The sequence below is a fragment of the Bacillus sp. P4_E1 genome (assembly GCF_056401715.1).
This window is the reverse complement of sequence record NZ_JBFUIV010000003.1, coordinates 56,718-114,388: the sequence shown is the minus strand read 5'-3', so window position 1 is coordinate 114,388 and position 57,671 is coordinate 56,718. Positions and strand designations below refer to the sequence as shown.

At 35.9% G+C, this 57,671-nt stretch carries 59 protein-coding genes and 1 riboswitch (2 of these 60 cut by a window edge); of the genes, 18 read left to right on the top strand and 41 right to left on the bottom strand.

Annotation, left to right across the window (positions count from 1 at the left end; translation table 11 throughout):
* The 4 genes from AC1DS7_RS04955 to AC1DS7_RS04940 form a co-directional block, all read right to left on the bottom strand.
* On the bottom strand, positions 1–616 hold the 5' portion of the coding sequence (locus AC1DS7_RS04955) for an amino acid ABC transporter permease (RefSeq protein ID WP_033706449.1). The gene continues 83 nt to the left of window position 1, outside the view; the window shows 616 of its 699 coding nt (coding positions 1–616); it begins with the start codon at positions 614–616; its stop codon lies beyond the left edge, outside the window.
* Complete coding sequence (locus AC1DS7_RS04950) at positions 603–1,400, bottom strand: amino acid ABC transporter substrate-binding protein (protein ID WP_002030008.1); 798 nt, start codon at positions 1,398–1,400, stop codon at positions 603–605. Before AC1DS7_RS04950 ends, AC1DS7_RS04955 begins: the two co-directional genes overlap by 14 nt.
* Before the next feature lie 303 nt (positions 1,401–1,703).
* A complete protein-coding gene (locus tag AC1DS7_RS04945) occupies positions 1,704–3,704 on the bottom strand; it encodes an ABC transporter ATP-binding protein (RefSeq protein WP_476998809.1) in 2,001 nt (666 codons plus the stop codon).
* Complete coding sequence (locus tag AC1DS7_RS04940; RefSeq protein WP_476998808.1) at positions 3,701–5,461, bottom strand: ABC transporter ATP-binding protein; 1,761 nt, start codon at positions 5,459–5,461, stop codon at positions 3,701–3,703. The genes AC1DS7_RS04945 and AC1DS7_RS04940 overlap by 4 nt, the downstream gene beginning before the upstream one ends.
* Positions 5,462–6,089: 628 nt before the next feature.
* Here AC1DS7_RS04940 and gapN point away from each other — a divergent pair.
* From gapN to AC1DS7_RS04920, 4 genes are all read left to right on the top strand, one after another.
* Positions 6,090–7,529 (top strand): NADP-dependent glyceraldehyde-3-phosphate dehydrogenase, encoded by a 1,440-nt coding sequence (gapN, locus tag AC1DS7_RS04935; protein WP_002010835.1) that lies wholly within the window; start codon positions 6,090–6,092, stop codon positions 7,527–7,529.
* Between the two features lie 177 nt (positions 7,530–7,706).
* Positions 7,707–7,888, top strand: a riboswitch (Lysine riboswitch).
* Between the two features lie 146 nt (positions 7,889–8,034).
* A complete protein-coding gene (locus AC1DS7_RS04930) occupies positions 8,035–9,459 on the top strand; it encodes an amino acid permease (RefSeq protein WP_002010833.1) in 1,425 nt (474 codons plus the stop codon).
* A 60-nt stretch (positions 9,460–9,519) separates the two neighbouring features.
* On the top strand, positions 9,520–10,719 hold the full coding sequence (locus tag AC1DS7_RS04925) for an ABC transporter permease (protein ID WP_215588748.1): 1,200 nt from the start codon (positions 9,520–9,522) through the stop codon (positions 10,717–10,719).
* 158 nt (positions 10,720–10,877) lie between these two features.
* Complete coding sequence (locus AC1DS7_RS04920) at positions 10,878–11,081, top strand: hypothetical protein (RefSeq protein WP_002010828.1); 204 nt, start codon at positions 10,878–10,880, stop codon at positions 11,079–11,081.
* 51 nt (positions 11,082–11,132) lie between these two features.
* On the opposite strand, the gene AC1DS7_RS04915 is transcribed toward AC1DS7_RS04920, so the two are convergent.
* Positions 11,133–12,395, bottom strand: coding sequence for an MDR family MFS transporter (locus tag AC1DS7_RS04915; protein ID WP_215588747.1), 1,263 nt, complete (start codon positions 12,393–12,395; stop codon positions 11,133–11,135).
* A gap of 154 nt (positions 12,396–12,549) precedes the next feature.
* On the opposite strand from AC1DS7_RS04915, the gene AC1DS7_RS04910 reads away from it, so the two are divergent.
* Positions 12,550–14,289, top strand: coding sequence for an SgrR family transcriptional regulator (locus AC1DS7_RS04910; protein ID WP_215588746.1), 1,740 nt, complete (start codon positions 12,550–12,552; stop codon positions 14,287–14,289).
* An 18-nt stretch (positions 14,290–14,307) separates the two neighbouring features.
* Here AC1DS7_RS04910 and AC1DS7_RS04905 read toward each other — a convergent pair whose 3' ends face one another.
* Both AC1DS7_RS04905 and AC1DS7_RS04900 read right to left on the bottom strand, forming a co-directional pair.
* On the bottom strand, positions 14,308–14,856 hold the full coding sequence (locus AC1DS7_RS04905; RefSeq protein WP_476998807.1) for an NAD(P)H-dependent oxidoreductase: 549 nt from the start codon (positions 14,854–14,856) through the stop codon (positions 14,308–14,310).
* A gap of 19 nt (positions 14,857–14,875) precedes the next feature.
* Positions 14,876–15,415 (bottom strand): ester cyclase, encoded by a 540-nt coding sequence (locus AC1DS7_RS04900; RefSeq protein ID WP_476998806.1) that lies wholly within the window; start codon positions 15,413–15,415, stop codon positions 14,876–14,878.
* Between the two features lie 169 nt (positions 15,416–15,584).
* Between AC1DS7_RS04900 and AC1DS7_RS04895 the strand changes: the two genes are divergently transcribed.
* On the top strand, positions 15,585–15,923 hold the full coding sequence (locus tag AC1DS7_RS04895) for a winged helix-turn-helix transcriptional regulator (protein WP_002188429.1): 339 nt from the start codon (positions 15,585–15,587) through the stop codon (positions 15,921–15,923).
* A gap of 53 nt (positions 15,924–15,976) precedes the next feature.
* On the opposite strand, the gene AC1DS7_RS04890 is transcribed toward AC1DS7_RS04895, so the two are convergent.
* The 5 genes from AC1DS7_RS04890 to AC1DS7_RS04870 all read right to left on the bottom strand — a co-directional run bounded on the left by AC1DS7_RS04890 (position 15,977) and on the right by AC1DS7_RS04870 (position 19,781).
* Positions 15,977–17,179 (bottom strand): MFS transporter, encoded by a 1,203-nt coding sequence (locus tag AC1DS7_RS04890; protein ID WP_002125479.1) that lies wholly within the window; start codon positions 17,177–17,179, stop codon positions 15,977–15,979.
* A 361-nt stretch (positions 17,180–17,540) separates the two neighbouring features.
* Entirely contained in the window at positions 17,541–18,116 is a 576-nt protein-coding gene (locus AC1DS7_RS04885) for a TetR/AcrR family transcriptional regulator (protein WP_002029987.1), read from the bottom strand.
* 138 nt (positions 18,117–18,254) lie between these two features.
* The gene (locus tag AC1DS7_RS04880; protein ID WP_000539672.1) at positions 18,255–18,569 is read right to left on the bottom strand and encodes a DMT family transporter; all 315 of its coding nucleotides are present in this window, start codon (positions 18,567–18,569) and stop codon (positions 18,255–18,257) included.
* Between the two features lie 2 nt (positions 18,570–18,571).
* The gene (locus AC1DS7_RS04875; RefSeq protein WP_061674986.1) at positions 18,572–18,928 is read right to left on the bottom strand and encodes a DMT family transporter; all 357 of its coding nucleotides are present in this window, start codon (positions 18,926–18,928) and stop codon (positions 18,572–18,574) included.
* A 493-nt stretch (positions 18,929–19,421) separates the two neighbouring features.
* Entirely contained in the window at positions 19,422–19,781 is a 360-nt protein-coding gene (locus tag AC1DS7_RS04870; RefSeq protein ID WP_476998805.1) for a MerR family transcriptional regulator, read from the bottom strand.
* Positions 19,782–19,921: 140 nt separating this feature from the next.
* Between AC1DS7_RS04870 and AC1DS7_RS04865 the strand changes: the two genes are divergently transcribed.
* Positions 19,922–20,692, top strand: coding sequence for an SDR family NAD(P)-dependent oxidoreductase (locus AC1DS7_RS04865; RefSeq protein ID WP_012260377.1), 771 nt, complete (start codon positions 19,922–19,924; stop codon positions 20,690–20,692).
* A gap of 78 nt (positions 20,693–20,770) precedes the next feature.
* Here the strand turns inward: AC1DS7_RS04865 and AC1DS7_RS04860 are convergent, their stop codons facing one another.
* Both AC1DS7_RS04860 and AC1DS7_RS04855 read right to left on the bottom strand, forming a co-directional pair.
* A complete protein-coding gene (locus AC1DS7_RS04860) occupies positions 20,771–21,226 on the bottom strand; it encodes an N-acetyltransferase (RefSeq protein ID WP_476998804.1) in 456 nt (151 codons plus the stop codon).
* Positions 21,227–21,517: 291 nt separating this feature from the next.
* The gene (locus AC1DS7_RS04855; RefSeq protein WP_012260375.1) at positions 21,518–22,012 is read right to left on the bottom strand and encodes an Lrp/AsnC family transcriptional regulator; all 495 of its coding nucleotides are present in this window, start codon (positions 22,010–22,012) and stop codon (positions 21,518–21,520) included.
* Between the two features lie 205 nt (positions 22,013–22,217).
* Between AC1DS7_RS04855 and AC1DS7_RS04850 the strand changes: the two genes are divergently transcribed.
* Entirely contained in the window at positions 22,218–23,129 is a 912-nt protein-coding gene (locus tag AC1DS7_RS04850; RefSeq protein ID WP_012260374.1) for a DMT family transporter, read from the top strand.
* 33 nt (positions 23,130–23,162) lie between these two features.
* On the opposite strand, the gene AC1DS7_RS04845 is transcribed toward AC1DS7_RS04850, so the two are convergent.
* The 10 genes from AC1DS7_RS04845 to AC1DS7_RS04800 all read right to left on the bottom strand — a co-directional run bounded on the left by AC1DS7_RS04845 (position 23,163) and on the right by AC1DS7_RS04800 (position 31,693).
* Complete coding sequence (locus AC1DS7_RS04845) at positions 23,163–23,645, bottom strand: PRK06770 family protein (RefSeq protein WP_012260373.1); 483 nt, start codon at positions 23,643–23,645, stop codon at positions 23,163–23,165.
* 88 nt (positions 23,646–23,733) lie between these two features.
* Complete coding sequence (locus AC1DS7_RS04840) at positions 23,734–24,138, bottom strand: nuclear transport factor 2 family protein (protein ID WP_012260372.1); 405 nt, start codon at positions 24,136–24,138, stop codon at positions 23,734–23,736.
* On the bottom strand, positions 24,138–24,938 hold the full coding sequence (locus tag AC1DS7_RS04835; RefSeq protein WP_012260371.1) for an MBL fold metallo-hydrolase: 801 nt from the start codon (positions 24,936–24,938) through the stop codon (positions 24,138–24,140). Before AC1DS7_RS04835 ends, AC1DS7_RS04840 begins: the two co-directional genes overlap by 1 nt.
* A 182-nt stretch (positions 24,939–25,120) precedes the next feature.
* Positions 25,121–25,525, bottom strand: a complete 405-nt coding sequence (locus AC1DS7_RS04830) for a DoxX family protein (RefSeq protein ID WP_001077751.1) — start codon at positions 25,523–25,525, stop codon at positions 25,121–25,123.
* A gap of 168 nt (positions 25,526–25,693) precedes the next feature.
* Positions 25,694–26,752, bottom strand: coding sequence for a DUF871 domain-containing protein (locus AC1DS7_RS04825; RefSeq protein ID WP_215588741.1), 1,059 nt, complete (start codon positions 26,750–26,752; stop codon positions 25,694–25,696).
* Between the two features lie 50 nt (positions 26,753–26,802).
* Entirely contained in the window at positions 26,803–28,167 is a 1,365-nt protein-coding gene (locus AC1DS7_RS04820; protein WP_002029962.1) for a PTS transporter subunit EIIC, read from the bottom strand.
* Positions 28,168–28,190: 23 nt separating this feature from the next.
* On the bottom strand, positions 28,191–29,075 hold the full coding sequence (gene murQ / locus AC1DS7_RS04815) for an N-acetylmuramic acid 6-phosphate etherase (protein ID WP_002140489.1): 885 nt from the start codon (positions 29,073–29,075) through the stop codon (positions 28,191–28,193).
* A gap of 155 nt (positions 29,076–29,230) precedes the next feature.
* Complete coding sequence (locus AC1DS7_RS04810) at positions 29,231–30,094, bottom strand: MurR/RpiR family transcriptional regulator (protein ID WP_088038554.1); 864 nt, start codon at positions 30,092–30,094, stop codon at positions 29,231–29,233.
* A gap of 17 nt (positions 30,095–30,111) precedes the next feature.
* Positions 30,112–30,441: a hypothetical protein gene (locus AC1DS7_RS04805; protein ID WP_016101746.1), complete on the bottom strand. Its 330-nt coding sequence runs from the start codon at positions 30,439–30,441 to the stop codon at positions 30,112–30,114.
* 124 nt (positions 30,442–30,565) lie between these two features.
* On the bottom strand, positions 30,566–31,693 hold the full coding sequence (locus tag AC1DS7_RS04800; RefSeq protein WP_016094715.1) for a cation:proton antiporter: 1,128 nt from the start codon (positions 31,691–31,693) through the stop codon (positions 30,566–30,568).
* Positions 31,694–31,982: 289 nt separating this feature from the next.
* Between AC1DS7_RS04800 and AC1DS7_RS04795 the strand changes: the two genes are divergently transcribed.
* Positions 31,983–33,386, top strand: coding sequence for an amino acid permease (locus AC1DS7_RS04795; protein ID WP_002188416.1), 1,404 nt, complete (start codon positions 31,983–31,985; stop codon positions 33,384–33,386).
* A gap of 144 nt (positions 33,387–33,530) precedes the next feature.
* Here the strand turns inward: AC1DS7_RS04795 and AC1DS7_RS04790 are convergent, their stop codons facing one another.
* Together AC1DS7_RS04790 and AC1DS7_RS04785 are read right to left on the bottom strand one after the other, a co-directional pair.
* Positions 33,531–33,734, bottom strand: a complete 204-nt coding sequence (locus AC1DS7_RS04790) for a hypothetical protein (protein ID WP_000391506.1) — start codon at positions 33,732–33,734, stop codon at positions 33,531–33,533.
* Between the two features lie 80 nt (positions 33,735–33,814).
* Positions 33,815–36,277, bottom strand: a complete 2,463-nt coding sequence (locus AC1DS7_RS04785; protein ID WP_476998803.1) for a LamG-like jellyroll fold domain-containing protein — start codon at positions 36,275–36,277, stop codon at positions 33,815–33,817.
* 353 nt (positions 36,278–36,630) lie between these two features.
* On the opposite strand from AC1DS7_RS04785, the gene AC1DS7_RS04780 reads away from it, so the two are divergent.
* Positions 36,631–37,056 carry an S-Ena type endospore appendage gene (locus AC1DS7_RS04780; RefSeq protein WP_002087412.1) on the top strand — a complete coding sequence of 142 codons (426 nt, stop codon included), beginning with the start codon at positions 36,631–36,633 and terminating at the stop codon, positions 37,054–37,056.
* A 57-nt stretch (positions 37,057–37,113) separates the two neighbouring features.
* On the opposite strand, the gene AC1DS7_RS04775 is transcribed toward AC1DS7_RS04780, so the two are convergent.
* From AC1DS7_RS04775 to AC1DS7_RS04755, 5 genes are all read right to left on the bottom strand, one after another.
* Positions 37,114–37,458 (bottom strand): DUF3992 domain-containing protein, encoded by a 345-nt coding sequence (locus tag AC1DS7_RS04775; RefSeq protein ID WP_000525802.1) that lies wholly within the window; start codon positions 37,456–37,458, stop codon positions 37,114–37,116.
* A 20-nt stretch (positions 37,459–37,478) separates the two neighbouring features.
* Positions 37,479–37,847, bottom strand: coding sequence for a DUF3992 domain-containing protein (locus AC1DS7_RS04770; protein ID WP_002134576.1), 369 nt, complete (start codon positions 37,845–37,847; stop codon positions 37,479–37,481).
* A 110-nt stretch (positions 37,848–37,957) separates the two neighbouring features.
* Positions 37,958–38,563, bottom strand: coding sequence for a DedA family protein (locus AC1DS7_RS04765; protein ID WP_002010780.1), 606 nt, complete (start codon positions 38,561–38,563; stop codon positions 37,958–37,960).
* 11 nt (positions 38,564–38,574) lie between these two features.
* Positions 38,575–38,856: a YkvA family protein gene (locus AC1DS7_RS04760; protein ID WP_000733844.1), complete on the bottom strand. Its 282-nt coding sequence runs from the start codon at positions 38,854–38,856 to the stop codon at positions 38,575–38,577.
* A gap of 241 nt (positions 38,857–39,097) precedes the next feature.
* Entirely contained in the window at positions 39,098–39,508 is a 411-nt protein-coding gene (locus AC1DS7_RS04755; protein WP_002029946.1) for a VOC family protein, read from the bottom strand.
* A 108-nt stretch (positions 39,509–39,616) separates the two neighbouring features.
* On the opposite strand from AC1DS7_RS04755, the gene AC1DS7_RS04750 reads away from it, so the two are divergent.
* From AC1DS7_RS04750 to brnQ2, 4 genes are all read left to right on the top strand, one after another.
* A complete protein-coding gene (locus AC1DS7_RS04750) occupies positions 39,617–39,832 on the top strand; it encodes a spore coat associated protein CotJA (protein ID WP_002193326.1) in 216 nt (71 codons plus the stop codon).
* 8 nt (positions 39,833–39,840) lie between these two features.
* Positions 39,841–40,104 (top strand): spore coat protein CotJB, encoded by a 264-nt coding sequence (locus tag AC1DS7_RS04745; RefSeq protein ID WP_000194953.1) that lies wholly within the window; start codon positions 39,841–39,843, stop codon positions 40,102–40,104.
* Positions 40,105–40,165: 61 nt separating this feature from the next.
* Positions 40,166–40,735 (top strand): spore coat protein CotJC, encoded by a 570-nt coding sequence (cotJC, locus tag AC1DS7_RS04740; protein ID WP_002140479.1) that lies wholly within the window; start codon positions 40,166–40,168, stop codon positions 40,733–40,735.
* Between the two features lie 219 nt (positions 40,736–40,954).
* Positions 40,955–42,271, top strand: a complete 1,317-nt coding sequence (gene brnQ2, locus AC1DS7_RS04735; protein WP_002029943.1) for a branched-chain amino acid transport system II carrier protein BrnQ2 — start codon at positions 40,955–40,957, stop codon at positions 42,269–42,271.
* Between the two features lie 38 nt (positions 42,272–42,309).
* Here brnQ2 and AC1DS7_RS04730 read toward each other — a convergent pair whose 3' ends face one another.
* The 4 genes from AC1DS7_RS04730 to AC1DS7_RS04715 all read right to left on the bottom strand — a co-directional run bounded on the left by AC1DS7_RS04730 (position 42,310) and on the right by AC1DS7_RS04715 (position 47,066).
* Complete coding sequence (locus tag AC1DS7_RS04730; RefSeq protein ID WP_476998802.1) at positions 42,310–44,232, bottom strand: FtsX-like permease family protein; 1,923 nt, start codon at positions 44,230–44,232, stop codon at positions 42,310–42,312.
* Positions 44,233–44,371: 139 nt separating this feature from the next.
* Positions 44,372–45,376 carry an ABC transporter permease gene (locus AC1DS7_RS04725; protein WP_088038539.1) on the bottom strand — a complete coding sequence of 335 codons (1,005 nt, stop codon included), beginning with the start codon at positions 45,374–45,376 and terminating at the stop codon, positions 44,372–44,374.
* A 1-nt stretch (position 45,377) separates the two neighbouring features.
* Positions 45,378–46,244, bottom strand: a complete 867-nt coding sequence (locus tag AC1DS7_RS04720; RefSeq protein ID WP_476998801.1) for an ABC transporter permease subunit — start codon at positions 46,242–46,244, stop codon at positions 45,378–45,380.
* 87 nt (positions 46,245–46,331) lie between these two features.
* Positions 46,332–47,066 (bottom strand): YwaF family protein, encoded by a 735-nt coding sequence (locus AC1DS7_RS04715; RefSeq protein WP_215588737.1) that lies wholly within the window; start codon positions 47,064–47,066, stop codon positions 46,332–46,334.
* Positions 47,067–47,281: 215 nt separating this feature from the next.
* On the opposite strand from AC1DS7_RS04715, the gene AC1DS7_RS04710 reads away from it, so the two are divergent.
* The 4 genes from AC1DS7_RS04710 (at position 47,282) to entC (ending at position 52,371) form a co-directional block, all read left to right on the top strand.
* Complete coding sequence (locus tag AC1DS7_RS04710; RefSeq protein ID WP_215588736.1) at positions 47,282–48,385, top strand: efflux RND transporter periplasmic adaptor subunit; 1,104 nt, start codon at positions 47,282–47,284, stop codon at positions 48,383–48,385.
* Positions 48,382–49,056, top strand: a complete 675-nt coding sequence (locus tag AC1DS7_RS04705; protein WP_476998800.1) for an ABC transporter ATP-binding protein — start codon at positions 48,382–48,384, stop codon at positions 49,054–49,056. Before AC1DS7_RS04710 ends, AC1DS7_RS04705 begins: the two co-directional genes overlap by 4 nt.
* A gap of 26 nt (positions 49,057–49,082) precedes the next feature.
* Entirely contained in the window at positions 49,083–50,234 is a 1,152-nt protein-coding gene (locus AC1DS7_RS04700; RefSeq protein WP_002029935.1) for an ABC transporter permease, read from the top strand.
* Positions 50,235–50,952: 718 nt separating this feature from the next.
* Positions 50,953–52,371 carry a cell wall-binding protein EntC gene (entC, locus tag AC1DS7_RS04695; protein ID WP_476998799.1) on the top strand — a complete coding sequence of 473 codons (1,419 nt, stop codon included), beginning with the start codon at positions 50,953–50,955 and terminating at the stop codon, positions 52,369–52,371.
* Positions 52,372–52,546: 175 nt separating this feature from the next.
* Here the strand turns inward: entC and AC1DS7_RS04690 are convergent, their stop codons facing one another.
* The 6 genes from AC1DS7_RS04690 to AC1DS7_RS04665 form a co-directional block, all read right to left on the bottom strand.
* Entirely contained in the window at positions 52,547–53,632 is a 1,086-nt protein-coding gene (locus tag AC1DS7_RS04690; RefSeq protein WP_016101754.1) for a DUF871 domain-containing protein, read from the bottom strand.
* The gene (locus tag AC1DS7_RS04685; protein WP_002087437.1) at positions 53,622–53,900 is read right to left on the bottom strand and encodes a hypothetical protein; all 279 of its coding nucleotides are present in this window, start codon (positions 53,898–53,900) and stop codon (positions 53,622–53,624) included. The genes AC1DS7_RS04690 and AC1DS7_RS04685 overlap by 11 nt, the downstream gene beginning before the upstream one ends.
* The gene (locus AC1DS7_RS04680; RefSeq protein ID WP_002140468.1) at positions 53,876–55,186 is read right to left on the bottom strand and encodes a PTS sugar transporter subunit IIC; all 1,311 of its coding nucleotides are present in this window, start codon (positions 55,184–55,186) and stop codon (positions 53,876–53,878) included. The genes AC1DS7_RS04685 and AC1DS7_RS04680 overlap by 25 nt, the downstream gene beginning before the upstream one ends.
* Positions 55,187–55,262: 76 nt before the next feature.
* Entirely contained in the window at positions 55,263–55,568 is a 306-nt protein-coding gene (locus AC1DS7_RS04675; protein WP_016101755.1) for a PTS sugar transporter subunit IIB, read from the bottom strand.
* Between the two features lies 1 nt (position 55,569).
* Positions 55,570–55,890 carry a PTS lactose/cellobiose transporter subunit IIA gene (locus AC1DS7_RS04670; protein ID WP_002087442.1) on the bottom strand — a complete coding sequence of 107 codons (321 nt, stop codon included), beginning with the start codon at positions 55,888–55,890 and terminating at the stop codon, positions 55,570–55,572.
* A gap of 110 nt (positions 55,891–56,000) precedes the next feature.
* On the bottom strand, positions 56,001–57,671 hold the 3' portion of the coding sequence (locus tag AC1DS7_RS04665; RefSeq protein WP_471653273.1) for a BglG family transcription antiterminator. The gene runs 270 nt beyond the window's last position; the window shows 1,671 of its 1,941 coding nt (coding positions 271–1,941); its start codon lies beyond the right edge, outside the window; its stop codon occupies positions 56,001–56,003.

Here is a 57,671-nt window from a genome sequence, read left to right as displayed (position 1 = left end):
GACCTGCTTCAAAATAAACAATTAAAAACTCATAGTTCATTGCCGCAATTTCCTGCGCTTTTCGGAACATTTCTGTTACTAAAATTAACGACGCTAATGACGTATCCTTCACTAAACTAATAAATGTATTCGAAAGCGGCGGAATTGATACGCGTGTTGCTTGTGGTAAAATAACACGTTTTAATGCTTGCGGGTATGTCATCCCAATTGTGTAAGCTGCTTCCCACTGTCCTTTCGGGATTGAAAGGATAGAAGCACGAATAATTTCAGATGCATATGCACCTACATTTAATGAAAATCCAATAACTGCTGCTGTATATGGCTCAACCTCAATATTAAGAGTTGGAAGACCATAGAAAATAATAAATAACTGTACAAGAAGTGGCGTTCCGCGAATGATAGATACATAGATACGAGCAATCCATTGTAAAATACGACTACCTGAAATACGTGCGAGCGCTGTTAACGTCGCAAGTATAATACCGATAATAAATGTAATAAGCGTTAACGGAATTGTCGTAAAGACAGCTTCCTTCAGCATAGGCGCGAAGGAAGTCTGCATAATATCTATCCAAGTAGACAATCGATCTGACATCAATGCGCTACTTAGATACATTTTCACCGAACCATTTTTTCGTTATTTTATCGTACGTACCATCTTTTTTCATATCCTCTAACGCTTTATTTACTTCTTGTACAAGTTTGTCGCTACCTTTACGGAATAAGAATCCACTTTGTGACGCTTCTTTTTCTGTATCTACAATTTTAATTTTTGCATCTTTTTTCGTTTCTAAATAGTTTAACACTGATAATTTATCATTGATTGTGAAATCAACGCGGCCAGAACTTAATAATTCTGCTGCTTGGCTAAATCCTTCTACACCTGTGATTTCCGCACCATTTTTCTTAGCAATATCTGCGTAGTTACTTGTTAAAGATTGTGCTGCTTTTAATCCTTTTACGTCAGCAAATGTAGCAGGTTTATCTTTATCTTTCGCAATAACTAATGCTGCTGAAGAAGAAATATATGGACTAGAGAAGTCATATTTCTTTTGGCGATCCTCACGAATACCAACTTCGTTCGCAACCATGTCGAAACGTTTTGCATCTATTCCTGCAAGTAAGCTATCCCATTGTGTTTCTTTAAATACAGGCTTTACACCTAAACGTTTTGCAACTTCTTCTGCTAATTCAACGTCAAACCCAGTTAATTTATCGTTTGTATCGTGGAACGTAAATGGTGGATATGTACCTTCTGTACCAATTACAAGCTCACCGCTTTGTTTTATCTTCTGTAATGCATCTTGATTAGCTGTATCTTTTTTCTCTTCTTTACCGCAGCCCGCTACAATCCCAATCGCTAATGTAGTTACTGCAAGCACTGAAAATAATTTTTTCATGATAGTAGTCCTCCAAGTATTCTGATAGGAATTTAAAAACTATATTGATTGTATGCAATTTCGAACAATTTTTCAATGAAAATGTTCTTATTTAGTTTAACCTTTTTCTTCATAATCAAACAAAATGGAAAAATAGCGCTACATACAAAAAATAAGTAACATTTTTTAATATAGCATTTATAAAGAAAAAGGTAAAACAATACCTACTTATTTATAAGTTTTTCAGCCGGTGAAATATATTAACTTCTAAGCGGACAATCCTATCAAAAAAGAACTTGCGAAAATCGCAAGTTCTTCTAAAAATTAAGCACTCTGGTTTCCTTCCATTTGCGTTTTATACATATCGTAATAACGCCCGCGCTTTTTCATTAATTCATCATGGGAACCTTTTTCCAAAATCGTTCCTCTATCAAGCACAATAATTTGATCAGCGCTCTTAATTGTTGAAAGACGATGAGCGATAATAAACGTCGTTCGTCCTTTCTTCACAACTTCTAGCGCTTGTTGAATCATCGCTTCTGTTTCTGTATCAATACTGGAAGTCGCTTCATCTAAAATTAAAATAGCAGGATCAAAAGCAAGTGCCCTAGCAAACGATATAAGCTGACGTTCTCCGGTTGAAAGTGTACTTCCTTTCTCCGTAATTTTTTCATCTATATTGTTCACAAACCTTTCCGCACCAACATCACGTAACGCCTTTACGATGTGATCTTTTGAAATTTTTTCATTTTCTAAGCTTACATTGGATGCCACTGTCCCGCTAAATAAAAACGGATCTTGCAATACAATTCCCATATGTTCACGTGTTGCTTGTTTCGGCATCTCTGTTACATCGTGACCATCAATCGTAAGCTTCCCTTTTTGAAATTCATAAAACTGAAAGAGCACATTCATAATGGAACTTTTTCCTGATCCAGTATGACCGACAAGTGCCACTGTCTCCCCTTGTTTCGCTTCAAAAGAAATATTTTTTAATACTTCATCTTTTCCATTGTAAGAAAACGAAACATTATCGAATTTCACATTTCCGGTTAAGCGAGGCATACGTTCTTCTTCTACTGCCTCTCCCTTTTCCTCTAGCAATTCAAAGACGCGCTCTGATGCAACACGCGATTGCTCTAAGTTAGCAAGTTGGTTCACCATGTTCGTAATTGGCGAGAACAATCTCGTTAAATAATCGACGAAAGCATACAGAATCCCTAGAGAAAGGAGGCCAGAAGTACTTAATGAAGCACCACCGAAATACCAAATTACACCTGTAAAAGCGATGTTTCTTAATACAGACACTAAATTATGCGAAGTTGCTGCATTTAAATTTAAAATTTTATTTTGATATTTAAAATAATCACCATTTAACTCTTCAAATTCCTTCTTCGTTTCATGTTCTTGACGAAATGCTTGAATAATTGGCATCCCTTGAATTGATTCATTCACTGTTCCGTTAATATCCGATAAACGCGAACGCATTTTATGATTGTATACAGACGCATACTTTCTATACATAATCGCCCAAACAATTAAAATTGGGATGATGAGTAAGCATAGTGCCGCCAGTTTTACATCAAGTAAAAATAGCGCAGCGAAAATCCCGATAATATAGATGATACTAGAGACGAATGTCGCAAGCACTGTTACATATAAATCACGAATCGCTTCTGTATCATTCGTTACACGCGATACAATTTTCCCTGCTGGTAAATGGTCAAAATAACGAATTGGCAACGTTTGAATATGGGAAAAGACGTCTTCCCTCATAATTTGAATAATTTTGTTTGCCGCCTTCTGTAAGAAGAACTGCTTTCCGTATGCAAATAATGATACGACTACTAATAAAGCGAAATATCCACCGCCAAGTAGTAATAACCTATTTATTTCTGGTTTATAAAACGCAAATACTTCTTCTTTCGTTAAGGCTTTCGATTTATACACTTGCACTGCCTTACCACTTTGTACTGTAAGCACATCTCCCTTAACAGAACGAGTTCCTTCAAGCGTTATTTTATTCGGTACAAAATAGTACTGAAAACCAACTTGAATCACTCGGACTTCTTTCCCTTTTTGCTCACCTTGTTCAAAGCGATCACTTCGCTTATAAAAGGCGCCATTATATGAAACAGCATCCTCACTCTTTTCTGTTTCATACCAGGGTCTCTCTATTCCAACGATATGCTCATCGATCATCGTTTTTGCGACGAAAGGACCCGCGAGTTCTGCAATAACGAAAACAAATAGCATCGCCATCGCTGCAAAAATCGGCCCTTTTACTTTCATCGCGTATTGAAACAATCGTTTTGAAACACTCATATTTTCACCCCACTATCCGTACTTTCACTTTCACCTTGTTGTCTTTCGAACTGCTCTGCATACCAGCCCCCATTTCGAACGAGCGCTTCATGCGAACCTTCTTCAATAACCTCACCGTTATCCATAACGAGAATCCAATCAGCATGCTGCACTGCTGACAAACGATGCGTTGTTATAATCGTCGTCTTCCCGCTTCTTTCTGTTCGTATGTTTTCAATAATTGCCGCTTCAGTACGAGCATCAACAGCTGATAAAGAATCGTCCAAAATTAAAATTTCCGGATTTTGAATAACAGCCCTCGCAATCGAAATCCTTTGCTTTTGCCCACCTGATAAAGAAACTCCTTTCTCTCCAACAAGCGTTTCTAAACCTTCCGGTAAAAACTCTAAATCCTTTTTAAACGCAGCTATTTCAATCGCTTTTTCAAGTTCTTCTTCAGTCGCTTCTCTGTTTCCGAATAAAATATTTTCCTTCGCTGTTTTTGAGAACAAAATGTGTTCCTGAGGTACATACCCAATCCAGCCAAGTACGTTATCATTCGTAATTTTATCTAGCTTCACATCAGAAACCGCAATATCCCCTTCCCCAAGTGGATATTGACGAAGAAACTGACGAACGAGCGTCGTTTTCCCGCTTCCTGTCTTCCCAACAACTCCAAGTGTCTCTCCTTGTTTTAAAGAGAACGAAACATTTTTCAAATTCGTTTCATTTGATGAAGGATATGAAAAAGTAACATTATCAAATTCAATGTAATCTGGCTCTTGTACAACCTTTGGATCTTTCGGATTCTTTACATCCGGTTCATAAGCTAACGTTTCATTTACACGGTCGAGCGACGCATTTCCTCTTTGCATAACATTAATCAATTCACCAATTGCAAACATCGGCCAAATCATCATCCCTAAATAGACGTTAAAAGAAACGAGCTCACCAAGTGTCACCTTTGATTGGAATACGAGATATGCACCGTACACTAAACCAATTAAATAACTAAGACCGACGAGCATTTTTACAGTTGGCTGGAATAATGCATCGATTCTTGCTACTCTCATATTTTTCTCGTATACGTCATCTCCTAAATGATGAAACCTTTCTTGATCAGCATTCTCCTGTACATACGCACGAATAACGCGTACACCCGCAATTGATTCAAGTACTTTATCGTTCATATCCCCGAACGCATCTTGCGCGACTGTAAATCTTTCATGCAACTTCTTTCCGTATCTATTCATCGCATACGCCATAATCGGAAGCGGTATAAGCGCAGCAAATGTTAACTGCCAACTAATTGAAAAGCCCATCATACAAACGATTGTAAGCATATATAGACTAGAATCAACGAGCGTTAATATACCAAAACCAGCTGTCATGGAGATTGCTTTTAAATCATTTGTCGCTCTCGCCATTAAATCGCCAGTACGATTTTTTTGATAAAACGTCGGTGTCATCTTAAGTAAATGCCCCATAAATTTTGAACGCATCGTTTTCTCAAGTACGAACGCACCGCCAAATAGTTGGTGCTGCCAAATGAAAGTAAGTACATACCCAACAATCGTTACCCCAAGTAAAATAAGAATATATTGCATAATCGCCTCATTCGTTAAGGCTCCCGTTTTAATATTATCAATTGTAATTCCTAACACTTTCGGTGGAATTACCTCTATCACGTTTACAATTAAAAGTACCCCAATTGCAATACTATACCTTTTCCAATGCTCTCTAAAAAACCAGCTTAACTTTAGTAATACTGAAAACAATATAACCTCTCCTTTCTCGTTCCCGTTTGATTCACATTTCTTTATCCGCTATCCAAACCCATCACATTTACATTTCGTAAGCCATACAATTTCATCACATTTTTCCACCTTCCAAATTCTAATTTTTTATAGTAACAAGGAAAACAAACAAAAAAAAGCATACCGCCGCTTGACGATATGCAATAGAATGCATAAAAGCGTACGTTACGATATACGCAACGTACGCTTCTCATAAGACAAAAAGGTCCTATATATCCGCACGGGTTGCGTAATGATATGAATGTTTTCCGCCATTTAACAGAGCTAAGCCCATTACATTTACGATTACAATCATTACGCACACCCCCTTCATTTATTTTCCATTTATAATCTTACAACTTTATTGAGTATTCTGTCAATTATTTTTTTCGCTTTAGAATAAAATAATCTTTTATCACAAAAAATAAAAGTGATGCATTCTGCTTATAATTCAGTTTGAAATAAGAGAATCTTCTGTAAGAAAGGGCATACAAAATAAAAAAATAGTAAGAAATCGTTTTCACAAACATTTCATTTGAAAAATATTATCAAACCACCTACAATCACCTTATACTCACTCTTACAAGTTGCTATTTTAGGAGGACTAATCATGACAACTAGCAATACGTACAAATTTTATTTAAACGGAGAATGGAGAGAAAGCTCTTCAGGTCAAACAATCGACATTCCATCTCCATACTTACACGAAGTAATTGGGCAAGTACAAGCAATTACTCAAGGAGAAGTAGATGAAGCAATTGCATCTGCAAAAGAAGCTCAAAAATCATGGGCTGAAGCTTCTCTACAAGATCGCGCAAAATATTTATATAAATGGGCTGATGAGCTCGTAAATATGCAAGATGAAATTGCCGATATCATTATGAAAGAAGTCGGTAAAGGCTATAAAGATGCGCAAAAAGAAGTCGTTCGTACAGCTGACTTAATTCGTTACACAGTTGACGAAGCACTTCACATGCACGGTGAAAGCATGATGGGTGATAGCTTCCCTGGTGGATCTAAATCTAAACTTGCGATTATTCAGCGCGCACCACTTGGTGTTGTATTAGCAATTGCACCATTTAACTACCCAGTAAACTTATCTGCTGCAAAACTTGCACCAGCACTTATTATGGGTAACGCTGTTATCTTCAAACCAGCAACTCAAGGTGCAATTAGCGGTGTTAAAATGGTTGAAGCACTTCATAAAGCTGGCCTTCCAAAAGGTCTTGTAAACGTAGCTACAGGACGCGGTTCTGTAATTGGTGACTACTTAGTAGAACATCCTGGCGTAAATATGGTATCGTTCACAGGTGGTACAAATACAGGTAAACATTTAGCGAAAAAAGCTGCGATGATTCCACTTGTATTAGAACTTGGTGGTAAAGATCCTGGTATCGTTTGTGAAGATGCAGACTTACAAGAAGCTGCAAAGCATATCGTAAGCGGTGCATTCTCTTACTCAGGTCAACGTTGTACAGCTATTAAGCGTGTACTTGTACATGAAAATGTAGCAGACGAACTAGCTGGCTTATTAAAAGAGCAAGTAGCTGAACTATCAGTTGGATCTCCAGAACAAAACAGCACAATCGTTCCATTAATCGACGACAAATCTGCTGACTTCGTTCAAGGTTTAATTGACGATGCTGCTGAAAAAGGTGCAACAATCGTTATCGGTAACAAACGTGAGCGCAACCTAATTTATCCAACATTAATCGACAACGTAACAGAAGAAATGAAAGTTGCTTGGGAAGAGCCATTTGGCCCAATCCTTCCAATCATCCGTGTTTCTTCTGACGAACAAGCGATTGAAATTGCTAACAAATCAGAGTTCGGTCTGCAAGCAAGTGTCTTCACAAAAGACATTAACAAAGCATTTGCAATTGCTAACAAAATCGACACTGGTTCTGTTCAAATTAACGGACGCACAGAGCGCGGCCCTGACCACTTCCCATTCATCGGTGTAAAAGGTTCAGGTATGGGCGCACAAGGTATTCGTAAGAGCCTTGAGTCTATGACTCGTCAAAAAGTAACTGTATTAAACTTAGTTTAATCTTATATGTAGCAGCTGATCTAATATTTAGGTCAGCTGCTTTTTAGTTAAAATCCTCCGGGACCTAATAACAAATTCTTCTCTATAATCTGATTATTACTATATCCATTGACGTATAAAAATACATTTGTTACTCTTAAACATGTTAATTTAATACATAAATCCTCATTCGTATCTCGGTGAGGTAGAGGTTGCAGTCATTAAGAGTATCATTTCAGGAGATGTAGTGGCATTGATGAAGAAATGAGAAAGGAATGATTGCCGAAGTAAGTCGTGTCCACCATGCACGCTTGCTGGGTCTGCATTTAATAAGTGCAGAACTGTCACAAACGTTTCGTTTGTGGAGAGCTATCGAGAGGTATGTCGTGGGTTTCTTATAAGATAGAAAGCATGTAGCGGCAAATTACGTGCTTTTTTTGTTTTGTTTGGACCTTCTCTTCCTTATCAGGAAGACATACATATCTCCTCGCTTGACTTGGTTATACTAACTTTGGAGGTATTTTCTATGCAACAAAAAAAATGGGGCTTTTGGGTACTAACAGCTTTCGTTGTCGGTAACATGGTTGGCGCTGGTATTTTCATGGTGCCAAGTACGTTAGCACAAACAGCAAGCCCACTCGGTGTCACTTTAGCTTGGTTAACAACAGGGTTTGGTGTTTTAATGCTAGCTCTTGTTTTCGGTAATTTAGCAATTCGTCGTCCTGATTTAACGACAGGACCACAAAGTCATGCATATGCTTTATTCTCAACACCAAAAAGAAAGAAAATGGCTGGTTTCAGCATGGTATGGGGATATTGGGTTGCAAACTGGGCAAGTAACGTTGCCATTATTACATCTTTCGCGGGATATTTATCGCTCTTCTTCCCAATTATGAAAGATACACGACTACTATTTTCAATTGGCTCTTTCAATATAGAAGTTGGAAAACTAATTACATTTACTATTTGTTCCATCTTACTTTGGGGAACACATTTAATTTTAACAAACGGTGTAAGCGGAGCTGGGAAGCTAAACTTCTTAGCAACAACGACGAAAGTGACTGGATTCCTTCTATTCATCGTCGTTACGTTATTTGCGTTCGAAGCTTCAAAGTTTGGACAATGGTACACACCAATGATCGATAAAGAAGGCGTATCACACGGCCTCCTTTCACAAGTAAATTTAGCGGCTCTTACAACACTTTGGGCATTTATCGGGATTGAATCAGCCGTTCTTTTATCAAACCGAGCTACCTCTCCAAAAACGGTAAAACGCGCAACTGTTGCAGGATTACTTATCACAGTTGCAATTTACTTAGGAATTACAATTTTAACAATGGGTGTACTTCACGTTGATAAATTACAAGCTTCTGAACGTCCATTAGCAGATGCATTAAACGCTGCAATGGGTCATGGTGGCGGGAAACTTATGGCATTACTTGCTCTTACTTCCCTATTCGGTTCAATATTAGGCTGGATTTTATTAAGCTCAGAAGTACCTTATCAAGCAGCAAAAGAAGGTTTCTTCCCTTCCTTCTTCGCAAAAACGAATAAAAAAGGAAGTCCAATTCATTCACTACGATTAACAAACATTATGTCGCAAGTGTTCTTATTCTCAACATTATCAGGAACAATTGCGGAAGCTTATACATTCGTTATTACCGTATCAACACTGGCCTACCTCATTCCATATCTCGTTTCACCAATATTCCAGTTAAAACTAGTCGCAACTGGTGAAACATATAAAAATGAAATGGGTTCAAGAATTATGGATGGTGTAGTTGCAGTTATCGCACTTTGCTATGCACTATGGGTTATTAAAACCGGCGCATCCGATATAAAAACATTTCTTCTCGGAATTGGTTTATTCGGGATTGGCTTTGCCTTCTATCCATTAATGAATCGTGATCAGAAAAAAAATAAAGAAAAGAAAAACGAGCAAGTTGCGTAACGCAATTTGCTCGTTTTTTACTTTATAAAACATATATAATAGAAAAAAGAGGTGAAAAACATGTCAATCGAATCACTATGGAGCTCTCGCTTTCAACAACATATTCAAAATGCCATCACATACTTTGCACGTATGATTAACGGTTTACTATATAGCTTCATCTTCGTCTCATGTGTAGGTGCATATTATTACGCTAAGTTTCTTAAAACGGATCCTTCTAAAGGAATATCTTTATTACTCATCACGATCGTACTTACACTCATTATAACGAGATGCCAAGTTCGCACATTTATTCAAAAACCGGACGCTGTCTATTTACTTGCATTAGAAGAGAAATTAACATCTTATTTTAAAAAATCTCTTCTATATAATTACATCATTCAGCTTTTCCCGCTTATATTTACGTTCCTTGTTATCGTACCGCTTGCCATGCAATCATTACAACTAACCGTACCTTTCTTATGTACAATCTTTATAATTTTAATGATTCTAAAGGGCTGGAACATATACATACATTGGATGTGGCGTGATAGTTATGAAAAAAGCATATGGTTTATCATTCGCATTGCTTGTAACGCCCTGATCATTTACATGCTGTTTTATGTTGCAAATATCATTGTGCTAGGCGGCTTACTATTACTTCTTGCCTTCCTACTCCTATATACAAAAAAACAGCCCACAAAGCGAATACCGTGGGAATACATAATTGAGCAAGAAGAAAAAATGGACATACGTTTCTATCAATTCGCTAGCATCTTCACTGATGTTCCGCAGCTAAAAAAACAAGTAAACGGCAGAAAATGGCTTACAAATTGGATCGAACCTTTACTACATAAAAAACGAGCTACTTTCTTCTATTTACATACACTTGCATTTTTACGTGGTAATGATTATTTCGGTATATATATTCGCTTGGGGGTAATCGGTGCTTTCATCCTATATTTTGTTCCGAATATATACGTAAAAGGTGCTATCGCTTATATCATCCTATATATGATTTCTATGCAGCTTCGTTCTCTGTGGAAATATTTTTCAGGAAATATTATTGTAGCATTATATCCAATTGATACTGAAAAACGAATGAATCAATTTCTCCGCTTAATCTTTATATTGCTAAGCATTCAACTCATTGTATTTTCAAGTGTTATACTCATTGCTACAGGACAATTACTACATGCTTTGATTATTATGCTAATCGGCGTACTTTGGATAAAGTTTATTATTGTACCAAAAACGAAGAAACGAATTTCTTCATTTTAACGAGAAAAGAGGCTGCACATAACAGCCTCTTTTCTCGTCCTAAAATTTATAATCACTTTTCATAGGCATTTCTCATATAGTGAAAATGACTATACAATTCCTATCCATACGTTAATAATGATTTCGCACATATAAATAAAAAAGATAGGAGCTCTATTATGAACAACAATCCGCCTGCAACGCCCCAAAACAACTCAGAAGAAAATAGCCGTGACATTAAATTGCAAACATTACGAGTCATCGGACTCATCGTCCTTATTAGTGGTTATATCCTCGTCGCTCTCTCAGAAGTAGGTGAGCTGAAAACCTTATTAACAAACCCTAACGCCAATCCTGATTTAGCTGAAGTTGATCCGTTTTAAAAATTATATAAAAAGCGAGTCCCAGTATAACTGGTTCGCTTTTATATAGTTTCATCCAATCTGAGAAACATTTCCTTCATTCTGATACTTCTCTTTCCCTATCGCCTTCATAAATAATAAAATACTGCTCATACCAACGATGAAATATAGAGTGCTCATGCCCCAAGATGCAATAAACGAGCCTAGCATAACACCTAATGCCCCATTCATTTTTGCCACTTGAAAGACCATTCCGTTAATCGCCATATAAGAGCCTCTTGCCTCATTCGGCACCATATCTGCCATAATAGATTGACGAACCGGCACATACATCATCTCTCCTACAGTTTGGAAAAGCCCTGCGATTAATAAGATCCATAAACTATTGCTCGTTCCGAGTATTGTAAATCCAATTGTATAAATGAATAAGCCTACATATAAAATTTTTAAATCGTTAAAGCTTTTCAGCATTTTAATAAGAAGCGCCGAACATAACACAACTAAAATTGTATTCTCTGCTGAAATCCAGCTGAGCATTCGAATACCTGTTAAATCGAATCTAAAACCATTCCCAAAGAAAAAGTGCACCGTTTCAAATTCCTTCTGTAAACGTATCCCTAAATAATTATTAATTTGAAACTCTAACGATAGTGTACATATACTTGCTGCACAAAAAATTAAAAACGCTCTATCTTTCATCACGACTTTATAACTATCTGCCATATCTTTTAATACATTTTTCTTCTCCACCGTTTTTCGTGCCACATACACTTCTTCCATATATACAGCCATCACATATAAAGTAATGACCGCAACAGCCGTTAATACGATAAACAATTGTAATCTATAATTTTCAAATAATAACCCACCAAATATTGCTCCAATCGCAATTGATAAGTTAATAGCCCAGTAGTTAATGCTGTACATCACTTTTCGATTTTCAGGTGTACTCACATCTATTAACATCGCTTCCGTCGCTGGATTCATAAGTCCAGATCCTAAACTATTCACTAACATAAACACAAATGTTAGCCACGGTGAATCTACATAATCTGAGTTCGCAACTCCCATACAAGCTATGGAAACGACTTGTATACTTTGGCCGATAATCATTACTTTTTTACGACCGAGCCGATCTCCAACATACCCACCATATAAACCGATAATTAATGCAGCTAGCACATTGATGAGTAATAAAGCACCAGCAATCGCACTACCTAATTTTATTGAAAAATAAATCGCCATAAATGGAAAAATCATTGTGGATACAGTGCGTGTTAAAAACGAAGTTATAATTCTAATTTTTATATTTCGGTGCATACTCCAAAATCCCATTGTTTCCCCCTCCTTATGCTTATTCATTTTACTTTGAAAAAGAGGAAGAAAAAGGTTAGAATATTCTAAAGAGTTCCCCCTTTTATCCCGCATTAACGGGCAGTAAGACCCCCACTGATTAAAGTTTCACTTTATTATAGAAGGAAGTGTATATATGAAAATTATGGACTATTACATTCGTTTAAGATTACATGCACAAGACCAACAACATATACGAAATAGCTTACAAGAATTAGCGGATGTTTTATATTGCAGTACGAAAAACGTAAAGATTTTATTAAAGAAAATGAACGAGGAGCAATTCATTAAGTGGACACCAGGGCGTGGTCGCGGAAATAAAACAGAAATTATATTTGCACATACTTTAGCAGAAGCGATTGAATCCTATACAGATGAACTGTTGACCCAAGAAAAATTAAAAGATGTCTTTCTTCTTTTAAAAGAGCCCCTTCCTCTTGCAATTCAAAAAAAGATAGAAAATAAACTACATCATCATTTTGGATACGAACCTTCAAATGATATGTATGACATATTGAAGATCCCTATATCAAGAAAGATATTACCATTAGATCCCGCTTTTACGGCTGTAACAACAGAGGGTCATCTTATTAACCAAATTTTTGATACATTAGTCATTTATAACGATATTACAGAAAAAATGGAACCACACATTGCACATACGTGGGAATTAAGCGAAGACGGGCTTACGTGGACGTTTCATTTACGAAAAGATATATATTTTCATAACGAAACTGTTCTAACTTCTAAAGATGTACAATTTTCATTTGAAAGATTGCAGCAAGCTCAATCTCCTTACGCATGGTTAACACAGGAAATTGTTCAAATTGAAACACCATCACCACTGCAAATTCGATTCCATTTAGCAAAACCTAACGTTTTTTTCTTACGTTATGTGAGTTCCATGCAACTCGCAATTTTACCGCATGATGCAGTTATTCAAAATCATCACTACATAGGTACTGGACCTTTTAAACTTACTCATTACTCTGAAGACAATATCGTACTCGAAGCGTTCACCCATTACTTTAAAGAGCGTGCGTTATTAGACCGTATTGAATTTTGGAGTATTCCTGATCATTTGCAAATAGATGCTGATTATGAACTACCAAATGAAGAGGAAAATGAAAGGCATGATATACAAATAGAAGAAATAGGTTGTATTTATGCTAGCTTCAACTTTACAAAACCTGGTCCTCATCACGACATTCACTTTCGAAAAGCTTGGAGAGAACTATATGACGTTGAAACGATACTTCATAGCATAGAGGGCAGACGAACAATTGCTGCATCAAGCTTTTTTCCTGAAAGAAGCCGCCAAGTTCCTAACAGGTCCTACTCTTTAGAAAAAGCGAAAGAGTATTTAAAAAAGAGCACCTATAATGGCGAAACGATACATATTTATTTCTTCGCATTTAAAGATAGTGCAAATGATGCACATTTCCTAAAAGAACGCTGCGAACAATTAGGAGTACACGTAGAACTTCACCCATTTCTCGTTTCAGATTATATGGATCGTTCTATTGATAAACATGCGGATATTATTTTCATGGGGGAAGTATTTGCTACCGATCATGAAATTGCATTTTTAAATGTATTTAAAAATAAAAGTTGCTTCGTAAATCGATTCATGGACCCACACTATGCAAAACAAATTAATTGTTTACTTGATACCTTTTTATTAGAAGACAATAAAGAAAAACGGTATAGGCTCATGTATGAGATTGAAGAGTTTTTACAAGCTGAAAACATCATTTTATTTAACTATCACGTTTTAAAAAGAAAAACATACCCTTCTTCTTTAAAAAACGTAACAATTGATTCATTCGGTTGGGCGAATTTTGCGAAGTTATGGATACAGCCATCCCCGCATTAAATACGGGGATGACTGTAATTATTGAATGACTTCTTCTAAATGGTTCTTCAAGTCCTCTAGATAATTCTCAACAGTAGGATTTTTCACCACATCATAACAAGCAAAACTCTTTAACGGACTCATACCAAGAAACTTCTGCACACGATGTAAATGACTAAGTGCTGATTCTAAACTTTCTCCTTCAAAGAACTTCGTCTTATCTCCGAATGCTTTTTCAGGTGCATTCCAAGTTGTAGAAAACATATACTGCTTCTCTTTTAATAAACCACCTGTTCCATATTCATCTGCACCTTTAAAGAACAAACCGTATTCATACACTTCATCCATATATGTTTTAAATAATCCCGGTACACTAAACCAGTAAATAGGTGTTTGATAAATTACAACATCAGCCCATAAAAACTTTTCTTGCTCTTCCTTAATACTGTATCCATCTTGAATCGTCGTTGTTTTCACATAATGATTCTCACTTAATACAGTTATCATATAATCAACTAACGTTCTATTTAATCGTCCTTCTTTCGTACCGTATTTTTCATGTCCATTTATAATAAATATATTTTTCATCACTTTTCTCTCCCTTATTTTACTCTTCAGCTATTAACCCAAGTTGTTGTTTCAGCGTAAGATTATCTTCTAAATGCCAATCTTCCGTTATCTTGCCATCCTTCACATGCAAAATATCAATTGCAAAAAAATTGATTTTCTTATCATTATGAGTTCCTGTAAAAGAAAGACGAGCTGTTACTTTATCACCAACGACTAATAAATCTTCAATCTCGCAATGTATATCAGGAACGACTTTGCGAAAATTTTGTGCTGCAAGCTTTAATCCTTCAGTGCCTTGTGGTCGACCTTTCGGCAGTGTGTTATCGAAAAAATTTTCAGTAACCGTCTGCGGAATAAGTTCCTCTCTACCTGTATCCCAAAATGCATAAAAGCGCTGGGCTGCATGAACCATTTCTGTCGCTTCTTTTTTGCCTAGTGAAGGATCGATTGTCATTGTTTTTGGCTTCGGCATTTCCTTCAATAATTGGATTTCAGCTTTTTGCTCACCACTACATGCTACAAGCACAATACAAATGACAAAAAAACTAAGAAACATAAACAACTTTTTCATACCCATGGAAATCACCTCCTCCTCATACAAACCCTTTGTATTTCGTATTGCTATTGTATATGCACTAACTTCCTTTATGGAAGTAGTGATATTTTTTTCATATAGTTACCAAAAGTATAGTTTTGTGATACGATAAGGAAAATTCATTCAAAAATTTTTTATGGAGGCTATTTCCATGAGCAATATAGATCCAGTTGTATTAACGAAAGGTTTACCTGGTATACCTTGTCCTATCGCTAAAACGCTTGACGTAATTAGTACAAAATGGACGTTTTTAATCATTCGCGATCTTCTTATCGAAGGAACATTAAGATTTAGCGATTTACAAAAATCAATGGATGGGATTAGTCCGAAAACTTTATCGCTTCGCCTAAAAGAATTGGAAACGCAAGGGATTATAACGAGAAAAGTATACCCAGAAGTTCCGCCTCGCGTAGAGTACACGTTAACGGATAAAGGAAAGCAATTAGAGGGGATATTTATTGAATTAAAGCGGTTTGGATTAAGTTTATAAACGAAAAGCCCCTTACCATAAAAATAGTAAGAGGCTTTTCGTTATTCACTACATTACTTCGCAAAACTTTGAGCTAGTTGTTTCTCTCTCCACATAAATGTAATGCCGAGACCAACGATTAAAACAACACCTGAAAATGCATATGGATAATTAATGTTTATATCAAATAATATTCCGCCCATCGCTGGTCCTGCGATATTTCCTAAACTCGTATACGTTGAGTTCATACCAGCAACGAATCCTTGCTCTTTTCCAGCTGCTTTTGATAAAAACGTCGTTAAAGCTGGACGAAGCAAATCAAATGCTAGGAAAATAAAGCAAGTAACGAGAAGTACAATCCAATAATTAAAGACTACAGTTGAGACGAATGCTAATACTGCACCTACAATTAAACATATTTGAATTAATACTTTCTCACCGAACATGTCAACCAATTTGCCAAACATAAATACTTGCACAACTACCCCAAAGATGGAGCTAATCGTAATAATTGCAGCAATATCTTTCGGTGTGAAACCAAACTTATGATCAGAGAACAGGCTAAACACAGTTTCATATGCTGATAATCCAAATGCGAGTACAAATACAATAATAAATGCGATTGCATACATTGGATTTAATGATTTCTTTAAATCTCCGATAAAGCTGGATTCTTTCGTATTAGCAGAAATCTCTGCAAGTTCTTCTTTCGTTAACGGCTCTTTCAAAATAAATATAGAAATCACGCATGCAACAAAGGCAATCACTGCTGCCACAAAGAACGGCACACGTATACCGTATTCTGCAATAAACCCGCCGATTCCAGGCCCTATAATAAATCCGGTGCTGATAGCTGCTGAAAGATAGCCCATCGCCTTTGGACGTTCTTGAATAGAAGTAATATCAGCAACATATGCCGTAACACCCGGCATAATAAACGCGGCACTAATTCCGCCTAACACCCTCGCTGCATAAAGCATCCACACATCTGTACCTAATCCAAAAAGAAGCTCTGAAACACCAAAAATAAATAATCCAATGATTATCATTTTCTTCCTACCGTAAATGTCGACCCAACGACCCGTAATAGGTGAAGTAATAAGCTGCGCCATCGCAAACACTGCAACGAGATAACCCATCGTCTTTCCTGTTAAATTCATATCATTCATAAAGGACGGCATAACCGGAATGATTAATCCAATCCCTAAAAAAGCGATAAATATATTACTCAAAAGAATGATCAATACCATCTTTTGTTCTTTTATCGGTTTCTTCAATTTTTAACACCTCTTCCCGTAGTTCCTCTCAAAAATAATGCCCAAGAAGCTTTTTCTTTATCCTGCTATTTGTGGGCTCATACTGAGTAAAGATGTCCCCACTCATTAGAATTTCACTCTATCCTTCCACACATACATAAACACAGGGTGAATGACTATCATTCAGTTTCCCGCAGAAATGAACCTACCTTTTCAGACAGGTTCATCTTACTACTTCTTTATCCCGCATTAACGGGCAGTAAGACTCCCACCTCAAAATTCAGCGAATGCGAGGAAGTTAGGTGGGAGATAACTGCCCTTAAATGCCCGATTGGTGAAGGCTAATAAACAGTGGGGATGAACCCTCCCACTGTTTAAAGTTTCACTTTATATGTAGTGCATGTGTTAAAAAATCTAGTACTTCTGCCTTTTGTAGCTCGACTTGCTCATCATCTTTATGATCATATAAATAAACTTGTTCCGCTGCTGATTCAACAAGAGCGATAAATAACTTCGCTGTTCGCTCTGCGTGAACCGAATCACGAATTTCACCTGATTCTTTTGCCTCACTTAAAAAGTCACTTAGCCATATATAAAGAGGCTCATATACAGCTTCCCATTCTTTTATATGTTCAGTTGATGCAAGGCCCGCATACATTAATGCTTGTATTTCACGATATTCAGCTATAAAGGTAAATACTGCATCTATTACTTGCTCAACTTTACTTGAAAAAGGTGAATCGTTCTGTACTTTTTCTTTCACTGCAAGTATCATCTTCTCAACCATCACTTCTGCTATTGCAGGCATAACAGATAACTTAGAAGGAAAATATAAATAGAAAGTTCCTTGTGCAATGCCAGCCAATTTCACGATATCAGAAATCTTCGTTTTTTCAACGCCCTTTTCCTGAAACACTTCAATAGCTGCATAGACAATTTTTTCTTTTTTATTCATCATCTAAACCCTTTCACACGCGTATTGAATGACTGTCACTCATTTTATAAAATAATTAGCTGTACTGTCAATCATCGTGCACTTTTCATAATAAAAATCTCCCAACAAATCGTTAGGAGATTTAACTTTAATATCCTTTTCTTATGAAAGAGCCTTTAATCCCGTAACTCCACATACGATAAGAGCTACACTAATCAAACGTGCCTTACTTTTTGATTCACCAAACAGAAACATATTTAATAAAACAGCTCCTGCTGTTCCAATGCCAATCCAAACCGCATAAGCTACACTTACTTGTAAGAACAAGAAAGATGTGTATAAGAATGCGAAGGAAGTTGCAAATCCACCTATATAAATCGCTCCATTTGCTAACGTCTTATCTTTACTATACATTTTAAGGCCTATCACACCGACTATTTCACTAATTGCAGCACAAAATACGAAAAACCAACCCATTTTTAAGCAGCTCCTTTCACAATTTCTTCCGCGGTTTCTTCTTTATTATCAGCCAGTTTTAAACCGATAACGCCCGCTACAACCATCACGATAAAGAATAGTTTTCCTACACTGAAACTGCCGCCGAAAAGGAATACATCCATTAGGAAAGTACCTACCGTACCAGCTCCGGCAAACACAGCGTATACAGTCCCTGTTGCAAGATGTTCGCACGCTTTCGATAGGAAGTAAAAATCAACAGCGATAACTCCTACAATAATGACCCAATGCCACCAAGTATGGGCTGTATTAAAACCAAACACCCAAAAAACTTCAAAAATACATGTTAATACGACATATAACCAAGCTTTATTTTTCATATCTCTCACCTTCTATTATTTACTGACTGACCGTCAGTCATTTTTAGTTTAAAAAATATAATCTCACTCTAACTACTCTTTAAAAAACCAATATCATCCTCATTTATCCTTATATTTGTTCCGTTATTAAGCTAACTACATATAAAAGTTGCTTATCTACACCCTTTCATAGAAAAAATGACTGAATGTCATTCATAAATATTTTACATGACCAATTGATAAAGTGTCAACACCCGGATTCTATTAACCAAAAAATATTTTAAATTTCTTAAATCCACATGAATATTTCTTAATAATCTGTTAATAATGGTAGTAACATAATATTTTCTCCATTCCCCCCTTGGAGATCCCTTTGAATCGAGCAGTTGCTTTTAGCTAACTGCTCTTTTTTTAATTTATCGGCACATTATAATAAAATACTCATAGATAAATTCCAAAACAAAAACCTGTACTCCCTTTTCAACATGCAACAAAGAACGAAATATTTTGTACGCTATTTACTTTTCAACGAGTCTTTGTATGCAATAATTTTATTTTCGAGCATCTTCTCTGTAACTTCTAAATTTTCTCTTTGAATCTGAATAGATCTCCTATGATCTTCTAAGAGCTGTAAACGAGCTTCGGTTGTATGCTCCCCTTCTAAATATAATCTAGCATATTCTCTTATTTTCGCTATCGGCATTTGTGTTTGTTTTAATTTCATTACAAACTGCAACCACTTTATATGTGACTCTTCATACAATCTATTCCCATTTGCATCGCGATTTGCAATTAATATGTTCTCCTTTTCATAATAACGTAATGTATGTGTGCTCACTCCTAATAATTTAGCTACCTCGCTAATTGTGTACATAACCATTCTCCCTCCGCACGCCATTTACTCTCATATATTTTACTGCCTTATCCAAATTATAAAAAACATTTGACTTAGAGTATACTCTAACAAATACAATCTAACCATGATAAATTAATTTGAATTTAGGAGGCTTTTATATGAAATATACTGTTATTACTGGTGCTAGTTCAGGAATTGGCTATGAATCCGCTTTAGCCTTTGCATCTCGCGGAAAAAACTTAATACTTGTAGCTCGAAGACAAGCAGAATTAGAAGAATTAAAATTGAAAATTAACGAAATGCATCCGGAATTGGATGTTGTCATTCGAAGAACTGATTTATCAGTCACTGAAGAAGTTTATAAATTTTATGAAAGTCTACAAAGTTTTCAAATTGAAACGTGGATTAACAACGCAGGTTTTGGTAATTTTGCCTCAATTGCTGAACAAAATTTAAACAAGATAGAAACGATGTTGCATGTAAATATAGAAGCACTAACAATACTATCTTCCCTTTTCGTTCGAGATTATTCAATGACCGCAGGAACACAGCTTATTAACGTTTCATCAGGCGGTGGATACACGATTGTTGCTGATGCTGTTACGTATTGCGCTACGAAATTTTATGTAAGTGCATTTACAGAAGGACTATCTCACGAACTGAAAGAACAAGGTGCAAAACTACAAGCAAAAGTTTTAGCTCCTGCTGCAACTGAAACAGAATTCGCAAAACGTTCATTTGATATTGATGAATTCCAATACGATAATGTTGTACCAAAATTCCACACTGCAAAACAAATGGCACAATTTATGCTCGACCTTTATGATAGCGATAAAGTTGTAGGGCTTGTCGATGGTTCTACTTATAACTATGAGCTTAAAAATCCCATTTTTAATTTTGCAGTGCGACAAACGAATTCAAATTCTTAACAACATCTCATTTCTGATTAAAATATAGATACCCACTATTTCTTAAATAATAGTGGGCCTTTTTTCTCTCTAAAAATTTCACCCCACATACCGTATCATCGCCACCTCATCACAATAATCAACTTTTGGACAATGTCTACAATCAATCCACACTTTTTCTGGCAATGCTTGTCTATTCACAAAATCAAACCCGCACTTTTGAAAAAATTCTGTTTCATATGTTAAAGAAATTACCCTGTTCACTTTTATCTTTGCCGCCTCATTCATTACATGATTCACTAACTTACGCCCTATCCCTTTTCCTGCATATATATGCGAAACTACTAACGATCGTACTTCTGCGAGATCCTCTCCTAACACATGCAAACCAGCAACTCCAACGACTTCCTCCCCTTCTTTCATAACATATAAACATTGTAAATATTGATAGAGAGACAAAAGAGAACGCGGCAAAACAACTCCTTCTTTTGCATACATTTCAATGAGATTATAAATTTCTTTCACATCACTTGTAACCGCATTAAAGATTTTCATATTATATCCCCTTGCCCCCAGCATTAATATTTATAACAACGAATGAATTTTAATTCATAATTTCATATAATAATACATCTCTCTTTTCTCTCCGTCAATCACTTTTCTGAATTTTATCCCGCATTAACGGGCAGTAAGACTCCCACCTCAAAATTCGGCTGAAGCAAAGAAGGTAGGTGGGAGTCGGGCTGCCCCTAAACGCCCGATTGGTGAAGGCTAATAATCAGTGGTGGATGAACAAAACCCCCACTGATTAAAGTTTCACTTTACACAAACAAAAAACCAAGCAACTTAATCGATGCTCGATTCCTCATTTCGTATCGGCAATACCGTCGAATATTTAATTTCACGAAGTGCTAAACTCGTCTGTATCCGTGTAATACCAAGCTTGTTCAACTTTCTAATAAACTGCTCCAGTTCTTTACGATCACGATTCGCAACTTTTAATAAATAATCATACTCTCCTGTTAAACAGTGACATTCTAACACTTCAGGCATAGATTCTAATTCTCGTTCTAACACTTCCAGCTTTTCATACTGATGAATATTCGTACTCATAAAAATGAAACATAATAAATCAAATCCAAGCTTTTCTTGATTTAAAATTGCTACTTGCTTATCAATAAAACCTTCCCCATCTAACCTTTTTATTCGTGCATGCATCGCAGCTGGAGATAAATTAACACGGCGTGCTAGTTCTGCATTACTTACTTGTGATTCTTTCTGCAATATATCTAAAATTTTCACATCCAAATCATCAAGCACTTTAATAACAGATGACTCCATCAAAATTCCCCCTTTTTTCTTACCGATGATTATTCGAAGAAACATCTCATAACTTATATAAAACTGAATGTTTTTCTGCAAAATAGATTTCTAACGAAACATTTTATCGAGTTTTTACCATTATACAAAAGAATATATTAGATAATAAAGAAAAATGCTAAAATTATTTACAGTTCATTCTTATTTCAACAAAGGGGTTTTTAGTATGCCTTATTTTTACGTCTTTTTACTATTATTAACAAGCTTATTATGGGGAGGAAATTTTGTCGTTGGGAAATCACTTGTCGATCATGCGTCTCCGATGACACTGACAAGTTTAAGATGGATGATTGCGATTGTTTGTTTATTACCACTCGTATGGTTTAAAGAGAAGAAAATTATTCCACCGCGTGCTGCTATAATCCCGTTAGTAATTATGGGAATTACAGGCGTCGCTCTTTTCAACATTTTTCAATTTTTAGCACTAGAAAAAACATCCGCAACGAATGTAGGTCTTATTTCTACATTGAACGCTATTTCAATTGCATTATTTTCTGTGCTATTTCTAAAAGAAAAAGTAAATACACTTCAAATTCTTTCTATGATTCTTTCATTTTTCGGGGTTATGCTCGTCCTTTTAAAAGGAAATTTTGCTCTTTTATTTTCACTACATTTTAATAGCGGGGATTTATGGATGATTGCAGCAGTTTGTATTTGGGGCATTTATTCTGTTTGTAGTAAATGGGCGACAAAAACAGTTACACCGCTAATGGCTACATTATATTCTGGCATTTTTGGTGTCATTTTATTGCTTCCATTTAACATAGGTAGCTTCACTGTTTCCAATATCAACTCTTCCTTCATAACATCACTTTTATATACAGGACTCATTTCAACAGTACTTTGTATGGTGTTTTGGAATATTGGTGTACAGAAATTAGGCGCTACTACATCGGGGATTTTTCTAAATTTCAATCCAATTTTCACAGCTATTTTAGCATTTATTTTCCTTGGAGAAGAACTAACATGGATTCAAATTTTCGGGACAATTATCGTCGTTACAGGGTGCTATTTATTCTCTCATTTTAAAACTGTTTCTCCTCAGACGACTAGAGCTTTAGTACGAAAGCATTCTTAATGAAAAAGCATCGCCACCAGAGTGGCGATGTTTTTATTTACCTTTCATTTCTTTCACATACTGTTTTTCTTCTTCTGGCGATAAACGTTCTGTTGCCTTTCCGGTATCACCACCTTGAATTTCCCACAAAAAGTTATGCTCCTCAACCGTCTGTGAAAAATCCCCTTTCTCCCAACGCTCTAAAGTAGAAAGTAGCTTTGCTTTATATTTAAAATTAGTACTGCTTTCTACTGCGTTCTTCGCACTACGAATTTCCTTATTTGTCATTTCGATAAATCCCCATTTATCAGATGATTTCACTTTTTGATGTACCATCCTATGCATTGTAGAAATAATTTCATCTTCACTAAATTGTGGCTTCTCTTCCGCAACTTTCTTGTCCTGTTGGCTCATCACTTTTTGTGTTTTAAGACTCTTCTCCTCTTCCTCTATATAATTAAGAAGTTTAGTAACACCGAATACAGCTCCTATCGCAATTACAATCATTGTAATTGCCCCTATTATCCATTTTTTCATATTATGTACTCCCCATTCCCCCTAATAATTACATAAACAAATGGAATCGCCTGCACATAGTCGATTCCATTTGTTTCCTTATTTCATTTTAAGCCTTCATCGCTTCTCGTACAATGTAACTGTCCACATATTGCTTAAATTTCACGATTTTTCCATTTTCAAGCTGCCACACATGAACAAATTCCGCCTCAAATGATTTTCCCGTCTCTTTATAAACTCCTGAATAAACACCTTCAGCAATAATCACATCTTTTCCGTTTACTTCATGGTACGTCTTTACACTCGCTTTATAATCATCCCATTCTGATCCTAAATGACTAAATACATTTTCCATTATAGCTTCTGTACCTATATACGTTCCGCCGTACGGAAAACCTTCTGCCTCTGTCCATTCCACTTTTTCAGAAAATGCTTCTGCTAAATGTTTTGCATTCGAAGAAGTTGATCCTTCATACGTGCTTTGAATAATTTCTAAATTTGTTTTTTGCTTCATTATTTTTTCGCCCCAAACGCGTTTGCCGCTAAAATAAGTCCAATTTCTAACGCTTTAACGCGCGGGAATCGTTCCTTTATTGCCGTTTGAATTTCTTCACTTGAAGGATTTCCTGCAAGAACTTCATCAAATGCAACTAAATATTTACGAGTATGTTTAATCGCGTCTGCTGTATTTGGTACGTCATAATCACGATGACCCGCTACAACAATTTCAGGATGAAGATTTTCAAGTTCACTTAATGTTTCTAACCATTTATGACGAGCTTCAGCATCTGTTTCTAACGTCCATACGAAAGTATTGTTATAAACGATATCGCCTGTAACAACGGCTTTTAATGATGGAATCCATACATAACTATTATTCGGTGTATCACCTTGCAAACCACCTTTAATGATTAAATCATTTCCCTCTAAAATCAATTTCTCTTCTGTTAATTCCTTTGGAACAATTGGTTGATGAGGAACATTATGCCCAATAGATGGTTTCCACTGTTCCACTTTCTTCTCAAATGTGTTACGAATATCTTCAATAGTATTCCGTAATGCAACAATCTTCGCTTCTGGAAATGCTTCATGTAATACATTTAATCCAAAATAGTGATCTGGATGGAAATGAGTCACATAAATATGAGTTAAATTCTTTCCTGTTTCAATAATTTGAGCTGCTAAACGGTGCGCATCACTTAATAAAAATTGTGCATCGATAAGAATTGCATCTTTTTCTCCGTATACAATTGTGGATGTAACTTGAAATGCTTGCTCAGATCCTGTAAAAACCTCTAAATGTAATTTTGACATGTTATTTCCTCCACTTTTTATTTACTCTTTTATATTCCTTTATTCTTTAAGCTTTATTCTAGTTGTAACTAAGTTAGTTACAACTAGAATAAAAAAATATACGAATCATTTTATTACTAATCGACTTGATGTAATCATTATAGTTACACCAAGTCGTCAAGTCAACACTAAAAAAATAAAATTTACTTCGTTTTCATTACTTTCTCTTTTAAGAAGCGATCTACATATCCTTCTGCTTTTACAACGAATAAATACGCACCCATTGATAATAATGCAAGATCTAATTCATATCCCGGATTCTTTCCATCTCCTAATAAGCCTGCTGCTCCATTTACCTTCACGATAGCTCCAGCTAAAATAAGAGCGAATAACAATCCTACATACCTCACGCCTAAACCGATAATTAATAATATACCACCAACTAATTCAACTGTTGCTACGCCATATGCAAGACCACCTGGTAAGCCGATGCTTGTAAACCACCCTGCTACGTTATCTATACCTGATTGAAACTTTGCTAAACCGTGTGCAAAAAAAGTAACTCCTAATACGATACGAATAATTAAATTACCAATATATTGATTCATTCTGAACTCTCCCTTTTTGTTTTGTTATGGTGAACATTTATTCACAATACAAAACAATACGGTATTTCTTTTCATTCGTCAAATGCTTTTTTAAAGAAACCAAAAAACATTATCCTTTTTGCAGATAATGTTTTTTATAAAATAGTGCTAATTCAAGCTTTCGCTCTATTACTTAGAAAAAGGTTGAAAATTTTTCCCAGCACCTATATAAGACAATAAAGACACATCTTCTTCCATCACCATTCCAACAACATTCACTTTCCTATCTTCAGGTAAATCATTTATAACTATTTGCATTTCACCAGCATATCTACCGTACAATTCATTATCAATTGTAATACTGCCTCGTTTTCTTGAAATTGTATTCATCGGTTGTAATGCAACTTTATTTTCTTCGCGCGATTCTACAGAACGAATTACATCACGAGCCGGATCAAGCCGGTTCGTATGCACTTGCTCTACCACTTTTAATACTTCACTTGCATTTATAAATGACTCATACCGCAGCGGAATAATCCCACCACTCGCACTCGAGATTTCTTGTACACTTTCTAGGCTCCCACTTATGTCTCCAATTAAAACTTTATCAACAGCACAATCTTGCACAAGCTCTAAATATGCTTCAAGCGGGCGCATATAGCGGTGCTTTTCTAAAGTTGGTAAACCCTCATATAACGGACCGCGTTTTTCACCATCTCCCGGAATAAACGCCATCGTTTTTATTCCGCACTCATGTAAATATTTATTTTGTTTTTGCAAGAATGATTTGGCTAGTCCTGTTTCTGGACGCGGATAAAAATTATGCCACGCTTCTACTCGATCTACTCGTATATTTTCCGCAAGTAACTCTTTCCAAAATGATTCTGTAATCGTACTCGCGTTTAACGCTACCTTCATCTTATGAGATACACGTGCGATTTCTTTTGGCGTAATACCGTAATCCATTCGTAAACCAGTAATGCCAAAGTCTAATAACTCTTCCACATTTTCATACGTCATCCCTAAATGGTTTAACGATTTTGGAGAGACATCAACCATTAATTCCATTTCATTTTCGAGAGCTTGTTTCCCAAGTATTTGAATTAACTCCTTATACGTATTCGGATCATCTTCTGGAATGTGAAGAGATGTAAAAACAGATGAAAATCCGTTTTCTTTCGCTAGTTTTAACCATGCTTCTTGTTTCTCTACTCGCTCTTTTGAAAGATAAATTGAAACTCCTATCATATGAATCTCTCCTTCTATTAATATAAAAAAAGAGAAAGGAATCCCTTTCTCTATATGTTTTCTGCCATTTCTTCTTTAAAGCCGAAGAAGTACGTAAAGATGAATCCGAACGTATATGCAACTACTAATCCAAGGAAATATAATAAATATTTATTATCAGCAATTAACGGAATTAATGATAATCCTGATACACCTATTCCGAGTGAAGCCGTTTTCATAACAGCTTGGAATGCACCACCGACAGCCGCTCCTAAACAAGCAGTAATAAACGGTTTCCCAAGTGGCAATGTAACCCCGTATAATAGCGGTTCGCCAATCCCTAAAAATCCTACTGGTAATCCACCTTTAATCACATTACGAAGGCGTTTATTTTTTGTTTTCACATAAATCGCAATTGCTGCTCCTACTTGCCCAGCGCCAGCCATTGCGAGTACTGGTAATAAAGGCGTTACGTGCGTTTGATTAATAAATTCCATATGAATCGGTGTTAAACCGTGATGTAATCCGACCATTACGAGAGGTAAAAATGTTCCGGCAAGCACAGCTCCAGCAAATGCTCCGCCAACATTTAAAATTGCATTAATACCGCTTGTAATACCATCAGATAAGAAGCCTGCTACTGGCTGAATCGCTAACATCGTTACTATACTTACAGCTAATACAGTAATGAGTGGTGTTACGATAATATCAACTGCATTTGGCACCGCTTTTCGCACTCGTCTCTCAACTACAACCATAAGCCATGCTGCAAAAATAACTGCAAATAATCCGCCCCGTCCGGGTACGAGCGCTTCACCAAATAATTTTACATTCGCCATCGCTGGGTTAAAAATTAAAATACCTGCAATTGCCCCAAGAACTGGTGTCCCGCCAAATTCTTTCGCTGTATTCCAACCGACTAAAATTCCTAAGAATGTAAAGATACCGCCGCCAATAAGTAGTAGCATTTGTAGCCACGTTGCATTCGGATCAGCACCTGCGTTTTTCGCAAAGTTAGCAACCCCATTTATAATTCCTGACGCAACAAGCCCCGGAATTAGCGGAATGAAAATACTTCCTATTTTTCTTAAAAAGTTTTTCACTGGTGTATTATTTTTCTTCTTAATCTCTGACTTCATCTCTTGCCCAAGATCTTCAAGGTGGTGATCTGCCACCTCACCAATTCGCAGTCCCGTTAAACCTTCCATCTCAGCTGCTACTTTATTTACTGTCCCTGGTCCAACAACAACTTGAAGCGTCTCATCTTCAATAACGCCCATAACCCCTTCAACCTTTTTCAAAAGGTCCATATTCACTTTACTTTCATCATGAAGCGTTAATCGCAGTCTCGTCATACAATGAGCAATGCCACGAATATTTTTTACTCCCCCAAGTTGCTCTGAAATCTCTTTGGCCATTCTCTCTTCTTTCTTCATAATAGAATCCCCCTCCCCAAAGTTTAAAGTGCTTTCTTCACAAATCCTTTCGCACCTTTTAATTTTTCTAGTGCTTCCCCATATTCACACTGTAGTAATATCATAACGATTGCAGCTTTCACATTTCGATCTGCTTTCTCATAACACTCTGTAGCTACTTCATAACTAGCGCCTGTCGCTTCAACAATAATTCGTTTTGAGCGTTCTACCAATTTTTCATTTGTAGATTGAACATCTACCATTAAGTTTTTATATACTTTCCCTACACCAATCATAGACGCTGTAGAAATCATATTGAGTACTAACTTTTGCGCTGTGCCAGCCTTCAACCGTGTTGAGCCTGTTAATATTTCTGCGCCTGTTTCCACTTCCACATTTAGTTTTGCATATTTACTTATTTCAGCATTTTTATTACAGGAAATACTAGCTGTGCTTGCTCCCACGCTACTTGCATATTTCAATCCGCCAATTACATAGGGTGTTCTACCACTTGCTGCAATTCCAATAACCGTATCTTTCTCGTTTAATCCAATACTTTTTAAATCTTCTTTTGCTAACTCTTCACGATCTTCGGCACCTTCCACCGCCTTAGTAAACGCTTTCAATCCACCTGCTATAAATCCTTGAACCATTTTATCATCTGTTCCAAATGTCGGGGGACATTCTACTGCGTCTAAAATGCCTAAACGGCCACTCGTACCAGCCCCAATATAAATTAAACGGCCTTCTTCTTCAAAAGACTTAGTAACAATTTGTACAACCTTTTCAATTTCTTCTATTTCATTTTCAACTGCTAACGCAACAGTTCGATCTTCTTCATTCATACTTTGTAACACTTCTTTTATACTCATCTCATCTAGATTCATCGTTTTCTCATTACGGTGTTCTGTCGATAAATTCTCTAACATATTGCCACCCTCTTCGAAATTATATTTCACACTTTTATTATAACTTTAAGAAACTAAAAATCAATAACTCTTTCTTATTTTATGAAATAAAATTTCACAACATGACATATTTGTGTCAAAGATAATAAAAAAGATGAGTCTCCCCATCTTTTCTTCTACTTCAATTTCCGTAACCGTAATGCTTCTTCTCTCGTCTCCATAAATTGATCTAATACTTTATTACCAATTCGATTGAAAGTAATCACGTATAAAGCATCAATCATATTCAGTTGCGTCATTCTCGAAGCAATACTCGCAATGCGATGGTCTTGCTCTACATCTGGCATACAAAGGCGAATGTCTGCCGCTTTATATAACGGAGATGATTGGTCTAGCTTCGTAATCGCAATAACTGTAGCCCCTCGCTTCTTCGCATATTGCGCCATTTCGAGCACATCTTTCGTCCGCCCAGAAGTTGAAATCGCCACAAATATATCTCCCTCTTTTAAATTCGTGACGAGTGGCAACATCATATGAAAATCAGATAGCATCATTGCAGTAAATCCAAGCCTTGTAAATTTATAAGCCCCGTCCATCGCCGGAGTAGCCGATCCGCCTACTCCGTAAAATATAATTTTATCCGCATTTACAATACGATCTGCAGCTCTCTCAAGTTCCTTTTTATCTATCGCAGTAACGCTCGCCTCAATTGCAGCTTTATTCACATATGTAACTTTATTAAACAAATCGTACGGTCCATCTTCCGTATTCATCACTGAAAAATCATTAATATTATAATCAGCAATCGTTAATTCACGAACGAGCGCTATCTTAAATGCTTTAAAGCTTCCGATTCCAATCGATTTACAAAAGCGAACAACACTCGCCTCACTTGCACCTGCATTCGTTGACACTTCTTTCGTCGTTAAATTCGGAACAATTTCTGCATTCTCCATTATGTACATGGCAACCTTCTTTTCGGCTGGTGAAAATTGATCCATATTACTTTCAATTTTAAATAGTAATGTTGAAGCTTTCACTATTTAACCTCCACTTCTTACGGTTGCGTATATTCTCTAATATCATTTGTATCATATAGATAAAAACCATCATTGCCAGGTGGATGGTGAACAATTACAGTTCGATCCCCTTTTTTATATGACGTTATTTCACCTTCAGATCGCTGTTTTTCCCATCCATGTATCCAAATTGCAAAGTCAGGTACAAAAGCAGTGTACTTATAGTCTTTCGGGTTTTCGTCTTCTACATAGGAAGAAAAAATAGAAACTGGAAATTTTTTTACTTTCGACTCTTTCCATGCAGTAAATGGTATACATAGTGCAATAAGTATGATTACACCTATAACTTTCCCCTTTGTAATCTTCACACTTCCCTCTCCTTGTCATATCACATACATAGATTTTATCATAATTACAATCCATTCATGCTACATGACCACTGCATTTTGCAATAAAAAAAGAGCTTACCTACATCAGATAAGCCCTTCCTCTCTATACAAAATACTTCTTCAAAAGCGGCGGCGTAATAATTGTCGTCAATATAACAACAATAACAATCGCTGTGAAATTTTCTTTCGCTAACAAATTCGCCGCAAGTCCATTTGCTGCAATGATAAGCGCTACTTCCCCGCGCGACACCATTCCCGCACCAATACTAATAGAAGATTGTAAGTTAAACCCTGTTAATCTTGCTCCTAAACCTGATCCGATTAACTTTGTAAAAATTGCGATGAGCGTCATAATGATAATGAACCAAAGTTGGCTTCCGATACCTTGAAATGTAATTTCCATTCCAATACTTACGAAGAAAACCGGTACGAATATCGCGTAAGCAATCGGTTCAATTTTATGTTCCACTTCATGCTTATACTCTGTTTGCGAAATCGCAATTCCTGCTGCAAATGCCCCAATAATACCTGCGATTCCCATCATTTCACTGTAATACGAAAAAGAGAAACAAATAATAAGTGCAGCACTAATTAACGCTTCTGTTACGCGAAGTGGTACGAGCATTTTCATAATCCACGGAACAACTTTCCAAGCGATGAAAACAATACTTACAAAAAAGATAATTTTCTTTGCAATGACTAGCGTTACATTTACATCTTGTGTGCCTAAAAAACTCATGACAAACGCTAATAAAATAACGACAATTACATCATCAAATACAGCTGCACCTAAAATCGTCGTACTTTCTCTCGTATTCATTTTCCCTAAATCTCTTAGCGTTTGAACAGAAATACTAACCGATGTGGCACAAAGTAATAACCCTAAAAAGATCGCATGCGACTGTAACATTCCAAAAGCAAGCCCTGCTAAATACCCACCAAGGAATGGGAAAATAATTCCTCCCATCGCTACTGCGAATGCAGATTTTAAATTCCGATTTAACTCTTCTAAATCTGTTTCAAGTCCCGCCATAAACATAAGTAGCAAAACACCAATTTCGCTAAGCTCATCAATAAGTTCTGAACTATTAATAATACCTAGCAAAGCCGGACCGATAATAATACCAACGATTAATTTACCGAGTACAGAAGGCTGGCCAAGTCTAACGCTAATATCACCAGCTAATTTCGTACAAAGTAAAATGACGACAAGTTCAAAATAAAATAACATAACATCTTCTCCTACTATAATAAAGTAAAACTTTAATCAGTGGATTATTCTTCATCTCTACTGATTGTTAACCTGCATCTATTTCTGCACATAGTTTCTCCTTACAACCGACTTTTTATTTGTTAAAATTTTATTTGACAAAATATTCTGAATTATAATAAGATTAACCCAGAAATTTTAAAAAACTACATACCATAACTGTATTTTCATTCACTTACATACTCTTTTCCAATGGGCTCGTACTATATTCGCAGTTATGGAAATGAAAACTAAAGGAGGAGAGTTCAAAGTGAAGTCATTATTACGAAAAAAAGCGCTTAGTACTGAATCACCACGACAGCTAGATCGAACATTAACGGCACTTGATTTAACGTTTTTAGGAATCGGCGCCGTAATTGGGACAGGGATTTTTGTATTAACAGGTATCGTAGCGGCAAAACATTCTGGCCCTGGTATTATGCTATCATTCCTTATTGCTGCATTTACTTGTGCTTGTGTAGCCTTTTGTTATGCCGAATTTGCTTCTTCTATTCCTGTCTCAGGAAGTGTGTATACTTACGCATACATGACAGTCGGGGAAGTCGTCGCCTTTATCGTTGGTTGGTGTTTAATGCTCGAATATTTACTCGCTGTTGCAGCGGTAGCTGTTGGCTGGTCTGGATACTTACAATCATTGCTTCAAGGGTTCAATATACACCTTCCCACCATTATTTCCTCGGCCCCTGGTACAGGAAAAGGTGGTCTCATTGATTTACCAGCTGTTTGTATTTTACTTCTCATTACTGGGCTTTTAAGTTTTGGTATACGCGAAAGCGCACGCATTAATAATGTTATGGTCCTTATCAAATTAGCAGTTATTATCGCCTTTATCGTAGCAGGTGCAAAATATGTAAAGCCTGAAAATTGGACACCGTTCATTCCATTCGGGTACGACGGTATTATTACCGGAGCTGCCACTGTCTTCTTCGCCTTTTTAGGTTTTGATGCAATCGCAACCGCGGCAGAGGAAACGAAAAAACCGCAGCGTGATTTACCAATTGGCATTATCGGTTCCCTTCTTATTTGTACAGTTTTATACATGATCGTATCTTTCGTTTTAACAGGCATGGTTCCTTATACGCAATTAGACGTTTCTGATCCAGTTGCATTTGCACTACATTTTGTTGGTGAAGATACTATTGCGGGGCTACTTGCAGTTGGTGCGATGACAGGAATGACAACCGTTCTTTTAGTCGTTATGTATGGACAAGTTCGTGTTTCTTATGCAATGAGCCGAGACGGCTTACTCCCAAAAGCTTTATCACGCGTAAATAAAAAAGTAAAAATCCCTTTATTAAACACATGGATTACTGGAGTATTTGCAGCTTTATTAGCAGGACTTTTAGACCTACATTTACTAGCGAATTTAGTAAACATCGGTACGTTAACAGCCTTCACATTCGTTTGCTTCGCTGTACTTATTTTACGGAAAACTCATCCTGATTTAAAACGAGGCTTCCGCACACCACTCGTACCTGTACTACCGGTTGTCGCTATTCTTTGTTGTTTATATTTAATGACTAATTTGTCCAAAACGACATGGATCAGCTTTTCATTTTGGCTTATAGTCGGTTTATGCGTATACTTCTTCTACTCTAGAAAACATAGTCATTTAGCTACTAAAAAAACAAATGATGAGAAAAAAGAAGTATAAAAAAATAGCTCGCCTATAATAAAGGCGAGCTATTTTCATTAACGATTGTAAAACGAAAAATATACCGATCAACTTTTGTATACTTATCCCGCTATTTGCCGGGCAGTAAGACTCCCACTGATTAAAGTTTCACTTTATTCTCCCTTACTTCGTCTCTTTCTTTTTCTTTCTCCACGCGTTTACACTATCAAAGAAAAAGTTAATAAATAGCGTTCCTAATCCCGCTAATAAAAATGTCATTAAAAATAGAATCCATATACTTTTATCTTTTAATAAATAATATCCTACAAGGAGCACAACGGCGATCCATACATATTCAAGAATTCTTTTTAGCTTTTTCTCTTCCAAATTATTCGCTCCCTTTTTCTATACTACTTTTAGTATAACAAAAAAAAAGCCTATCATGATAAGCTTCTTTTTCTTATACCTTATTTGTTGATGCTTTTTTCAACAAGTGAAATAGCGTGCTCTAGCGTACGATTCATTGATTCCACATACTCATCTTTTACATTTTTATCTTTTAACACAGCTTCCGCAACTGTGATTTTTTGACTTAATGATTTAACAGAACCGTCTGTTACATTTCCATCTTGCGCTTTCTTTACTAAAGCTTTTGCAGATTCAATATTCACTTGTAATTTTTCTTTCGGTGTTTTTGGCTGTTCTTCTGCTACCTTTGATTGTACAAATGTTTGGTTTGCTGTTTTTAATTCATTATACGTTTGAACAATTTGTTCTCCTGTACTCGCTATATTCTCAAACACTTTCTTTGCATTGTCATAGCTTCTTTGTAATTCGTTAAAAGCTGCTTGTGAATACTGACCTGGCTTTTCACCAAATTCATAAGTACCTGCCAATACTTCTTTCACTTTTCCGATTTCTTCATATAACGTATTTACTTGCTCTAATTTTGTACGAGTAGAAAACTCGTTATATGCCGCTACTACTTCTGAAGAACTTAATGCTTTACTATATAATTTTGCTAATGCAATTTGTCCATTTAACGGAATACCGCCATTTCCGTTGCTATCAGGATCTGCACCAAGTGCGAATGGTACGTTCGGGTGATATACTTTCCCTTGAGCCGGCTGACTATTTACTTTTTTACCATCTACATAAATTGCTACTTCACTGCCGTTATATGTTCCTGTTAAATGATACGTTTTGTTTGCTTCTAATTGAACACCCACACGTTTATAACTTCCACCAATATGAGCCCATAATTCTACATAGCCACTTCCTGTGGACTCAAAACCAATTCCACCGCTCTCTGTATTTTGCAAAATACCTTGTCCACGAATTTCATTCATTGAAAATACAGTTTCTAACGTAAATGAATTTGCTACTTTTTCTTTTTGTGCTGCTGAAAATGGAAGGTACCCAAATGTATTTGCTTTTCCGTTTAACTTCATAACATTCTTTTTCAATGCTTTATCATATTCAATAGTCACATTGCCCTTAACATCACCTTTTGTACCAAATGATGAACTGTCTTTAAATGTACCATCTGCAAAGTTTACATCAAAAACATCTGCCTTTGGTACTTTCACATTCGGGTCAATATTATCTTTTTTCGTAGTAATTTCTGCCGTTAATGGTTGTACACTTTCATTGCCGAATGAATCAATCGCAACAACTTCAAGTGTATATGTTTTCCCGCCATCTAGTCCTGCAAGTGTAAATGTCAGTTCTTTCGGCACTGGATCTCGATAAAACTCTGAGAATGCTAATAGCTTATTTTTAATCTCACCTGTTTGTTTATCCTTTGCTTGCAAGCGATAAGAATGAACAAGAAGGTTGTCCAATGCTTGCGGGAATGTTACTGTTGCCGCATTTTCCGTTACATTTAATACAGCAAGCTTTGCATCCTTCGCAAAGTATGGCTTTTCTTTATCACGATCTTCTCCATAGTTGAATCCTTCTTTTTTCGTTGGTAATTTAATTTTCCAAGGCTCACCTGTCCAAGAGTTTGTATGGAAATCACGGCGATTAATTGTTACCTCTTTGTCATCTACCTCTACCAATAAACCTTGGCTTAATGTACTAGCTCCTGGCGGGATATTCCCTTGTACTTTACCGCCTTCAACTTCCATATAGCTTACAGAAGATGTTCCAACAGACGTAAAATCTTTTTGATGAATCGATCTTGGATCATCTAATGGATAATGTGAATGACCTGAAAACGTAATTACTTGTGGGTATTCTTTTAATACCGCATTAATTTTCGCACTATCTTTCGTTCCCCATTCTTGGCTACCGTACACTGTATCTTTAATATGTTGATGTAAAAACACAAAAATCGGTTTTTCTGGATCATCTTTTTGTGCCTTTGCCATTTCTTCTTTTAACCAATTAATTTGCTTGTCCGAATAATAGCCATGTGTTGTCCCATCCTCTGGAGACATAACAAGGAAATGATACCCTTTTACCACTTTATGATAATAAACCGATTCCATTCCTGTCTTTTCTAAGAAACGCTTCTGTGCTCCCTCTACAGATAAGCCGTTCCAATAATCATGATTACCTAGAGAATTCATTCGTACCGCATCTTTATTTGCATTTTCGTTATACACTTGCATGAAACGATCATATTGCTTTACTGAACCCGAATCAGTAAAATCACCTACAATGACAAACGCATCTTGCTTTGGTGCAAGCGTATTAAATTGCTCAATCGCTCTTTTCCAGCGGAACGTATCATCTGTTCCACTATCTTTAATATGCACATCACTTACAACTGGGAAAACGATTTTCTTCTCACTTGGTGCCTTTTCTTGCTTTTTCTCTTCCGCTTTAACCGACGTACTCCATGGTAATGATACAAATACCAATACAAACACCATTAATAATCCAATAAGACCTTTTACTTTTCCTAAAGCAGTTCTTTCCACGTGAATCCTCCTCATAATAATTGATTCATTACAAGGGCTATTTTATCTTAAACATATTAATATCGTTTAAATAACAAATGAATTTTATTAGATTTTTGTAAATATACAGTTAATTAAGTGTTAAGTCCAACATTACTCGTACTATTGTATACAACCACCTTTTGTCTAAAAGAGTCTGATCATTCTTTTCCCATGTCTATTCACATATAATCTTTTCTATAACATTAATGATAAGTTAAGCTGTAAGCCTATTAGACAATCTTAATTTTACAAATTTTCTTCTTTTCTTAACACATCGGCCATGCTTCTACATTTAATAGTAGTAAAAGACAACTTAAAAAGGAGGGGTTGTATTGAAGAACAAAAAAAATATTGGCTGTTTCGCTCCTTTATCTATCATTTGTCCAGACCCTTGTCCACCGCCCCCTCCTCCAAATCCAAGTTGTGAGCGAGTAACAAATGAATTTGCAGGGAATTTCCTCATAACTAACAACACCATTCCCTCTACCAAAGATGCACTACAATCAATGATACTGTGGCAAAGTGATGGGATACTGCTTATATCAGGTACTGTCTCGGTTTACAATAGTACTAGCAGCACTGAAGCAATTACAATTCAAATCATTGGAGCAGTAACCAATATTTTCACTGTGTTTCCTGGCAATACAATATCTTACACAGGTAAAGATTTAAAATCCGTTAGTATTATTAATATACAAAATAATCCTTCACTATATTTAGAAGGTAAGTACTGTTGCCAATTTACATGTTGCTTATAGAATACCAATTTCATTACGTCCTTAATAAAAAAAGCATACCATTTACGGTATGCTTTTTTATGAAATTGGATAACGTACAGTAATACAAAACTCTCCTTGATTAACAGTTGTTCCTGTCGTAGTAATTCGGACAGTCGTAAAATATCGTACAGTGAAAGTACCACTACTTTGTGGTTGTACAGTAATTGTATCAACTACTGTAGCACCTACTAAAAAATCAACTGTAATCGGAGCTGCCCCTACATCATATTTCACGTAACCTGAACCATATACTTCTTGTGTAATATTATTCGTATATACAATTTGAGTACCAGCACCTGTAATAGACCAGTCTGTACATACTTGATCTTGCACAAGTGTTTTATTAGAACAACAAGACAAACCGGAACTTCTCATTCCCATTTTGATCCTCTCCTATTCTGCTATGAAAGTGGATAACGTGTTGTAATACAAAATTCTCCCTGATACGTTCCAGCAGGTGTTGCAGGTAGCACAACTTGTATACTAGCAAAGCGGCGATACGTAAAAGCGATACTCGTTCCTGGGTTTAATGTTTGTGTATCAATTGTAGCCCCAGCAGAATCAAGCGCTTCTACAGTAATTGGACCTGGACCAACATCATATTTAACAAAACCAGTACCAACTACATTTTGGTTAATATTATTTGTATAAAGAACATTATCAATTGCTGTTGCAACTACAGTAGCAGACCACGGACTACACACTTTATCTTGCACATAATTTTTATCTGGACAGCAAGTTAATGCTGACCCTGAGCACTCACAAGACATAGTTGTTTCCCCTCTCTCTTTTATATTCCCTATATGTGTATGTCCCTCAGAGTCTTTTGCCTGTACTATTCATCTATTTTCAAAAAATATGCAAATTCCATTACCAATGACTAGATAGATTCCGATCTGTTTCGTTTTTTCATAAATTTATAGATTAAAATACCACCTACAATAATAAGAACGACGGCTAATATCGGTAGCATATATTGTCCAACAACACCCGCTGCTTTTTCCCAATGCGGACCTAATTTCATTCCAAAATAAATATACAAAGTCGTTAATGGGAACATTGCTACAAATGTATATATGCTAAATTTCCATATGTTCATTTTCGCCATACCACATGGAACGGAAATAAGCGTTCGAACTCCTGGCACAAAGCGTCCAACAAATGCTACAACCGGTCCATATTTTTCAAAGAAATCATCTGCTTTTTGAATTTGTTCTTCTTTAATGAAGAAGTATTTCCCGTATTTTATTAATAGAGGACGACCACCGTAATACCCGAGCGCATATAACGTTAAAGGTCCTGTCGTTCCGCCAAGCGTTCCAGCTAATACAGCTAGCCAAAAATTCATATCTCCCTCATATACCCAATACCCAACCATGGGCAAAACTACTTCTGCTGGAATAAATTCAAACGTTAATGCTAACACAACTCCAAAATAAGAAAACTGCTTTAAAAACTCGATTATATCTAAAATAATTTGCTCCATATTTTCAACTCCTATCCTACGTTTACGTTATGCTTTTCTTGTAATTGAACTGGCGCCATCTTTACAATTCGGTTCAAAATAAATAACACAATTCCAATATCATCTAAAATACCAATGAACGGTAGGAAGTCTGGAATTAAATCGAGCGGCATCGCTACATAACCAACTAAAAAAGCAATAGATAAAATTTTCTTCTTTATTGAAACCTCTTTTGAAGTAAAAAAGTCAAATAGGAATGGAACAAAACGGCGGACATGAAATACAACTCTTAATCTACTTATAAGTTTTTTCATTTTTATTTCTCCTCTCTTTGTATACAAAAAGGACCCTACCAAATATGGTAAGGGTCCTAAAAAAGACAAGAAGGGGCCTTTACCATTGCTGGTAAAGGTCTCACTAACAACGAAACGTTGCCAATAAAGCCGAGGGTTTCTCCCTGTAATGACGACTTTACTGTAATAAGTTACTCCCCTTTATATACACAGTTTTATACAATCACATTAAAATATTTACCTAAGCTTGTCAATATTTTTTTCATTCACCATTCAGATTATTACATTGTAAAAGACTCTCTTCCATGTTCTCTATTGAAATAAATTGGAGTGTATAACCATCTGGATCATGAAATATTATTCTAACTTCTTCACCGCGGCGCTTTTCTACAAATGATATTTGATAAAACGCTAACTTTTTCTTTAAACGCTCGATATTTGTAGCTTTTAACAATAGTTCCTTCACTGATGATATAACAGTTTCTCTATGCTCTCCCAGTCCCCTGTTTACAACAAAACAAATTCTCGTTAAACCAATATCATACCACACACCTGTTACACGTATTTGTGGCCTCTCCTTGCTCGGTTTAAACCCTAGAATTCCTTCATAAAAATATAATGTTTCCTTTAAGTTTTTAGATTCTAAGACAATACATGTTGTAACACTTTCCATCCGCACTCCCCCTGCCCCTTTTAGTTTTCTATATGAGTCATAATTTGCAATTATGTACGAATACAATACATAGTGATGAATATTTCATTTATAAAGGAGGCGTGTAACATGGATAAATTCATGAAATCTTACATACCTTATCACGGTCCAAATGATCCTTGCCCTCCAATTGGAAAGAAATACTACTCAACTCCCCCACACCTATTTATGGGCTTTCAACCACCTAACTTACCCCAATTCCCACCAAACGAAGCTTTAAGAAAAGGGACTTTATGGCCTGCTTTTTATGATTTTTATGAAAATCCTCACAAAAAAGGACGGTGAATAAAAACGTGACACAAACATTGCCTGATGAATATTACAAATGGATTGAAGAACTACAAGAACTAGACTTTGTATTAGTTGAACTTACCCTCTATTTAGATACGCACCCCGACGATACTGCAGCTATAAATCAATTCAATGATTTCTCCTATAAACGAAGAGTATTACAACAAAAAATTGAAGAAAAATACGGGCCACTTCAGCAGTTCGGAAATAGTTATTCTAACGCTCCATGGCAATGGAGCCAAGGACCGTGGCCATGGCAAATATAAAATGAAACTTTAATCAAGTGGAGTTTACGGGCAGCAAATAGCGGGATAAAGGAGAGAAACTATGTGGATTTATGAAAAAAAATTACAGTATCCTGTTAAGGTGAGTACTTGTAATCCAGCACTCGCAAGATTATTAGTTGAACAGTACGGTGGTGCGGACGGCGAACTAGCTGCTGCTCTGCGCTACTTAAATCAGCGTTATACTATTCCTGATAAAGTCGTTGGCTTACTAACCGATATTGGTACAGAAGAGTTCGCACATTTAGAAATGATTGCTACAATGATTTATAAATTAACAAAAGATGCAACACCTGAACAAATGAAAGCTGCCGGATTAGACGCGCATTATGCGAATCATGATAGCGCCTTGTTTTACCATAATGCAGGTGGTGTTCCTTTTACTGCCACTTACATTCAAGCGAAAGGAGATCCTATCGCAGATTTATACGAGGATATTGCAGCTGAAGAAAAAGCACGAGCGACTTATCAATGGCTAATTGATTTATCAGACGATCCCGATATAAATGATAGCTTACGCTTTTTACGCGAACGAGAAATTGTCCATTCTCAACGTTTCCGAGAGGCTGTAGAAATTTTAAAAGAAGAACGTGATAGGCAAATTTATTTTTAATACACATATCCTAGCGATATGTGTTTTTTTACGTTCAAAGTTAAATCCTTCCTATTAAAGATATAAATAGTATATTTATTCAATTTTACGCATTATTTTAAAATATTTTTAAAATTCCCTCTTGCTTTCTAGTCATCAGACCTTTAAAATAATAACAGTCAATCGACAAATTATTTGAATTTTCGACAAAAAAACGCTCATTAGGAGGCTTTTCTTTATATGCGTACAACTTTAAAACCAGCGCAAATACTTTCGATTAGTTTATTACTATTCGCAGTTTTCTTCGGTGCTGGTAATATGATTTTTCCGCCTCTTCTCGGTCTTTCTTCCGGAGAAAATATGTGGGTTTCCATTACAGGATTTATTATTACAGATGTCGGTTTATCTTTACTAGCTATCGTCGCTGTTGCCCTTGCTGGTGGTAGTTTTAATACTTTAGCGAGCCGTGTTCACCCAAAATTCGCAGCAGTATTCGCTATCATTATTTATCTTTCCATCGGCCCACTATTTGTTATTCCACGAACTGGAACTGTATCTTATGAAATTGGGATTGCACCACTTTTCCCAGATCAATGGTACTCTATGTTAGTTTTTAGTGCGATTTTCTTTATAGTCGTCTACTTCTTATCGTTAAATCCATCCAAATTAGTAGATCATATCGGAAAAATATTAACGCCAATTTTGCTTGGAATTATTGCAATTATGGCAACAAAGGCGATTCTTTCACCAGTATCGTTCGCAGAACCTGTTGGTGACTATAAAGAAATCCCATTTTTCAAAGGATTTCTCGAAGGCTTTTTAACATTAGATGCAATCGGAGCTCTCGTATTATCAACAATTGTTGTAAATGCAATTCGCCAAAACGGTATACAAGATAAGAAATCCATTGCGAAATATACAATTATTTGCGGAAGCATTGCGGCTCTTTTCTTAACAATTGTTTACTTCTTACTAGGTTATATCGGCGCTTCAAACGGAAACTTAGGACAATTTGAAAATGGCGGTCAACTATTAGCAACTATTATGTATCAATTTTTTGGGACAAGCGGTAATGTTTTATTAAGTATCGCAATTATAGCCGCTTGTTTAACGACAGCAATTGGTGTTGTAAGTGCATTCGCTAACTATTTCACAACAGTATTAACAAATGTTTCATATAAGAAGCTTGTACTATACGTTTGTATTTTTAGCTTCGTTATTTCAAACTTAGGATTAAGTTTATTAATCAAAATTACATTACCCGTATTAATTATTTTATATCCAATTACAATCATTTTAATTTTCGTATCATTTATCGATAAATATACGAAACGTAAACCTTCTGTCTATATCGGAGCGATGATCGCAGCATTCATTATTAGCTGTATTCATGCACTTGATAATGTGGGAATGATACCAAGTTTTATCGCTAATATCGTACACACAATTCCTTTTTATAACTTAGGAATCGGCTGGATCGTTCCAGCAATAATCGGTGGTATAATCGGATACTGTATTCCACAAACAGAAGCTGCAGGTGAAGTTTCTACAAAATAAAGAAAAGAAGCAAGCATGAAATCCATGCTTGCTTCTTTTTATTTTCTATCGCTGAATACAGTATTTGTATATGAGCGAACAGTTAACATATAGTAGCCTAAGTAAATCATGATATACACTCCTATACTACCTAGTAAAGGAAGACTATATTCAAAAATTCCTGTAAAGCCCATCAAACTTAAAAATGCAAAGAATGTATGACAAATCGCAAGCAGTAATGGTACTACGAAAATCGCTCCTACTTGTTTTCTTACAGACTCTGTTGCTTCTCTTTTCGTTAGTCCGATTTTCTTTAACATTCCGTATGCTGGTCGCTCTGCCAGCGCTTCTGTTATTTGTTTAAAGTATAAAATACAGCCAGTAGCAAGAATAAAAACAATCCCTAAAAATACACTTGCAAATAACAACACTGCACCATCTTGCAACTCAGCTTGACTCGCCTGTTCAAATGATTGGAATTTTTCTTCCTTAGATAGGATAGTCCCTAAACTTTTCGTTAGCTCTCTACTACCGTTTCCTTCAACGATAAATCCACTTACCTTTGAAACAGCATTTCCTTGCTGCAGCTTATTAAAGAACGAATCTTGAACAACAAGTCCAACTGGTGCAAGTTTCGCACTCACAATTGTTTCCTCACGATGATCAACGATTGTTACGCCGCTCTTCATCCCTTTTAAAGACACGTTATTTCCATCAAGCGAATTTTTCTCGATGTTATATGATTTATACGGATCTAATAAAATAACTTCTTTTTCCGAACCCAGAATAACTTTTTTCTTCCCTAACATAGAAGCTACTTTATTATAATCCGACCCTTTTATAACTTGTACATTACCATTACCTATTAAATACCCAGTTAATATTTGTTCTCCCTCTATCTTTCCTTGCATAGAGAGCATAGCTACAGACGTTTCATTTTTTATTCCTAATTCATGTTTTTGAATTTCTTTTCTAACTTTCTTATCTAATTCCTTTCCAGTTGTTACATACTCATAACTAACTGGATTCATTAATGTCGCCGTTTTCTGAGCCCCATAATACATACTAGAACTAATTCCAATTGTACATAACGTCACTGCACTTAATAAAGATAATAACGTAAGCATCTTTACGTTCCCTTTTATTCTAAAGAACAATGAAGAAATCGATAAAATGTTCGTTCCATTCAAATATTTCGTTTTATCTCCCTTTATTTTATGGAGTGATTTCACTGTATATTGCTCAAATAGTAAAAACGTACCTTTTACAATACACCCAAAAATAAGTAGACCTGTAATAAAAATTGCTCCAAACCCAAAAACTTGTGTGAGTAACGCAATTATATAACCTGTAATTAATAAAATAATTGCTCGTTTTGCCTTCTTACTTGAATACGTAGGTGCCTCTTCTTTCTGATTTTCACCATATAGTAATTCAACTAAACGATGCTCATAAATTAACTTTTTACTTTTCCATGATGCAATAAAGAAAATCGCACCTATCGTTATAAGAACTTCTACTATAGATAAAAATGAAATCGTAAATGTAAAAGTAAACGCACTTCCCATTAACTTCACAAGAAGCCCTGCACATATATTCGCTATAAATAAACCAGAAAGAATACCTAACACACTTGCCGCAGCACCAACTAGTAATGTTTCATAAAAGAGTAACTTAGCAATTTCCTCTTTACGAATGCCTAATAAACTGTATAACGCAATTTCTTTTTTCTTCTTTCGCAAAAAGAAGCTATTACAATAAAAAATAAAAATCGTTAAAAAGATAATCAACAAAATTTGTGCAAACGTAAATGTCGTTTCCACCTTATCTGACTCTTTTAAAAGAGCTACTACACTTTCATTTCGTTTAATCGATACGAATGTAAAATAAATAATAATGCTGCCTACTAATGAAATAAAGTATAGAAAATAATCTTTAATATTTCGTTTTATACTACGTTTTGATACTTCTAAAAAATCCATCGTATACCTTCACCTGCTCTCGCATTTCTCTATACATGAAGTGTATACGAAATTGTATTTCTCCCCTATCGATTTTCATTACATCTCTCTTACGATATTGTAATATAACAAAATAAAAGAACCTAGTTTCCTAGGTTCTTCACATCGTATGTTTAAAAGTAAATAACTCTTCTTTTGACTGCACAGCAGATTGTTCCTCTTCTACATCCGTCTTCTTTATCTCTCCCCCTAATCGAACTTTTGTCATCGCTTCTTCTATACTTTTCACAATCATATTTCCTGAAAAAATAGTAAGCCCGAAAAATGTAATTGGGACAAGAGGAATCCACGGATGCACCGTTAAGGATCTAAAGTATACTCCAATTAAACCTGACCATTCATGCGTGTAAGAGTCTACTTCTTCTACCGGTCCGAAAAACTTAACAGTTCCGCCAAAGAATACTTCCAGTAGCCCTAAGTGCAGTAAAATAGTAAGAGTTTGCGTAAACTGTTGAAGAAATACGAGTATAAACGTCATATAAAGATGCGGAAAAAGATGCTTTATAACAATATGTCTTCTCGATCCACCTAATATGCGCGCGGCATCAATAAATTCTTCCGTTTGTAATTTACGAACTTCCTTCGCAACATACAGTGCAATAACCGGCATCGCAAGCATTACAAGTAATACCACTTGAAACGAAGCTCTTTCAAAAAAAGTTGTTGTTTCCTCTCCATTTCCAAAGGTATTCACAGAGCGAAGCAAGAAATACGCAATCATAACTGTTGGAATGACTGTAAAACTATCAAAGAAAGCCTCAATCTTTGAAAAGCCTTTTTTTATGTATGTTCCGAGCAAAACACCGAAAAACACACCCATTACCATTCTAAGTAATGCGATTAAAAACGATATTCCAATCGTCCACTTTGCTCCCTCAATTACTAAATGTAAAAGGTCATATCCTTTCCGGTCTGTCCCAAGTAAAAATTGTAATGAAGGTGAAAACGGTGGTACTTGTGGATTTTCATCCGCATCATATTGCAATGTAACTTGTCTAATATGTCCATCATTCCATATCGTATTTCCGATGCTCAAAAGAACTAATATGAGAAGAAACCCAATGCTTATCCAAAATCTTTTATCGTGTTTTATATACGTCCACATATTATAGCCTCTCCTTCATCGCAGCTGGAATGAGATAATGAAACAATTTAAACAAAATAAAAATCGGAATATAAATAAGCAGCACACTAACGATGAAAACCTCAACCCTAATATCCGGATATGATTTCAAAAACATAAAAATACCTCTCGTATTAAAAATCCATTCTATAATATATAAATTAGATAACATAAAAAAAATATTCGTTTTCGCAAAGAACAGTGTACTAAGCAACACATTTCGTAAAATATGACGATTTAAAATGTGAAAACGCCCCAACCCTTTCGCCTTAGCAAATAGTACATAATCTTTTTCTAGCTCATTTTCAAAACGAAGCACTAACAGTTTTACAAACAGAATCGTAGTCGGTATACTCAAACAAAATATTGGTAATCCTCTAATAGACTCGCCTCCGATTGACGCAATTTGAAAGGGTAAAAAACCTGTCTGTTTAAAAAACCATATAACTAAAATTTGTGATCCCAAAATAAGAAGAATGTCTGGAATGGATTCTAGGAAGATGAGAAATGATTTAATTCGATGTTGTATACGCGGTGGACTACTCATAATCATATAAACGATACAAAATGCTACAAATAATGAAATGCAAAATGCAGACAAGAAAATAACCATTGTTTCTTTATAATGAACAAACAACTGTGGAAATAAAAATTTATCACTTGCATATTGCATATTGGAAATATCCATTAATTTCGCAAATACTTCTTTTAAACTCTTTATGTACGCTGATACATTCAGCTCAAATCCATAAAATAATTTCGGCAGTGCCCCTAAAAAAATAATACCCAAAATTGAAATGATAAATTGAATTGTCATTTCCATCCCATTCAAAAAAATTTTCTTTACCATTTTCCCCCTTCTCTCTATATAATTTACCATTTAATTTTATTCTTAATTTTCTGAATTGTAAATATTTATAATAAAAAAATCACTAGGTTATGATCCTAGTGATTCTTTATGCGCATGCCCTTCTCTTTTCGCAAATGGCATATACAAAATAAAACATCCAATAAGCGCAGCTAGCTCTAATGAAATAATATAGTAAGGATGCGGCCCTAACATATCGAGTAATGAAGTAGTTTCTGGCTTACGAGCTAAAAACATATAATTGCCACCTGTTTTGTAGTTCACAAAAGAGACGATTGGAATTATTATGTTTAAAAATATCATCGTACGCTTAATTGATTGCAAAGTCGGTCTATATCCTTCTACCCACGTCATAAAGAGTGGTGCCCAAATGAGTAATACATGTGCAATGAAGAATTCTATAAAGCGAAAATGCGGAAAAGCGTATTGCACGTTCGGCGTTAAAATGGCTTGCGATGCACCGATAATTCCTGTAAAAAACACAATCTCATATATTCGATAGCTTTTCGTTACAATCATAATCGATGCTAACAATAAACTAATCGTACATAACTCAAATGGTAATGAAGTGCCTAGCTCAAAAATACCGGCTTTCCATTCCCACATATGAAGTCCAATCTCACTTCCTATAAATAGAAATGCAATCGCATATCGAACCGTTATATTCCACTCACTTTGACGCAATAAATCTTGGTATTGATACAGAAAAAATATCCCCACCAACATAATAAATAATATAATGGCATGTTGCCTCGAGTACGGAATAAATGATTTTAATGGATGCGCACTAAAATAAGCTTCCATCTTCCTTCCTCCTCTCCTTCATACAATATTATTGTTAGAAAGAAACAACGAGTCAATTCATTTGCTTAAACTAGCTAGGACAACCTCCACCTTACATTTACATATTTATACCTTACAAAACTGTAAGGTTATTGTAAGCTAAAACGATTTGTCAGATTCTTCACCTCTTCTATACTTAATGTAGATACTAAAACGAACGAAAAGGTGATAAATAGATGAAGAAGAAAAATAAAGTGTTAATTACTAGTGTAGTAGCGATCGGAATTGCAGCTGGATCATATTTTGCATTTGCTGGCGGTAGTTCAGAAGTAGCAATGGCATATAGCGGTTATAAAATTACGGAAAAACAAATTGAAAATGCACAAAAATTTGGCGGCGAAGTTATTCCAAATGGTATTGAAACAATTTCATTCGATCCAACAAAAGGTACGTATGAATTAGCTGTTAAAAAAGGTGATGAAGTGAAAAAAGGTCAGCTTCTATTTAAATATAATGACCCTACTGCTAAACAAGGTGTAACAGAGGCAGAAATGCAAAAGAAAATCGCACAAAAAGAAGTAACATTGTTCCAAAAACAAATTGATGCAGCGAAACAAAAATTACAAAAAGATAAAAATGCAGGCCTTCCTCAGGAAGCATTAAAGGCATCGGAAGTCGAAGTGCAACAATTAGAATCACAACTTGAAATGAAAAAATTTGAAGTAGAAAAAGCTGATGAAATGATTAAAGCAGCAAAAGAGAAAGTAAACACACTTTCTGTAACGAGTCCAACCGACGGTGTAATTGATGATATCGTAAAAACTGCTGATGAAAAAACAGGTATGAGTGGCATTACACTTCGTCACGCTGGTCAATTTAAAGTAAAAGGTCAACTTTCTGAATATGAACTTGCTAGTATGAAAGTTGGGCAAGAAGTAACTGTTTCATCAAAAACTGTCGCTGGTAAGACTTGGACAGGAAAAGTAACAGAAATCGGTTCTACACCATTAAAGAGCATGGACGAAAATAAAACTGTTTCTAATTATCAATTCACTGTCACATTAGATAATAGTGAAGAATTACAAAACGGCTTCCATGTTTACGTAACAAGTAAATCTGGCGAAGCAACTGGTACGATTGTTCCGAAAAGCAGCATTGTGAAAAAAGGTGACAAAAATGTTGTCTTCGTTGTAAAAGACGGTAAAGCGAAAGAACAAGCAGTTACTGTTGAATTCGAGACAGATAGCGAAGCAAAAGTTTCTGGAGTGAAAAAAGGAGAGGAAATTATCTCTAAACCTGAAAAAGACTTAAAAGACGGTATGGAGGTTGTCACTCAATGATTAACTTAAAAGGCATCACGAAATCTTTCCAAAATGGTGCAGAGTCCGTTCAAATATTACACGGAATTGATGTAACACTAAACCAAGGAGAATTCACTTCTATTATGGGACCATCTGGTTCTGGTAAATCAACATTAATGAACATTATCGGTTGCTTAGATAAGCCAACGACAGGTGCGTACGAACTAGCTGGTCAAAACATTTCAGACATGTCTGAAACAGAACTTGCACATGTTCGTAATAAAGAGATCGGATTCATATTCCAAAACTTTATGTTATTACCGAGACTTACAGCACTTCAAAATGTAGAACTACCTCTTATTTACGCTGGAGTCGATAAAAAAGAAAGACGTGAGCGCTCATTAGCAGCTTTAACAAAAGTCAGTTTAGCTGATCGTGCTACTCACTTACCAAATAAATTGTCAGGTGGACAAAAGCAGCGTGTCGCAGTCGCACGTGCAATCGTAAATAACCCGAAATTTCTCTTAGCGGATGAACCGACGGGTGCACTTGATACGAAAACAAGTACACAAATTATGGATCTCTTTTACGAATTAAACAAACAAGGCTCAACAATCATTATGATTACCCACGATCGTGAAATTGGGGAAGCGGCAGCACGTCAAATTGTAATTCGTGACGGAAATATCGTCCAAGATTGGAGAGGTTAATTTTGAACACGAGTGAAAATATACGCATGGCCCTTTCCTCTATCTTTGCTCATAAAATGCGTTCTATATTAACAATGCTAGGTATTATTATCGGTATTAGCGCCATTATTACTATCATTTCAATGGGTGATGGTACAAATGCAAAGTTTAAAAAAGAGTTAGGCCAAGGAAAAGATACTGAAGTAACGATTTACTACAACAACCCTGATTATGGAACTGATAGTGCCAAAATCACACCGGATATGCTAAAACGTCTTCAAACTGTACCAGGCGTTAAAGATGTTTATCCAGATGTAAGTATGAAAGTAAAAGCATCTTCTGGTTCAAAAGATGTCTCTCTTGATTTAAAAGGTGGAACAGGCGCCTTTATGACAGATTCGAAAATAAAATTAGTTCACGGTCGTGAATTAAACGACAGCGAATTAAACCAAGCAATTCCTGCTGTTATATTAAATGAAGAAGCTTTCAACAAATTATTTAGTGGTTGGGAATCAAATTTATACACAGATGTAAAAGGAAAGCCGTATAAAATAGTCGGTGTATACGAAACGAAAAACGAATTTGGAATGGCTATGCCTGAAGGTTATACATCTCTTGAAAACGCGCCTGTCATTTCAGGAGTAAATGAGTATGACTCTGTAAAATTAACAATGACCTCTCCAACAGAACGTAAAAGTGTAGAAAAACAAGCTGTTTCTGTTTTAAACGACATGAAAGCTCCTAAATTCGAGCACAAATTCGAAGCACAGGACTTAGGTGAATTTACGAAGCAATTAGACGAATCCATCGGTATGATGAAAATGGTATTCGGTGGCATTGCCGCTATCTCCTTACTTGTTGGTGGTATCGGTGTAATGAACATCATGCTTGTATCTGTAACAGAACGTACACGTGAGATCGGTATTCGTAAAGCACTTGGTGCAACGCGCGGTAAAGTATTAACACAATTCTTAATTGAATCTTGTATTTTAACAGGTCTCGGTGGTTTCATCGGATTCATGCTTGGTATTTTCTTCGCTTGGATCGTCTCAATCTTTGCCGGATGGCCACTCGTTATCTCAAAAGAACTTGGACTTCTTTCAGTAGGTATCTCAATGCTAATCGGTATTGCATTCGGTTTACTACCAGCAAACAAAGCTGCTAAACTTGATCCAATTGAATGTTTACGATATGAGTAAATAAAAAAACGTAGGAGTTTACACTCCTACGTTTTTTATTTTGTTGAAGGCAAATGTAATTTCATCGACGTTTTGACAAAAATAAGAACCTCTAACTTCTATTATATAAAGTGAAACTATAATCAGTGGGGGTTTTGTTCATCCCCCACTGATTATTAGCCTTCACCAATCGGGCTTTTACGGGCAGTTAACCTCCCACCTAACTTCTTTGCTTCAGCCGAATTTTGAGGTGAGGGTTTTACTGCCCACAAATAGCGGGATAATTCTACTGCAACTCGCGAACCAATTCATAACGATATCATCCCTTTAAATCATGTTTCTTCTATTATATATGTTTCATGTTGCGATTATCTTTTTATCCTTGCAACTTTCATTTCCCATTACTACTATCCTACAATCCTATTATTGCAAAAATAATATGTAAAAGAACAAATTCAAGGCGTAATTTTTTCCATACTACAACTTATTTTGTAACAATTATATCTTTATTTCATTAAAATCCCCCCTATATATACGACTTCACACACAAGAAGATTATATTTTCATAACTACATTGCGATTCAAATAGTTAAATACCCCTTTTTTGTAACGTTACGGAAACATTTAAGTAACACTACTGATACATTATTAATCTATTAGTAATTAAAAAAGTGTTGATTTTATGAATCCTATGTTCTAATCCCCTCAAAAACGCAAAGAAAACGCTATCAGGATATTAATGGAATTATTACAGAATATTAATGCCTCGTTACGAATGCTTTGTAGTTTTGTGTTTTCCGCAAATAAGAAAATAATGGTTGCTATAATGAGGTCAACGAAAACAAATGCAATGGAGGCTATTATGAAAAAATTTATGGGTATAGCAACAGCAGCGGTTTTTGGTCTTGGGATTTTCACAACATCTGCTAAAGCAGAAACAATCGTAACGACTGATGTACTAAATGTACGAGAAAACCCAACTACTGAATCACAAGTTGTCGGAAAGTTATTAGATGGATATAAAGTTAACGTTTTACATACAGAAAACGGATGGTCAAAAGTTAAATTAAATAGTGGTAAAGAGGCTTTCATAAGCGCTGACTACACAAAAGATACTTACTACGTAACAGCAAACGTATTAAACGTACGTGCTGGAGCGAATACAGATTCAGCGATTCTTGGTAAATTGAAAAAAGATGATGTAATCGAAACAACACACCAAGTACAAAATGATTGGATCCAATTTGAATATAACGGTCAAACAGCTTATGTACACATTCCTTACTTAACAGGAAAAGCACCAGTTAAAGTTCAGCCAGTAGTTAAAGCTGAAAAAGTAACTAACGTTCAAGATACAGCTAAAGTTCGTGAAGCAGTTAAAGCCGGGGAAGTAGCTGAAACTCAAGCAAAAGCTAAGGCTCAAGAAGCAACTAAAGCTCGTGAAGTAGCTGAAACTCAAGCAAAAGCTAAGGCTCAAGAAGCAACTAAAGCTCGTGAAGCAGCTGAAACTCAAGCTGAAGCTAAGGCTCAAGAAGCGGCTAAAGCTCGTGAAGCAGCTAAAGCTCAAGAAGCAACTGAAGCAGCTAAAGCTCAAGCAGAAGCTAAGGCTCAAGAAGCAGCTAAAGCTCGTGAAGCAGCTAAAGCTCAGGCAGAAGCTGAAGCTCAAGCAGAAGCTAAAGCTCAAGAAGCAGCTAAGGCTCAAGCAGAAGCTAAGGCTCAAGAAGCAGCTGAAGCTCGTGAAGCAGCTAAGGCTCAAGAGGCAGCTAAAGCTCGTGAAGCGGCTAAAGCTCAAAAACCAGCCACACAACAACCTGTTGCAAAAGAAACTGAAACAAGTGCACCATCTTCTTCTCGTGAATTAAGAGTTCAAGCAACAGCTTACACAGCGGATCCACTTGAAAATGGTTACAAAGCAGGAGACCAAGTAAAATCAGCTATGGGTCATAACTTAACAGCTAATCCAAACATGAAACTAATTGCAGTTGATCCAAGTGTCATTCCATTAGGTTCAAAAGTATGGGTTGAAGGTTACGGAGTAGCAATCGCTGGTGATACTGGTGGAGCTATTAAAGGAAATAAAATCGATGTTTTAATGCCAGATAAAGGTACATCAAGTAACTGGGGACGTAAAACAGTTACAGTGAAAGTTTTAAACTAATTACTATATAAAAAAGAGTCAGTCTCAACGTTGAGACTGACTCTTTTTTTATGATTCTTACATTCTTTCTCCTTCTCCCCCGTCCAAGTTAAATCTATCCCTTTGAATTCTATATACGATAGACTACTATTTCAACAGAAAAAAGAGGATGCTATAGCATCCTCTCTTACCTTCCCTATTCCACACAAGTAAACTGTGTCCAAGCTCCTACATAATCTAGTAAGAATAACTCTTCTTCTGCAATTGTACCGACAATATTTTTCCGTTCATCTATTGGCATTTCTTTCAGAATGATTTGTAGTTCACCTTTATACTTTCCGAATAGGTTATTACCAATTACAACTTGCCCTCTTTCCTGTCGTACACTTTCGCGCACTGGGAAGTCATAGTCTTTGTACTTTTTACGTACTTCTGTAGAACGTACCATATACTCTGTTATGTCACCGCGTCTTACGTGTAATTCTTGCAGTGTCGCTCTCTTCTCTACTTCAGTCGCTTCGTCTACAAATTGTACCTTTAGCTGTAACATGTAACGATTTAAGTTTCCTAGTTTCTCTAACTCTTCTTCACTCGCATAAGCATTTCCGATAATAACATCATCAATAAGCCCTGTTGCCCATAAATGTTTCGCTTGTACTTCAATTGGTAAGTTACGATGTTGTTCTAACGTACATAATCCGTCATTAATATCCCATGGACCGATGTCAGCTGCATGCGATGTAATAAAGGCTGCACTGCGAATACCATGCTTTTTGAAGCGTTCACTACAGCGAATGAAATAATCATACGGAAGACCAGTGAATTTTTGCGGATAAAAATTGTGACAACCAATTAAAGCTGATTTATTCGCTTGATGCGAAAGGATATTTTCTAAATAGGCAATATCATTACTTACATTCAGCTCAATTTTTAAGCCATATGGATTGTTCGTCATTTTCGCTTCTGTTAACCCGTCAAACCCTACATCTAAACGAATTCCATCCGCGCCTAACTCTGCAAAGAACGATAGATCACTATAACTAACACCAAGTTGATCGAATACAGCTGGAGCTACATCTAAAATAACTTCCATATTGTTATCTTTTGCATGATTAATAATTTCTTTAAATTCAGCTACAATTTCCTCTTTCGGACGATTCACAGATAATAGACATGTAAATATTCTTGAAAAACCTTGGCGTGCCGCTGCCGAAATGTAGGCCATATCTTGTTCTTTCGTTGAATGCTCTGGATAAAGTGAAATTCCTAATTTACGCTCCATGCTTTTGCATCTCCTTCACACGTTGTATTAATGCCATGCTCGTAAATCTATATTTTGCAGATAAACATGTTGCACATAAAATCGTTGGTACGATGATAAAGTACGGTGATTCTAAACTAAATGCCACATAAGCTCCCATTGAACATCCAATAAATAATATCGACACAAGTAGTAAAACTAATAGCGATTTACTTTGTACCCATTTTGAATAATGTGCAATACACTGCCCCGCCACGAATGTAATTAAGATGATAATTGCTCCGAGCATTCTGTTTTCTCCTCTCCTGCTAATTGTTGCTTCTCATACATTTTGAAGAATGGATAGTAAATAACGAATGAGATAACAAAGTTAACAAGTACAAGTACACCGGCCATAATTGTCCAGTCCGTACTAATAATCGCTGCAATTGGCGCTAACATCGTAAATGGCAGCTTCGCCATCATGAGCGGAATCACACCTGAAACAACTGCGAAATATGATACTGTCGTTGTAACTAACGGTGTAATAACGAATGGAATAATTAAGATCGGGTTCATTACAATTGGTGCCCCGAAAATAATTGGCTCGTTAATATTGAATAATCCTGGTACGAATGATAATCTACCTAACTCTTTTAAGAACTTAGATTTAGAGAACATAAACATAATTACTAAAGCTAACGTTGAGCCTGATCCACCGATCCATACGAACCATTGAATAAATTGCTCTGTAAATAAGTTTGGTAACTGATGTGCATTTCCTGTAGCCGTGAACACTTCCATATTTTCAAGAATTGCTGAATCCCACATCGGACGGATGATTGGTCCTAAAATCGCTGGACCATGTATACCGAACGACCAGAAGAACACGATTAGGAATACTGTTAATAAACCACCGAATAAATTATTACCTACTAACACTGACTTTAATGGTGCAATTAAATATGTGATCGTTGTATTTACATCAAATTTCAAACCGTAACGAATACCCCAGAATAAAAGAATAACTACTAAAGTTGGAATTAATGCTGCAAACGAGTTTGCAACTGCTGGTGGTACACTATCTGGTAATTTAATCGAAATATTATGCTTAATCATAAAGTGATAAATTTCTACTGCAATTAATGCTGTCACAATAGCTCCGAATAAAGAAGTTGCACTTAATGTCCCTACTGAAATATATCTTCCTGCATCAATAACACCTGGTACAGCTTTTGTTATTTGAATTGGTTCAACTGATGCTAGTAAAAAGGCGAGTACAGATAATAATCCTGCACTTAATTGATTGAGCTGATAAAAGTTCGCGAGTGAGGCCCCTACCCCAAATGCTGCGTATAAAGCCATTAAGCCTACTGTAAATCGGAATGGAATATCTAAAATGTGACGAAACGGTGCAATCCACTCCATATATGCATCAATTGGTAAGTTTAAAAAGATAACGAAAAATGACCCGACAATCGTTAACGGTAATGTAGAAATAACTCCATTCCGAATTGCTAATAAATGTCGTTGTCCCGCAATCTTTTGCGTTGTTGGCATAATCTTCTGTTCCATAAAACTCATAAAACCATTCATCGATAACCCTCCCTATGTTCAATCTGTCGAAAACAAAAGTTATAACATTATAATGTTTATGTTTAAAAAAATATAATTACATTAAAACTAATTGTTCAGCTTGCTTAAGCACTTTTACACCATCACACATGCCATAATCTCGTTGTTCTATAATTGCAACTGGTATATCGTATGATTTCGCAAGAAACTCTACCGCTGGAAACAAATACTTCACCTGTGGTCCAATTAAAACAACATCAGCATTTTTCATTTCCAGTTTCACAAGTTCTGAATCGACTGCTTTAATTTTATAATCCTTCCCTTGTTTCTTTGCCTCTTCTTGCATTTTTCTTACAACCATACTCGTTGACATACCTGCCGCGCAACATAATAAAATGTACATATTACACTGTCACTTTCTCTTCCACTCGTTTATGAAGAGTAATAAATTCTTCAGCAAGTTCTTTCACTGTAATGGCATTCATTAAATGATCTTGTGCATGCACTAATAATAAACTTATCTCTGCATGATTGCCTCTTGCTTCTTCTTGAATTAAATCCGTTTGAATACGATGAGCGGATGATATTTCCTCACTAGCAAGTGTCATCTTTTCACTCGCATTCTCAAAATCTCCTTGTCTTGCAAAAGCGATTGCTTCAAGTGCCGCGCTTCTCGCGTTACCACCATGTAAAATTAACGCAAATGGAGTTTGCATATCAGTCATTTTAAATTCCTCCAAGCTATCTTTTTTCTATATTTTCATCTTATTATGAAAACGCATACAATTAAACATAAAAAACTTCCGTTATGTAACGGAAGTTTTAATATACTTTTTCATAATGATAGTAAGATTTCTTGAAAATCATCAACAGCTTGAGCCTGATGCAATTTTTCTATTATAGTTTGATTAGACATAATATCATATAAAAAATCATAAAGCTTTTGTAAATCTTCATTATTATTGCGCTTCACACTAAATAAAATAATAACTTGTACTTTTTTATCTCCCCAGTCAATCGCCTTATCGAGTGTACAAAACATCAAAAATGTCGTATCGCTTAATAATTGCATCGGATGCGGAATTGCCACTAAGTTTCCAACCGCTGTAGGAGATGTGTTCTCTCTCTCCATAACAGAAGCATAAAAGTTTGCGGGTACATAGTTTTTCTCAGCAGCTTTCTCACATAAAAACTGAATAACCTCCTCTTTCGTAGAAGCACTACGATTTAAGAAGATCAAATCTTCCTTAATATATTGCTGCATACTATCATTCACATGTGTAAATAACTGCTTACCAATTGATTTAATCTCTTTATCATCAAATATTGAGTTTACCTTTATAACCGGAACAGGCAAACCACTCGGTATATGAATCGTACTAATAATACAATCTATTTTATCTTTATAAAGATCTTCCACTTTCAATTGATAGTACCCTGTAATACCTACAATCTCTAGTTTATCTCGGAAATGTGATAGAATTTTATATTTCAGTAGTTGTGCACTCCCTTGACCAGTTGCACAAACTAATAAACATCTTTTCTTTTGATTATTTTCCTGCAAGCGGCTCATCGCCCCACCAAAGTGAATGGCAATATAACCAATCTCACTCTCTGGAATGGATTCACCCGTATATTCACCAATTATATCTCCAACGAGAACTGCAATTTCAAAAGCATATGGATAATTTTTTTTCACTTCTGCCAAAAGAGGATTTCGCGTATTTAACTTATATTTCAAACGATTTAATAACGTTTTTAAATGAACACCAAAACCAAATAATAATTCTTCATCATAATAAAAAGTAAGATTCCGTTCTTCCGCTACTTTGAAAAGAATATGCTGCATGAATGCATATACGTCTTTCCCTAATAGCTCTTCCACATTTTCATAGCGATCTCTCGCTGTAACAGCAGTACTTAATAAATGCATCGTCACATATAAAATTTCTTCTTCTGGAAATTGAAGTTTTAGCTCTTCCCCTAAATTCCCTAAAATCTGTTTCGCAATTTTATATTCTTTCTTTATTATAAGTTCAGATTCCTCTACATGCAGTGCTTGAATGTAATGATCATCCCTGCATCTCTTTAAAGCAATCGCAATATGAATTGATAAATTATCAATTTCTATATCTGATAAATATATCGTTCCTCCCTCGATATACTTTAATATAACTGAGCGGATGAGAGAAATATGGGGTAACGATAAATATGTGTCCGTCTGCTCATAGTTCTCATGAAACGGAGTATGGTCATAACGTGGCAAACCATATTGTGATAAACAAGAACGAATATTAAATTCTTCTCCTACAATACGTATACCATAATATGGTCTTTTTTCAATTTGTAACTCATAGCGACTACAAATATCCGTAACATCTTTCATAATTAAGTTTACAGTAGATTTACTCACATAAATCTCTTCCGCTAGCTGTGAAAGCTTCACATACCCATCTGTCGTTAAAATACGGTGTAAAATATAAGCTACTCTTTCTTCATAAGAAGT

What these genes read in the sequence shown, in the direction of transcription:
- AC1DS7_RS04900 (WP_476998806.1), bottom strand. Translation starts at nt 15,415, where the DNA reads ATGGGTATGAAAAAGTTGTTTATGTTTCTTAGTTTTTTTGTCATTTGT.
- AC1DS7_RS04905 (WP_476998807.1), bottom strand. Translation starts at nt 14,856, where the DNA reads ATGAAAAATATATTTATTATAAATGGACATGAAAAATACGGTACGAAA.
- AC1DS7_RS04755 (WP_002029946.1), bottom strand. Translation starts at nt 39,508, where the DNA reads ATGGAAAGTGTTACAACATGTATTGTCTTAGAATCTAAAAACTTAAAG.
- AC1DS7_RS04825 (WP_215588741.1), bottom strand. Translation starts at nt 26,752, where the DNA reads ATGATAGGAGTTTCAATTTATCTTTCAAAAGAGCGAGTAGAGAAACAA.
- AC1DS7_RS04765 (WP_002010780.1), bottom strand. Translation starts at nt 38,563, where the DNA reads ATGGAGCAAATTATTTTAGATATAATCGAGTTTTTAAAGCAGTTTTCT.
- AC1DS7_RS04860 (WP_476998804.1), bottom strand. Translation starts at nt 21,226, where the DNA reads ATGAAAATCTTTAATGCGGTTACAAGTGATGTGAAAGAAATTTATAAT.
- AC1DS7_RS04920 (WP_002010828.1), top strand. Translation starts at nt 10,878, where the DNA reads ATGAACAACAATCCGCCTGCAACGCCCCAAAACAACTCAGAAGAAAAT.
- AC1DS7_RS04700 (WP_002029935.1), top strand. Translation starts at nt 49,083, where the DNA reads ATGGCCCTTTCCTCTATCTTTGCTCATAAAATGCGTTCTATATTAACA.
- entC (WP_476998799.1), top strand. Translation starts at nt 50,953, where the DNA reads ATGGAATTATTACAGAATATTAATGCCTCGTTACGAATGCTTTGTAGT.
- AC1DS7_RS04775 (WP_000525802.1), bottom strand. Translation starts at nt 37,458, where the DNA reads ATGGGAATGAGAAGTTCCGGTTTGTCTTGTTGTTCTAATAAAACACTT.
- AC1DS7_RS04950 (WP_002030008.1), bottom strand. Translation starts at nt 1,400, where the DNA reads ATGAAAAAATTATTTTCAGTGCTTGCAGTAACTACATTAGCGATTGGG.
- AC1DS7_RS04730 (WP_476998802.1), bottom strand. Translation starts at nt 44,232, where the DNA reads ATGGATTTTTTAGAAGTATCAAAACGTAGTATAAAACGAAATATTAAA.
- AC1DS7_RS04930 (WP_002010833.1), top strand. Translation starts at nt 8,035, where the DNA reads ATGCAACAAAAAAAATGGGGCTTTTGGGTACTAACAGCTTTCGTTGTC.
- AC1DS7_RS04925 (WP_215588748.1), top strand. Translation starts at nt 9,520, where the DNA reads ATGTCAATCGAATCACTATGGAGCTCTCGCTTTCAACAACATATTCAA.
- AC1DS7_RS04845 (WP_012260373.1), bottom strand. Translation starts at nt 23,645, where the DNA reads ATGAAAAAATGGATAATAGGGGCAATTACAATGATTGTAATTGCGATA.
- AC1DS7_RS04945 (WP_476998809.1), bottom strand. Translation starts at nt 3,704, where the DNA reads ATGAGTGTTTCAAAACGATTGTTTCAATACGCGATGAAAGTAAAAGGG.
- AC1DS7_RS04680 (WP_002140468.1), bottom strand. Translation starts at nt 55,186, where the DNA reads ATGAATGGTTTTATGAGTTTTATGGAACAGAAGATTATGCCAACAACG.
- AC1DS7_RS04830 (WP_001077751.1), bottom strand. Translation starts at nt 25,525, where the DNA reads ATGAATCAATATATTGGTAATTTAATTATTCGTATCGTATTAGGAGTT.
- murQ (WP_002140489.1), bottom strand. Translation starts at nt 29,075, where the DNA reads ATGTTAGAGAATTTATCGACAGAACACCGTAATGAGAAAACGATGAAT.
- AC1DS7_RS04850 (WP_012260374.1), top strand. Translation starts at nt 22,218, where the DNA reads ATGCCTTATTTTTACGTCTTTTTACTATTATTAACAAGCTTATTATGG.
- AC1DS7_RS04865 (WP_012260377.1), top strand. Translation starts at nt 19,922, where the DNA reads ATGAAATATACTGTTATTACTGGTGCTAGTTCAGGAATTGGCTATGAA.
- AC1DS7_RS04820 (WP_002029962.1), bottom strand. Translation starts at nt 28,167, where the DNA reads ATGAAGAAAGAAGAGAGAATGGCCAAAGAGATTTCAGAGCAACTTGGG.
- AC1DS7_RS04840 (WP_012260372.1), bottom strand. Translation starts at nt 24,138, where the DNA reads ATGAAGCAAAAAACAAATTTAGAAATTATTCAAAGCACGTATGAAGGA.
- AC1DS7_RS04675 (WP_016101755.1), bottom strand. Translation starts at nt 55,568, where the DNA reads ATGTACATTTTATTATGTTGCGCGGCAGGTATGTCAACGAGTATGGTT.
- AC1DS7_RS04670 (WP_002087442.1), bottom strand. Translation starts at nt 55,890, where the DNA reads ATGACTGATATGCAAACTCCATTTGCGTTAATTTTACATGGTGGTAAC.
- AC1DS7_RS04770 (WP_002134576.1), bottom strand. Translation starts at nt 37,847, where the DNA reads ATGTCTTGTGAGTGCTCAGGGTCAGCATTAACTTGCTGTCCAGATAAA.
- cotJC (WP_002140479.1), top strand. Translation starts at nt 40,166, where the DNA reads ATGTGGATTTATGAAAAAAAATTACAGTATCCTGTTAAGGTGAGTACT.
- AC1DS7_RS04855 (WP_012260375.1), bottom strand. Translation starts at nt 22,012, where the DNA reads ATGGAGTCATCTGTTATTAAAGTGCTTGATGATTTGGATGTGAAAATT.
- brnQ2 (WP_002029943.1), top strand. Translation starts at nt 40,955, where the DNA reads ATGCGTACAACTTTAAAACCAGCGCAAATACTTTCGATTAGTTTATTA.
- AC1DS7_RS04760 (WP_000733844.1), bottom strand. Translation starts at nt 38,856, where the DNA reads ATGAAAAAACTTATAAGTAGATTAAGAGTTGTATTTCATGTCCGCCGT.
- AC1DS7_RS04750 (WP_002193326.1), top strand. Translation starts at nt 39,617, where the DNA reads ATGGATAAATTCATGAAATCTTACATACCTTATCACGGTCCAAATGAT.
- AC1DS7_RS04880 (WP_000539672.1), bottom strand. Translation starts at nt 18,569, where the DNA reads ATGGGTTGGTTTTTCGTATTTTGTGCTGCAATTAGTGAAATAGTCGGT.
- AC1DS7_RS04870 (WP_476998805.1), bottom strand. Translation starts at nt 19,781, where the DNA reads ATGTACACAATTAGCGAGGTAGCTAAATTATTAGGAGTGAGCACACAT.
- AC1DS7_RS04715 (WP_215588737.1), bottom strand. Translation starts at nt 47,066, where the DNA reads ATGGAAGCTTATTTTAGTGCGCATCCATTAAAATCATTTATTCCGTAC.
- AC1DS7_RS04725 (WP_088038539.1), bottom strand. Translation starts at nt 45,376, where the DNA reads ATGTGGACGTATATAAAACACGATAAAAGATTTTGGATAAGCATTGGG.
- gapN (WP_002010835.1), top strand. Translation starts at nt 6,090, where the DNA reads ATGACAACTAGCAATACGTACAAATTTTATTTAAACGGAGAATGGAGA.
- AC1DS7_RS04690 (WP_016101754.1), bottom strand. Translation starts at nt 53,632, where the DNA reads ATGGAGCGTAAATTAGGAATTTCACTTTATCCAGAGCATTCAACGAAA.
- AC1DS7_RS04720 (WP_476998801.1), bottom strand. Translation starts at nt 46,244, where the DNA reads ATGGTAAAGAAAATTTTTTTGAATGGGATGGAAATGACAATTCAATTT.
- AC1DS7_RS04835 (WP_012260371.1), bottom strand. Translation starts at nt 24,938, where the DNA reads ATGTCAAAATTACATTTAGAGGTTTTTACAGGATCTGAGCAAGCATTT.
- AC1DS7_RS04895 (WP_002188429.1), top strand. Translation starts at nt 15,585, where the DNA reads ATGAGCAATATAGATCCAGTTGTATTAACGAAAGGTTTACCTGGTATA.
- AC1DS7_RS04800 (WP_016094715.1), bottom strand. Translation starts at nt 31,693, where the DNA reads ATGTTATTTTATTTTGAACTTGTCGTCATTTTACTTTGTACGAAATTA.
- AC1DS7_RS04915 (WP_215588747.1), bottom strand. Translation starts at nt 12,395, where the DNA reads ATGGGATTTTGGAGTATGCACCGAAATATAAAAATTAGAATTATAACT.
- AC1DS7_RS04910 (WP_215588746.1), top strand. Translation starts at nt 12,550, where the DNA reads ATGAAAATTATGGACTATTACATTCGTTTAAGATTACATGCACAAGAC.
- AC1DS7_RS04875 (WP_061674986.1), bottom strand. Translation starts at nt 18,928, where the DNA reads ATGAAAAATAAAGCTTGGTTATATGTCGTATTAACATGTATTTTTGAA.
- AC1DS7_RS04685 (WP_002087437.1), bottom strand. Translation starts at nt 53,900, where the DNA reads ATGCTCGGAGCAATTATCATCTTAATTACATTCGTGGCGGGGCAGTGT.
- AC1DS7_RS04710 (WP_215588736.1), top strand. Translation starts at nt 47,282, where the DNA reads ATGAAGAAGAAAAATAAAGTGTTAATTACTAGTGTAGTAGCGATCGGA.
- AC1DS7_RS04705 (WP_476998800.1), top strand. Translation starts at nt 48,382, where the DNA reads ATGATTAACTTAAAAGGCATCACGAAATCTTTCCAAAATGGTGCAGAG.
- AC1DS7_RS04885 (WP_002029987.1), bottom strand. Translation starts at nt 18,116, where the DNA reads ATGATGAATAAAAAAGAAAAAATTGTCTATGCAGCTATTGAAGTGTTT.